Origin of the sequence: Bacillus sp. T2.9-1, from assembly GCF_950097965.1 — a bacterium.
In the GTDB taxonomy this organism is placed as follows: Bacteria; Bacillota; Bacilli; order Bacillales; family Cytobacillaceae; genus Niallia; species Niallia hominis.
The window spans coordinates 57,672-106,645 of the sequence record NZ_CATNHG010000002.1 but is presented as its reverse complement, the minus strand read 5'-3'; the positions used below and the strand labels follow the sequence as shown (position 1 = coordinate 106,645).

At 34.5% G+C, this 48,974-nt stretch carries 48 protein-coding genes and 1 riboswitch (1 of these 49 only partly in view); of the genes, 17 read left to right on the top strand and 31 right to left on the bottom strand.

The window, feature by feature from the left end; all coding sequences use genetic code 11:
* Nucleotides 1-135 precede the first annotated feature (135 nt).
* The gene (locus tag QQZ16_RS01490; protein ID WP_031536555.1) at nt 136-864 is read left to right on the top strand and encodes a ZIP family metal transporter; all 729 of its coding nucleotides are present in this window, start codon (nt 136-138) and stop codon (nt 862-864) included.
* A 61-nt stretch (nt 865-925) separates the two neighbouring features.
* Here the strand turns inward: QQZ16_RS01490 and QQZ16_RS01485 are convergent, their stop codons facing one another.
* Together QQZ16_RS01485 and QQZ16_RS01480 are read right to left on the bottom strand one after the other, a co-directional pair.
* Nucleotides 926-1,753: a formate/nitrite transporter family protein gene (locus QQZ16_RS01485; protein WP_031536556.1), complete on the bottom strand. Its 828-nt coding sequence runs from the start codon at nt 1,751-1,753 to the stop codon at nt 926-928.
* A gap of 172 nt (nt 1,754-1,925) precedes the next feature.
* Nucleotides 1,926-2,060, bottom strand: a complete 135-nt coding sequence (locus tag QQZ16_RS01480) for a hypothetical protein (protein ID WP_268817967.1) — start codon at nt 2,058-2,060, stop codon at nt 1,926-1,928.
* A 460-nt stretch (nt 2,061-2,520) separates the two neighbouring features.
* On the opposite strand from QQZ16_RS01480, the gene QQZ16_RS01475 reads away from it, so the two are divergent.
* Complete coding sequence (locus QQZ16_RS01475) at nt 2,521-4,140, top strand: ABC-F family ATP-binding cassette domain-containing protein (protein ID WP_235252706.1); 1,620 nt, start codon at nt 2,521-2,523, stop codon at nt 4,138-4,140.
* A gap of 211 nt (nt 4,141-4,351) precedes the next feature.
* Here the strand turns inward: QQZ16_RS01475 and QQZ16_RS01470 are convergent, their stop codons facing one another.
* Both QQZ16_RS01470 and QQZ16_RS01465 read right to left on the bottom strand, forming a co-directional pair.
* Nucleotides 4,352-5,503 carry a D-alanyl-D-alanine carboxypeptidase family protein gene (locus QQZ16_RS01470; RefSeq protein ID WP_235252705.1) on the bottom strand — a complete coding sequence of 384 codons (1,152 nt, stop codon included), beginning with the start codon at nt 5,501-5,503 and terminating at the stop codon, nt 4,352-4,354.
* A 148-nt stretch (nt 5,504-5,651) separates the two neighbouring features.
* Nucleotides 5,652-6,605 carry a lysylphosphatidylglycerol synthase domain-containing protein gene (locus QQZ16_RS01465; RefSeq protein ID WP_235252704.1) on the bottom strand — a complete coding sequence of 318 codons (954 nt, stop codon included), beginning with the start codon at nt 6,603-6,605 and terminating at the stop codon, nt 5,652-5,654.
* A gap of 485 nt (nt 6,606-7,090) precedes the next feature.
* On the opposite strand from QQZ16_RS01465, the gene pflB reads away from it, so the two are divergent.
* Together pflB and pflA are read left to right on the top strand one after the other, a co-directional pair.
* Complete coding sequence (gene pflB / locus QQZ16_RS01460; RefSeq protein ID WP_235252703.1) at nt 7,091-9,334, top strand: formate C-acetyltransferase; 2,244 nt, start codon at nt 7,091-7,093, stop codon at nt 9,332-9,334.
* A gap of 97 nt (nt 9,335-9,431) precedes the next feature.
* On the top strand, nt 9,432-10,163 hold the full coding sequence (gene pflA / locus QQZ16_RS01455) for a pyruvate formate-lyase-activating protein (RefSeq protein ID WP_235252702.1): 732 nt from the start codon (nt 9,432-9,434) through the stop codon (nt 10,161-10,163).
* 66 nt (nt 10,164-10,229) lie between these two features.
* Here the strand turns inward: pflA and QQZ16_RS01450 are convergent, their stop codons facing one another.
* The 4 genes from QQZ16_RS01450 to QQZ16_RS01435 all read right to left on the bottom strand — a co-directional run bounded on the left by QQZ16_RS01450 (nt 10,230) and on the right by QQZ16_RS01435 (nt 13,363).
* The gene (locus QQZ16_RS01450; RefSeq protein WP_284560994.1) at nt 10,230-10,373 is read right to left on the bottom strand and encodes a hypothetical protein; all 144 of its coding nucleotides are present in this window, start codon (nt 10,371-10,373) and stop codon (nt 10,230-10,232) included.
* A 125-nt stretch (nt 10,374-10,498) separates the two neighbouring features.
* Nucleotides 10,499-11,323, bottom strand: coding sequence for an ammonia-dependent NAD(+) synthetase (gene nadE, locus QQZ16_RS01445; RefSeq protein WP_031538740.1), 825 nt, complete (start codon nt 11,321-11,323; stop codon nt 10,499-10,501).
* A gap of 12 nt (nt 11,324-11,335) precedes the next feature.
* The gene (locus QQZ16_RS01440) at nt 11,336-12,796 is read right to left on the bottom strand and encodes a nicotinate phosphoribosyltransferase (protein WP_031538738.1); all 1,461 of its coding nucleotides are present in this window, start codon (nt 12,794-12,796) and stop codon (nt 11,336-11,338) included.
* Nucleotides 12,797-12,823: 27 nt separating this feature from the next.
* Complete coding sequence (locus tag QQZ16_RS01435) at nt 12,824-13,363, bottom strand: cysteine hydrolase family protein (RefSeq protein WP_031538736.1); 540 nt, start codon at nt 13,361-13,363, stop codon at nt 12,824-12,826.
* Nucleotides 13,364-13,793: 430 nt separating this feature from the next.
* Between QQZ16_RS01435 and QQZ16_RS01430 the strand changes: the two genes are divergently transcribed.
* Both QQZ16_RS01430 and yidC read left to right on the top strand, forming a co-directional pair.
* The gene (locus tag QQZ16_RS01430) at nt 13,794-14,090 is read left to right on the top strand and encodes a hypothetical protein (RefSeq protein ID WP_235249203.1); all 297 of its coding nucleotides are present in this window, start codon (nt 13,794-13,796) and stop codon (nt 14,088-14,090) included.
* Between the two features lie 29 nt (nt 14,091-14,119).
* On the top strand, nt 14,120-14,908 hold the full coding sequence (gene yidC / locus QQZ16_RS01425) for a membrane protein insertase YidC (RefSeq protein ID WP_235249217.1): 789 nt from the start codon (nt 14,120-14,122) through the stop codon (nt 14,906-14,908).
* A 77-nt stretch (nt 14,909-14,985) separates the two neighbouring features.
* Here yidC and QQZ16_RS01420 read toward each other — a convergent pair whose 3' ends face one another.
* The 10 genes from QQZ16_RS01420 to QQZ16_RS01375 form a co-directional block, all read right to left on the bottom strand.
* Nucleotides 14,986-15,348 carry a fluoride efflux transporter FluC gene (locus tag QQZ16_RS01420; protein ID WP_031538732.1) on the bottom strand — a complete coding sequence of 121 codons (363 nt, stop codon included), beginning with the start codon at nt 15,346-15,348 and terminating at the stop codon, nt 14,986-14,988.
* Complete coding sequence (locus tag QQZ16_RS01415; protein ID WP_031538730.1) at nt 15,341-15,721, bottom strand: fluoride efflux transporter FluC; 381 nt, start codon at nt 15,719-15,721, stop codon at nt 15,341-15,343. The genes QQZ16_RS01420 and QQZ16_RS01415 overlap by 8 nt, the downstream gene beginning before the upstream one ends.
* 167 nt (nt 15,722-15,888) lie before the next feature.
* A complete protein-coding gene (locus tag QQZ16_RS01410; RefSeq protein WP_031538728.1) occupies nt 15,889-16,092 on the bottom strand; it encodes a DUF6501 family protein in 204 nt (67 codons plus the stop codon).
* Between the two features lie 71 nt (nt 16,093-16,163).
* Nucleotides 16,164-16,364: a hypothetical protein gene (locus QQZ16_RS01405; RefSeq protein ID WP_031538726.1), complete on the bottom strand. Its 201-nt coding sequence runs from the start codon at nt 16,362-16,364 to the stop codon at nt 16,164-16,166.
* A gap of 79 nt (nt 16,365-16,443) precedes the next feature.
* A complete protein-coding gene (locus QQZ16_RS01400) occupies nt 16,444-16,857 on the bottom strand; it encodes a gamma-glutamylcyclotransferase family protein (protein WP_235249219.1) in 414 nt (137 codons plus the stop codon).
* A 106-nt stretch (nt 16,858-16,963) separates the two neighbouring features.
* Complete coding sequence (odhB, locus tag QQZ16_RS01395; RefSeq protein ID WP_235249233.1) at nt 16,964-18,226, bottom strand: 2-oxoglutarate dehydrogenase complex dihydrolipoyllysine-residue succinyltransferase; 1,263 nt, start codon at nt 18,224-18,226, stop codon at nt 16,964-16,966.
* A 19-nt stretch (nt 18,227-18,245) separates the two neighbouring features.
* Nucleotides 18,246-21,068: a 2-oxoglutarate dehydrogenase E1 component gene (gene sucA / locus QQZ16_RS01390; RefSeq protein ID WP_235249244.1), complete on the bottom strand. Its 2,823-nt coding sequence runs from the start codon at nt 21,066-21,068 to the stop codon at nt 18,246-18,248.
* Between the two features lie 300 nt (nt 21,069-21,368).
* Nucleotides 21,369-22,760, bottom strand: coding sequence for a HAMP domain-containing sensor histidine kinase (locus QQZ16_RS01385; RefSeq protein ID WP_235249257.1), 1,392 nt, complete (start codon nt 22,758-22,760; stop codon nt 21,369-21,371).
* Nucleotides 22,757-23,440: a response regulator transcription factor gene (locus QQZ16_RS01380; protein WP_031538717.1), complete on the bottom strand. Its 684-nt coding sequence runs from the start codon at nt 23,438-23,440 to the stop codon at nt 22,757-22,759. Before QQZ16_RS01380 ends, QQZ16_RS01385 begins: the two co-directional genes overlap by 4 nt.
* Nucleotides 23,441-23,593: 153 nt before the next feature.
* Nucleotides 23,594-23,716, bottom strand: coding sequence for a hypothetical protein (locus QQZ16_RS01375; RefSeq protein WP_268817820.1), 123 nt, complete (start codon nt 23,714-23,716; stop codon nt 23,594-23,596).
* A 381-nt stretch (nt 23,717-24,097) separates the two neighbouring features.
* On the opposite strand from QQZ16_RS01375, the gene QQZ16_RS01370 reads away from it, so the two are divergent.
* The 5 genes from QQZ16_RS01370 (at nt 24,098) to metH (ending at nt 32,248) form a co-directional block, all read left to right on the top strand.
* On the top strand, nt 24,098-24,280 hold the full coding sequence (locus tag QQZ16_RS01370; RefSeq protein ID WP_235249266.1) for an H-type small acid-soluble spore protein: 183 nt from the start codon (nt 24,098-24,100) through the stop codon (nt 24,278-24,280).
* Nucleotides 24,281-24,394: 114 nt separating this feature from the next.
* Nucleotides 24,395-24,510, top strand: a riboswitch (SAM riboswitch).
* Nucleotides 24,511-24,643: 133 nt separating this feature from the next.
* Nucleotides 24,644-25,765: a methionine biosynthesis PLP-dependent protein gene (locus QQZ16_RS01365; protein ID WP_031538715.1), complete on the top strand. Its 1,122-nt coding sequence runs from the start codon at nt 24,644-24,646 to the stop codon at nt 25,763-25,765.
* Nucleotides 25,762-26,931, top strand: coding sequence for a cystathionine beta-lyase (metC, locus tag QQZ16_RS01360; RefSeq protein WP_031538713.1), 1,170 nt, complete (start codon nt 25,762-25,764; stop codon nt 26,929-26,931). The genes QQZ16_RS01365 and metC overlap by 4 nt, the downstream gene beginning before the upstream one ends.
* Nucleotides 26,932-26,943: 12 nt before the next feature.
* Nucleotides 26,944-28,815 carry a bifunctional homocysteine S-methyltransferase/methylenetetrahydrofolate reductase gene (locus QQZ16_RS01355; protein ID WP_031538711.1) on the top strand — a complete coding sequence of 624 codons (1,872 nt, stop codon included), beginning with the start codon at nt 26,944-26,946 and terminating at the stop codon, nt 28,813-28,815.
* Entirely contained in the window at nt 28,793-32,248 is a 3,456-nt protein-coding gene (gene metH, locus QQZ16_RS01350) for a methionine synthase (RefSeq protein ID WP_031538709.1), read from the top strand. The genes QQZ16_RS01355 and metH overlap by 23 nt, the downstream gene beginning before the upstream one ends.
* A 206-nt stretch (nt 32,249-32,454) precedes the next feature.
* On the opposite strand, the gene QQZ16_RS01345 is transcribed toward metH, so the two are convergent.
* A complete protein-coding gene (locus tag QQZ16_RS01345) occupies nt 32,455-32,595 on the bottom strand; it encodes a hypothetical protein (RefSeq protein ID WP_155986766.1) in 141 nt (46 codons plus the stop codon).
* A 158-nt stretch (nt 32,596-32,753) separates the two neighbouring features.
* Between QQZ16_RS01345 and QQZ16_RS01340 the strand changes: the two genes are divergently transcribed.
* Nucleotides 32,754-33,539: a GNAT family N-acetyltransferase gene (locus tag QQZ16_RS01340; RefSeq protein WP_235249273.1), complete on the top strand. Its 786-nt coding sequence runs from the start codon at nt 32,754-32,756 to the stop codon at nt 33,537-33,539.
* 325 nt (nt 33,540-33,864) lie between these two features.
* Here QQZ16_RS01340 and QQZ16_RS01335 read toward each other — a convergent pair whose 3' ends face one another.
* The 6 genes from QQZ16_RS01335 to QQZ16_RS01310 form a co-directional block, all read right to left on the bottom strand.
* Complete coding sequence (locus tag QQZ16_RS01335) at nt 33,865-34,428, bottom strand: hypothetical protein (RefSeq protein ID WP_031538705.1); 564 nt, start codon at nt 34,426-34,428, stop codon at nt 33,865-33,867.
* Nucleotides 34,429-34,566: 138 nt separating this feature from the next.
* Nucleotides 34,567-35,274 (bottom strand): SGNH/GDSL hydrolase family protein, encoded by a 708-nt coding sequence (locus QQZ16_RS01330; RefSeq protein ID WP_235249281.1) that lies wholly within the window; start codon nt 35,272-35,274, stop codon nt 34,567-34,569.
* Nucleotides 35,275-35,430: 156 nt separating this feature from the next.
* Nucleotides 35,431-37,050 (bottom strand): MDR family MFS transporter, encoded by a 1,620-nt coding sequence (locus QQZ16_RS01325; protein ID WP_031538701.1) that lies wholly within the window; start codon nt 37,048-37,050, stop codon nt 35,431-35,433.
* Between the two features lie 28 nt (nt 37,051-37,078).
* On the bottom strand, nt 37,079-37,498 hold the full coding sequence (locus QQZ16_RS01320; RefSeq protein WP_031538699.1) for a MarR family winged helix-turn-helix transcriptional regulator: 420 nt from the start codon (nt 37,496-37,498) through the stop codon (nt 37,079-37,081).
* A 309-nt stretch (nt 37,499-37,807) separates the two neighbouring features.
* On the bottom strand, nt 37,808-38,479 hold the full coding sequence (locus QQZ16_RS01315; protein WP_235249290.1) for a GNAT family N-acetyltransferase: 672 nt from the start codon (nt 38,477-38,479) through the stop codon (nt 37,808-37,810).
* A gap of 2 nt (nt 38,480-38,481) precedes the next feature.
* Nucleotides 38,482-39,351, bottom strand: a complete 870-nt coding sequence (locus QQZ16_RS01310) for a carbon-nitrogen hydrolase family protein (protein ID WP_235249292.1) — start codon at nt 39,349-39,351, stop codon at nt 38,482-38,484.
* A 364-nt stretch (nt 39,352-39,715) separates the two neighbouring features.
* On the opposite strand from QQZ16_RS01310, the gene QQZ16_RS01305 reads away from it, so the two are divergent.
* Nucleotides 39,716-39,850, top strand: coding sequence for a hypothetical protein (locus QQZ16_RS01305; RefSeq protein ID WP_268817821.1), 135 nt, complete (start codon nt 39,716-39,718; stop codon nt 39,848-39,850).
* 128 nt (nt 39,851-39,978) lie between these two features.
* Here QQZ16_RS01305 and QQZ16_RS01300 read toward each other — a convergent pair whose 3' ends face one another.
* The 3 genes from QQZ16_RS01300 to QQZ16_RS01290 form a co-directional block, all read right to left on the bottom strand.
* Entirely contained in the window at nt 39,979-41,142 is a 1,164-nt protein-coding gene (locus QQZ16_RS01300) for an acyl-CoA dehydrogenase family protein (RefSeq protein ID WP_419181461.1), read from the bottom strand.
* A gap of 97 nt (nt 41,143-41,239) precedes the next feature.
* Nucleotides 41,240-42,247 (bottom strand): DUF3231 family protein, encoded by a 1,008-nt coding sequence (locus QQZ16_RS01295; RefSeq protein WP_235249296.1) that lies wholly within the window; start codon nt 42,245-42,247, stop codon nt 41,240-41,242.
* Nucleotides 42,248-42,313: 66 nt separating this feature from the next.
* Nucleotides 42,314-43,732 (bottom strand): phospholipase D-like domain-containing protein, encoded by a 1,419-nt coding sequence (locus QQZ16_RS01290; RefSeq protein WP_235249305.1) that lies wholly within the window; start codon nt 43,730-43,732, stop codon nt 42,314-42,316.
* A gap of 252 nt (nt 43,733-43,984) precedes the next feature.
* Between QQZ16_RS01290 and plsY the strand changes: the two genes are divergently transcribed.
* From plsY to QQZ16_RS01270, 4 genes are all read left to right on the top strand, one after another.
* Nucleotides 43,985-44,587, top strand: a complete 603-nt coding sequence (plsY, locus tag QQZ16_RS01285; RefSeq protein WP_031540131.1) for a glycerol-3-phosphate 1-O-acyltransferase PlsY — start codon at nt 43,985-43,987, stop codon at nt 44,585-44,587.
* Between the two features lie 104 nt (nt 44,588-44,691).
* The gene (locus QQZ16_RS01280; protein WP_031540132.1) at nt 44,692-45,525 is read left to right on the top strand and encodes a two-component system sensor histidine kinase NtrB; all 834 of its coding nucleotides are present in this window, start codon (nt 44,692-44,694) and stop codon (nt 45,523-45,525) included.
* A 130-nt stretch (nt 45,526-45,655) separates the two neighbouring features.
* Nucleotides 45,656-46,798 (top strand): CapA family protein, encoded by a 1,143-nt coding sequence (locus QQZ16_RS01275; RefSeq protein WP_284560993.1) that lies wholly within the window; start codon nt 45,656-45,658, stop codon nt 46,796-46,798.
* Nucleotides 46,799-46,914: 116 nt separating this feature from the next.
* The gene (locus QQZ16_RS01270) at nt 46,915-47,202 is read left to right on the top strand and encodes a HesB/YadR/YfhF family protein (protein ID WP_235249310.1); all 288 of its coding nucleotides are present in this window, start codon (nt 46,915-46,917) and stop codon (nt 47,200-47,202) included.
* A 185-nt stretch (nt 47,203-47,387) separates the two neighbouring features.
* Here the strand turns inward: QQZ16_RS01270 and QQZ16_RS01265 are convergent, their stop codons facing one another.
* The 3 genes in view from QQZ16_RS01265 to QQZ16_RS01255 are tightly spaced (at most 24 nt apart) and all read right to left on the bottom strand, a layout consistent with a single transcriptional unit that may run on beyond the window.
* The gene (locus QQZ16_RS01265) at nt 47,388-47,678 is read right to left on the bottom strand and encodes a hypothetical protein (RefSeq protein WP_031540135.1); all 291 of its coding nucleotides are present in this window, start codon (nt 47,676-47,678) and stop codon (nt 47,388-47,390) included.
* 24 nt (nt 47,679-47,702) lie between these two features.
* Entirely contained in the window at nt 47,703-48,143 is a 441-nt protein-coding gene (locus tag QQZ16_RS01260; RefSeq protein WP_035416767.1) for an acyl-CoA thioesterase, read from the bottom strand.
* Nucleotides 48,144-48,158: 15 nt separating this feature from the next.
* A protein-coding gene (locus tag QQZ16_RS01255; RefSeq protein WP_235249317.1) for an AAA family ATPase crosses the window boundary here: on the bottom strand, nt 48,159-48,974 show its 3' portion. It continues 1,527 nt past the right edge of the window; only the last 816 of its 2,343 coding nucleotides appear in the window; its start codon lies beyond the right edge, outside the window; it ends in the stop codon at nt 48,159-48,161.

The window sequence follows — 48,974 nt, the reverse complement described above, 5'->3', positions numbered from 1 at the left end:
AAAACTTTTTCAGATAGTGGGGGGCTAGCCCCCCACTATCTGAACTAACATCTATAGAATTATCAAAGAACAATATTTTAATTGGAAATTACCTCGAAAGAGGACTATAAACTTACTATACGAGGAGTTTTTAATATGTTAGAAGCAGCCATGTGGGGGGCAATTGCTAGCTCTTCATTGCTTGCAGGTTCTGTCATAGGATTATTTCTTTCCATTCCAAAAAGAATTATTGCCTATTTTATGGCTTTAGGAACAGGTATTTTAATAGGTGCCTCTTCTTTTGAACTTTTAATTGAAGCTGTAAATAAAAGTGGTATGTTTACTACTGCTATCGCTTTTTTAGCAGGAGCATGTTTATTTACCATTATTGAAATTTTCCTTTATCGAAAAGGCGGATCTAATCGAAAACGATCACATAAAAATCCAGAGGGACATTCAGGTTTAGCGATTTTTGTCGGTACTTTAATGGATGCTATTCCAGAATCCATGATTATCGGTCTTAGCTTGTTATATACACAAAAAGTGGATCTCCTATTTTTAATAGCAATTTTCATCAGTAACTTTCCAGAATCTTTATCTTCCACAGTAGGATTAAAAAAAGATCAATATTCACATAAAAAAATATTAATGCTTTGGAGTAGTGTGATTGTCATTTCTGCTATTAGTAGCTCAGTTGGGTATTTATTTTTAGAAAATGCTTCCCCTACTATGCTTTCAAGCATTCAGTCATTTGGGGCTGGTGGATTAATTGCGATGGTTTGCTCAACTATGTTGCCAGAAGCATTTGAGCAAGGAGGACCTACCGTAGGATTTGTTGCATGTGTAGGATTAATTTTTTCATTAAGCATGAGTCATATTGGATAGCGGCTGCCGAAAAACATGCTATGTTTTTCGGCAGTTTTACTAGAGGTAAATATAATTAGTATTACTTTGCAATAGATCTTGATGTAGTTACATGTAAAGCAGGATCTTTTGCTTTTCCTTTTTTCTTAGGAAAAATATATAAGTTTAGTGCACCTACAAAGAATGCCCCTCCAACAATATTACCAATCGTAACTGGGATGAGATTGTGCAATGCATTTGCAACGGTAATTGTTTCTGGATGAGGAACAATTAGAGAAATGGCGAAAAGAGCCATATTTGCAACACTATGCTCATAACCTGAAATCATAAAGGAAAATACAATTAATAATGTTGCAATTATTTTCCCGACATCTCCTTTAATATTCATTGGTATCCAAATAGCTAAACAAACTAACCAGTTACAAAGGATTCCTCTAATAAACAATTCTAGTGTTGTAGCACTCATTTTTGAATTGGCTACATCCATAAGCCAAGTTGTTTTGGGAGCTAAGCTAAATAATCCAGAATAATAGATTAATAAAGCAAAAAATAGCGCGCCAACTAAATTACCAAAATACGTAGTAACCCAATTATAAATGGTATCCTTCCAACTTGTTGCTCCAGACAAGGTGCTCATTGCAAAAGCCATGGTGTTGCCAGTAAATAATTCACCTCCACCATAGGAAATAAGTACAAGAGCCATACCAAAAAATAAACTAGTCATCATGTATGTTGCAGGTGAATGAACATCAAAAAAGGGTTGTGCTAAACGATAACATAGCATTAAAGCAAATCCGATATATATTCCTGCTAAAATTGCTTTTACAAAATAACGGAAAAAGGAATCATCAATTGTTTCTTTCTTTTTCATCGCATAGTTGATCGCTTTATCGATAGGGTGTATATCCATTGTAAAACCTTCCTTTCTGTATATAATAATTATACAAAAGGGAAAATGAATTACATTGTGAAAATATGAACATTTCTTAACAATTCATTTATTCCAAAAAGGCACACCCAATACTTTCAATATGATATGTACTTTTTGACCACATCCACTTACACAGCATAAGTTATCTTGATTAGTGTGTCGTGGTTGTTAATTTATTGTTCTGTTGAATGGCTACAGAAAACTGAGATCTTGGCTTTGTAAAGCTAATTTTGATACCGGATTTTTTCATTTTATTTACCAATTCAACTAGCTGTTTTTTAGCCATAGTAACTACTCCTTTACTTCTTATAATAGTTTTAGTGTACTAGAAATTTATGAAGAAATTATGAACAAATCATAAATAAATTTAGACATTATTCTTGTTATTTTAAAAATTTCTTAACCAAGATAATACGTTCTATATTATACATTCTATCCTTGGAAAGAAAACCCTTTATTTTTTGATTATTTTTTACCCTATCCACCTATTATGATAAACATGTTTCCTTTTTTCCATCAGACATATTACATATTTTTATATAAGAAATTCCTATACCGAACCTGGAAACTCTAAAACCAATTGCAATTAGACGCACTTCCTCTAAGAATATATTATTCCCTACTGTTATTTAAATAGATAGAATAGAACGAAAGAACAATTTGATATGTAAGCTTATGAAAATAATTCGCGCTTCTATTCTAAAAATGATATAATTTGAAGGATATTGTAGTTTGGAGGATTTTAAATGATAACAGTTACGAATGTAGGTCTTCGATATGGTGATCGTAAATTATTTGAAGATGTTAATATTAAATTTACACCAGGAAATTGCTATGGATTAATTGGAGCAAATGGTGCTGGAAAGTCCACTTTCCTAAAAATTCTTTCTGGTGAGCTAGAAGCACAATCTGGAAATGTTTCTTTAGGTCCTGGTGAAAGACTTGCTGTTTTAAAGCAGAACCACTTTGAATACGAAGAACATGAAGTGCTTAAAGTAGTAATTATGGGTCATGCAAGATTGTATGAAGTTATGCAGGAAAAAGATGCTATTTATATGAAAGAAAATTTCACAGATGAAGATGGTATGAAAGCAGCTGAGCTAGAAGGAGAATTCGCAGAACTTAATGGTTGGGAAGCCGAATCTGAGGCTGCCATTCTTTTAAAAGGTCTAGGAATTGGTGAAGAACTTCATTCTAAGACAATGGCTGAATTAAACGGTTCCGATAAAGTGAAGGTCTTACTTGCACAAGCTCTTTTCGGTGAACCAGATGTTCTTCTACTAGATGAGCCTACTAACCATCTTGATATAAATGCGATTAAGTGGTTAGAAGAATTTTTAATTAACTTTGAAAATACGGTAATTGTTGTGTCCCATGACAGACATTTCTTAAACAAAGTTTGTACCCATATTGCCGATTTAGATTTCAGCAGAATTCAAATTTATGTTGGTAACTATGATTTCTGGTATGAATCTAGTCAATTAGCAGCTAGAATGGCAAATGATGCAAACAAAAAGAAAGAAGAAAAGATCAAAGAGCTTCAAAACTTTATTGCTCGTTTTAGTGCAAATGCTTCTAAATCGAAACAGGCAACTTCTAGAAAGAAATTACTTGATAAAATTTCGTTAGATGACATTAAGCCATCTTCTAGAAAATATCCATATGTCGCCTTTACACCAGAGCGTGAAATCGGCAATGACTTATTAAGAGTTGAAAACTTATCAAAAACAATTGATGGAGTAAAAGTACTTGATAATGTAAGCTTTATTATGAATAAAGATGATAAAATTGCGCTCGTTGGTCCAAATGAAATTGCTAAAACCACTCTTTTCCGTATTTTAGCAGGCGAATTGGAGCCAGATAGCGGCACTTATAAATGGGGAGTTACCACTTCTCAAAGCTATTTCCCTGCTGAAAACTCAGAGTACTTTAGCAATGATGATGCTACACTTGTGGATTGGCTCCGTCAATATTCTCCAAATGACCAAACAGAAAGCTTCTTAAGAGGATTTTTAGGTCGTATGTTATTTTCAGGTGAAGAAGTGTTGAAAAAGCCTAGTGTTTTATCAGGTGGAGAAAAAGTTCGTTGTATGTTATCTAAAATGATGCTAAGTGGAGCAAATGTACTTCTTTTAGATGAGCCCACAAACCACTTAGATTTAGAATCTATCACAGCTTTAAATAATGGTTTAATTAATTTTAAAGGTTCGTTAATCTTCACTTCTCATGACCACCAATTTGTATCTACAATCGCTAATCGTATTTTGGAAATTACGCCTAGTGGACTTGTTGATAAGCAAATAAATTATGATGAGTATTTAGAAGATGCCGATTTACAAAAAAATATAGCTGCTATGTATAAGTAATAAAAAAAACCGGGATTCCCGGTTTTTTTCTTATCCTCTAGAAGAATGTGATATGCTCTTCTCTAATTTAGCTATTTACAAATGCCCTTGTTTCCCATACTGGTTATCTACTTTATTTAAATACTCAGGTGAAATAGACACTCGAAGCGCCGAATAGGATACGAGCGATTACATATTATATTTGCAATTTAGTTTATTCTGCCTATCGAGGTTACCGTCTAATTGCTCTTCTCTTCATATAAAAAAGAAAGAATAACGCTAACGGAATAATAGAGATGATTCCGGGAAATGAAGATTTCTTCTCTTCTCTTACAGCTTCTTCAGGAATATCTTCTTTAAATGTTTCCTCTGCTGGCAACACTTTTGCTAATTGTATCGATTGTAGAATATCGCCTTTGTCATTTTCAATCATTAATACACCACTTGAGGATACTTCTTCTTCCCCATTTGTCCGAGCAACTGTAATTTTCTCCTCTTTCGTTGTTTCATAGGTTGTCCCATTTACAAAAAACGATTTTCCAGCAGGAATCACTTTATGTGTATATTGATTAAAACCAAAATCAAATAAATCCTCCGTATCATTATATACATCCCGCTTATAATTCCCTTTTAATACAATAGCTACTAGTTGTAGCTCTCCATTATCTGCTGTTGTTGCCAATGTTTGTTTCGACTCATTAACAAATCCGGTTTTTCCACCAGTAACCTTATCATATGGTCTAGATCCATTTACCATTTGATGATGACTAACTAAGGTCGTGTCCCAAGATAATCCATCCCATTTTAATTCATTTGTTCCAAATATCTCTCTAAACGTTTCATTTCGCATTGCATATTGCGTAATTAATGCTAAATCGTTAGCCGTTGTATAATGATCTTTATGAAAAAGACCATTGGGATTTTTGAAGTTTGTGGAATGAACATTTACTTCTTCTTTTAAAAACTGATTTATATTCTTTTCAAAATTACTAATTGAACCATCAAGATATTCTGCAATAGCTACTGCTGCGTCATTTCCAGAATTAATTAACATTCCATCAAGCAAATGTCTTAATGTTACTTGTTCCCCTTTTTCTAAATAAACTCTTGTCCCCTCTGTTGAATATGCATTGTCACTAACTGTAATGACATCATCCATATTACCTTTTTCTATTGCATATATTGCTGTTGCTATTTTGGTTAAACTCGCAGGATACATTCTCTTATATCCATTCTTTTCAAATAATACTGCTCCCGTATCACTATCTAATAAGAATGCCGCCTCGCTTACTAGTTCTGGTTCCCCATTTTCTTTTGCTTGACTTATTGTAGGAAGACTCACTAGTAGTAATACGAAACAGATCGTGATGATTGTTTCTCTCATTTTCCCCCACCTATTATTTTTCTGTGTTTAAATACCATGACTATTGTACCAAATAAATTTAAATAATAAAGAACATCTATCATTTTGTCACAAAATTGAAATCCTTTTGTCTTTTAAACAATAAATATTGATCTATACGTAAAGGGTACTACTCACTTGTTAAGCCCCTTAGAATAGCTGTTGCATTTTTCTTGATCTTTTTACTGATTTCCATTAAGAGAAGGAATACTGCCATTAAAAATGGTAGGAGATAATAGCCGACACGATACAAAAATAGGACAATTAGCATCTGTTCTGACTCTACACCTAATGATTCAATCCCCCATAAAAATATTAATTCAAAAGAGCCCATTCCCCCTGGAATCATACTGATAATGCCTGTACAGGCAGCAACTAAAAATAACAAGAAGAAATCCCCGACAGAGACAGGAAGCGCAATTAGTTTTGCAATTAAAAATAAATAGGAAAACAAGAAAATCCATTCCATGAGCGACACACATATTAAACCAAGGATTTGTTCTCTTTCAAAAACAAAGTTATGTAATTTTACCTTCTGATAACTAACGACCAAAACAGGAAATATTAAGCCTACAACAATAATGCTAGCAAATATCCAAATATGTTCATCTATTAAATTTAATCTTTTACTATATAAGATAGCAATCCATGCCAAAATACTAATCCCTGTTAAATAAAATAAAGTTACAACAGCAATCCCTTTTAATAATTTCTTACGATCTGTTTCATATTGCTTGTAAAAAAAGTTTCGTAAAGCGATACCTATTAGTCCACCAAAACCAACTAAGTTAGAAATTGAATTGCTTATAAAAGAATATTTCCCTAATTCTACAAAGGGGATATCCTTCTTTAAATGCTTTGCAAGATAAAAATCGTAAAAAAACATTGGTAAGGTTGCCATGAACCCCCCTATCACAATATAAAACAAGCTCTGAATAGGGATTATCTGCAAGTATCCATATATAAGGTGTATATCTGTTGAAACAATCATATTCTTTATTTCTCGCACAACGATGATAAATAGGACAATTGGTAAGAGTATCTTAGCCATATTAATCCAGATTTTTTTCATACCGTTTGACATATTTACCACCTCTTACATGATGTTTGAATAATTCTATCCATTCTGACCTAGGATTAATCATATATTAAAAATATTAGTAAAGAAAAGGAAATTTTTAAAACTACTTTCTTTCTATCAATCGTTTATTTCTTATCAATAGTATGGTCAAAATGTAAATCACTATTCTATTAAAAGGAAAACTTCTCCTCTTCTCCAATTTTTACTGTATAAATTTTATACACCTTCACACTATTGTATAACAGTTTGATAAAATAACCAAAAAATTATATAACAGTTGTTTTCGATTTTTTTTACAACCCCTCCTTAACCATCTTTGCTTTTTCGTCTTAATCCCTTGATGTTATTGATGTTCACATTTATGCCACAGAATATTCGCAAGATGTACACATTTATTGTGATAGTTATCACATAAAATCTGTTATAGTTAAAACAGAAAGAAAAAAGCTTTCTGTTATATATTTTTATTAAATCATGAGGTGATTATAATGGAAAAAGTAGAAACAACTAATTATTGGGAAGGCTTTAAAAAAGGTTCTTGGCAAAAAGAAGTAAATGTTCGTGACTTCATCTTAAAAAACTTTAATCCGTATTTCGGAGATTCTACATTCTTATCTGGTCCAACATTAGAAACTACACAATTATGGGAACAAGTAATGGAATTAAGTAAATTAGAAAGAGAAAGAGGCGGTGTTTACGATTTAGATACTGATATCGTATCAACGATTACTTCTCACGGTCCTGGTTACTTAGATAAAGCAAAGGAAAAAGTTGTTGGTGTTCAGACAGATGAGCCTTTCAAACGTTCTTTCCAACCAAACGGTGGTATTAGAATGGCAGTTCAAGCTTGTGAATCTTATGGCTATAAAGCAGACGAAGAATTAGAAAAATTCTTTACCGAACACCGCAAAACTCACAATGCTGGAGTATTTGATGCCTATACTGATGAAATGAGATTAGCAAGAAAAGCTGCAATCATTACTGGTCTTCCAGATGCTTATGGCCGCGGAAGAATTATTGGTGACTATCGCCGTGTTGCACTATACGGAGTAGACTTCTTAATCAACGAAAAACAAAAAGATAAAAAAGCTACAAGCTCCGTTATGACAGAAGAAACTATCCGATTAAGAGAAGAACTTTCTGAACAAATTCGTGCATTAAACGAATTAAAAGAATTGGGAGCAAGCTACGGATTTGATTTATCAAAACCAGCAGCAAATGCTCAAGAAGCTTTCCAATGGGTATATCTTGGCTACCTTGCAGCAATTAAAGAACAAAACGGTGCAGCAATGAGCTTAGGACGTGTATCTACATTCTTAGATATTTATGTAGAAAGAGATTTGGAGAATGGCACCTTAACAGAAAAAGAAGCTCAAGAAATTGTCGATCACTTTATTATGAAGCTTCGTCTTGTAAAATTTGCTCGTACTCCTGACTATAACGAATTATTTAGTGGTGACCCAACATGGGTAACAGAATCTATTGGTGGTATGGCTAATGATGGAAGACCTTTAGTAACAAAGAACTCATTCCGCTTCCTTCATACATTAGACAATCTAGGACCTGCTCCAGAGCCAAACTTAACAGTTCTTTGGTCCACTCAGTTACCTGAAAACTTTAAAAAATTCTGTTCTCAAATGTCTATTCAAACGAGCGCTATCCAATATGAGAACGATGATATCATGAAACCTCAATGGGGAGATGATTACGGTATTGCGTGCTGTGTTTCCGCAATGGCAATCGGTAAGCAAATGCAGTTCTTCGGTGCACGTGCTAACCTTGCGAAATGTTTATTATATGCAATCAATGGTGGTAAAGACGAGAAATTTAAAATCCAAGTTGGTCCTAAATTTGCGCCAATAACTTCTGAATATCTAGACTACAAAGAAGTAAGTGAAAAATTCGATAATATGATGGAATGGTTAGCTGGACTATATATTAACACATTAAACGTTATCCATTATATGCATGACAAATACAGCTATGAAAGAATAGAAATGGCTCTTCACGACACAGAAATCCTTCGTACAATGGCTACAGGTATTGCAGGATTAAGCGTTGTAGCAGACTCATTAAGTGCAATTAAATATGCGAAAGTAAAAGTTATCAGAGACGAAAATGGTCTTGCTGTTGATTTTGAAACAGAAGGCGATTTCCCTAAATACGGAAACAATGATGATGCGGTTGATAGCATTGCGGTTGGTATTGTTGAAAGCTTTATGAAAAAATTACGTAAACATCAAACATATCGTAATTCTATGCATACTATGTCTATCTTAACAATCACTTCAAACGTTGTGTATGGTAAGAAAACTGGTAATACTCCAGATGGACGACGTGCAGGTGAACCATTTGCTCCAGGAGCTAACCCAATGCATGGACGTGATACAAAAGGAACTTTAGCTTCTCTATCTTCTGTAGCTAAATTACCTTACGATTACTCATTAGACGGAATTTCAAACACATTCTCTATTGTGCCGAAAGCATTAGGTAAAGAAGATGATATCCGTGTAAATAACTTAGTATCTATCCTTGATGGCTATGCAACAAAAGCGGGTCACCACTTAAATGTTAACGTATTTAACAGAGAAACATTATTAGATGCTATGGAACACCCAGAATTGTATCCACAATTAACTATCCGTGTATCTGGATATGCAGTAAACTTTATTAAATTAACACGTGAGCAACAACAAGACGTTATTAGTCGTACTTTCCACGAATCTATGTAATGTAAGTTTGGTCGAGGGATTATTCTTAATCCCTCTTCCCTACCTCTTACAGTATTACTTCGAAATTCCGTGGGTCTATTATAAGGAGGAATTAATCATGAACGGCAATATACATTCAATTGAAACATTTGGAACGGTAGATGGTCCTGGTATTCGCTATGTTGTGTTTACACAAGGCTGCTTACTTCGCTGCCAATTTTGTCATAACGCAGACACTTGGGAAATTGGTACTGGGAAACAAATGTCAGTTATGGACATTATGAATGATTTAAAAACATACCTTCCTTTTATCGAACCTTCTGGTGGAGGTATTACTGTAAGTGGCGGGGAGCCATTACTACAAATTCCATTTTTAATCGAGTTATTTAAAGAATGTAAAAAACTCGGTATTCACACAACCATTGACTCTTCTGGCGGTTGCTATTCTAAAGCTCCCTTATTTCAAGAACAGTTAGACGAATTAATGAAATATACCGATTTAGTTTTACTCGATTTAAAACATATCGACCGTAGAAAACATATTAAACTAACAGGAATGGGCAATGATCATATATTAGATTTCGCTAAATATTTATCAAACAAAAAAATACCTATCTGGGTAAGACATGTATTAGTACCAACGATTAATGATACGGAAGAAGACCTAACAAGATTAAGTGATTTTATTGCCACATTAGAAAACGTAGAAAAAATCGATATTCTTCCTTACCACAAATTAGGTGTCTATAAATGGGAAACACTAGGACTAGAATATCCGCTACAAGGAATTGAACCACCTACCCAAGAATCTGTTGAGTTCGCTACTACTATTCTGAATAGAAGCATGTAGATAAAGCTTATATAAAAGAGGTATGATTTCACTACATGAAACCATACCTCTTTATTATTCCTCTAATTAAACATCTCTGTTTCCATATGCAGGATAGGGCGGAAATGGTTGCTGCGGTCGGTTACCATGGCGTTTTTTTCCTATCTTAAATTCATATTCAAAGGATACAGGAATATTTAAAAAAACAAAATCAACATCAAATACTTTCATTATAGAATATGCTAAATTTAAGGACATGTTTATGCAAAGTTCTTATTTTGATAAAGAAATAATAGGATAATTAGCTTTTTATAAAAAAAGGAACCGAATAAATATTCGACTCCTCGTTTTTTCTATTATGCTTTCCACCATTCGTCAAACATAGAAACTGGAACTTGTCGTTTATGCTCTGTTACTAAATAGCGTGCTTCTATTTTTTCAGCAACGTCTGAACTAACTTCTTTTCCTTCTAAATAATCATCTAGTTGATCGTAAGTTATTCCAAGCTCTGTTTCATCAGCTTGTCCCGGTTTATTGTCTAATAAATCAGCTGTTGGAACTTTTAGATAAATTGCTTCTTCTGCATTTAATTCTTTTAATAGTTGCTTCCCTTGTCTTTTAGACAAGCCTGTTAAAGGTAGAATATCAGCACCACCATCACCATATTTTGTAAAGAAGCCTGTAACAGCTTCAGCTGCATGGTCCGTACCAATAACAAGTAGATTCTCCTGGCCGCCAATTGCATATTGAGCAATCATACGCATTCTAGCCTTTACATTTCCTTTATGATAATCGGATAATGATGTTTCACTCATTCCATCAAATACTTCTTTTACACCATCGACCGGCGTTTTTACATTAAATACATATTCTTTGTCCGCTTTGATAAATTCTAATGCACGTATCGCATCTACTTCATCTGCCTGAACTCCATATGGTAGTCTTACCGCAATAAAGGTTGCGTCATATCCTTCCTCACGTAATTGTTCCACTGCAAGTTGTGCTAATCTCCCAGCTAATGATGAATCTTGACCACCACTTATTCCTAAGACAAAGCCTTTCGCTTTCGCTTTTTTTGCATAATCCTTTAAAAACTGGACTCTTTTTTCAATTTCCTCTTTCGCATTAATTTCAGGTTGGACATTTAAATCCTTCATAATTTTTTGTTGTAAGCTACTCATGATTTTTCCTCCTTATTTTCGATTTTGAATAGTTACCTTTACTTTTTCTAAAAGATTCATTTTATTTTCCCAACATAATGGGCTTAAATCTACAGGGTATTCTTCTGGATTTAAAGAACGCTTATATTCATCCCATAGTATTTCTAAGCTTTGCTGTGAATACTTTTGAATCGCAAAGATATCAGGCGTATCATATACTAATTTTCCATTTATAAATATATCTTGGTGAATATCTACAGCTGTAAAATTCGTAACGAATTTACTGATATACGTATGGGTTGGATGGAACATCTTTAAACGCTCTTCCGTTTCTGGATGTTCCGATTCTAAACAAATATAATCCCCTTCTGACTTCCCATTTATATCGTTTATAATTCGATATACCCTTTTTAGCCCAGGTGTAGTCACTTTTTCTGGGTTGCCACTAATTTTTATCGTATCTTGCATCGTACCATCCTCGTCTTCTATCGAAACAAGTTTATAAACACCACCAAGAGCTGGTTGATCATATGCAGTAATTAATTTCGTGCCAATTCCCCAAATATCTATTTTTGCACCTTGTGCTTTTAAGTTAATGATTGTATATTCATCAAGATCATTACTTGCAACTATTTTTGCATCTGTAAAACCTGCTTCATCGAGCATTTTCCTTGCTTCTTTCGATAAGTAAGCAAGGTCTCCACTGTCTAAGCGAACACCGCGAAAATTAATGCTTTCTCCTAATTCTTTCGCCACTTTAATTGCAGTTGGCACACCAGAACGCAAAGTATCATAGGTGTCTACTAAAAACACACAGTCCTTATGTCTTCTTGCGTATTTGTGAAAAGCAATATACTCTTCATGATATGCCTGAATCATGGAATGGGCATGTGTTCCAGAAATAGGTATTCCAAATAGCTTCCCTGCTCTAACATTCGAAGTGGAACTAAAACCGCCAATAAAGGCAGCGCGTGTACCCCAGAGGGCTGCATCTAACTCATGGGCACGTCTGCTTCCAAACTCCATTGCTATTTCATCACCAATCACATTTTTAATTCTTGAAGCTTTAGTCGCAATCAATGTTTGGTAATTCACAATATTTAAAATAGCTGTTTCTACGATTTGTGCTTGCGCAAGAGGTGCTTCTATTCTCATTAATGGTTCATTTGCAAAAACAACTTCGCCTTCTTTAACTGAACGCAAGCTGCCAGTAAACTGTAAATCCTTTAAATAAGCAAGAAAATCCTCTTTAAACCCTTCTTGTCTTAAATAGTCAATATCATTTTCTGAAAAATGGAGACTCTCTAAATACTGAATAACTCTCTCCAGTCCTGCAAATACGGCATAGCCATTATGAAATGGTAATTTTCTAAAATAAACTTCAAAGACAGCATTCTTTTCTGCAATACCATCTTCCCAGTATGTTTCTGCCATATTAATTTGGTATAAATCGGTATGTAACATTAAACTGTCATCTTCATAATTAAAACTCATTATAATCCTCCTGCTACCCTTAAACGACTAAAGGATCCTTGCTCCTAGTACATTTTTAAAGTGCTCCAATGCCCACTGATGGCCAATTTCATTAAATGTTGCTACGGCATTTTCATATATATGGATATTATACCCATGATTATAAGCATCAACAGCAGTATGCAATACACAAATATCTGTACAAACGCCAACTAGATAGATATCTTTTATTGACCTTTCTTGCAATTTAATATGTAAGTCTGTGCCAGCAAAAGCACTGTATCTAGTCTTATCGATCCAATAAACATTGGTTAACTCTTTATTATTTTCATATGTTTTTTGAAGTGCTCCATACAACTCTCTTCCCTTGGTTCCAGCTATATTATGAGGTGGGAAAAGCTTAGATTCTGGATGATAATTATCATTTAATGTATGCAAATCAATGGCAAACACCGTATAATCTCCATTTTCGATAAAACGCTCTGTTATACTCACAATTTCTTTTTCTATCGCAATGCCAGGTATCCCACATGGTAAATTGCCCTCTACAAAGTCAAAAGTATAATCAATATTAATTAGAGCTTTCATTAAATCCCCCTTCATCTTCCACTTATGATAATAAAATAAGATGATTTCGCAAATTTTGTTTTATCTGAACAAATGGGAGTATATCTTATAATTGCTGATAGTTGATGCACTATTTAATAGTTACATCTATTACATCAAGTTCAGTAATAAACGAATTTATGAAACATCCGCGGTTTTATTTAAACTATCCTTTATTATACCATTCATTTTATTTTTTCCTATTGTAAATACTCAATTCTTCTGATTTTATCGAAAGGAAATCCTCCGCTTTTTATAAAATGGTAAATAATCACATTGTTTTTGTGTTACTAATAAATTGTCATAAATATTTCATAATCTCTTTAAAATTCTACTATAGTCCCAGTTGCAAATTGCTTTTCAACGGTGATTTCGATATAATTTTATTGTTCACTAATAATGAGGTGTATAAATGATTGATTTATTATTAGACTTTACATTTTTTCCTAGTTATCAAACGGTTTACTATACATTTTTAGTAGGTCTAGTACTGAAATACTTATGGGATTGGAATATAAAGACTACCATCCAACAGGAATTCTTTGCGACAGAACAGAAATTGTCGCTAGATGTTTCAATCACAACAATAAATATGAATGTTCAAAAATATAATACTCCTATTTTGCACTGGATTGTTAAAAATATCCGTAAAAGAATAGAGAGTTCTCACGATGATCCAGAAAAACCTAATTTCTCAATTGTTTTCTAATCATTAACTAACAATTTGGAGGAATTACATTGAAAAAAATATCTAGAAATACATTATTAATCATGCTTTTAAGTTTATCAACTATTTTATTAAGTGCTTGTTCTTCATCCACAACAGGAAATAATGATGGGTTTTTCCATAAAGTATTTGTAGAACCTTTCATAGCGATTATTCATGGGACTGCTGATGTCTTTGCTGGAAGCTATGGTCTTGCGATTATTCTTATCACATTAGTGATCCGCTTAGTCCTTATGCCATTAATGCTAAAGCAATATAAAAACCAACAGCATATGAAAGGAAAAATGGAACTTATTAAACCTGAAATGGATGCTATCCAGAAAAAAATCAAAAGCACAAAAGATCAAAAAGAGCAGCAAAAACTACAAATGGAAATGATGGATTTATACAAGAAGAATAATATTAATCCCTTAAATATCGGTTGTTTGCCTATGCTGATTCAAATGCCAATTTTAATGGGTTTCTATTATGCAATCCGCGGTTCTCATGAAATAGCTAGCCATTCTTTCTTATGGTTTAATTTAGGTCAATCTGACCTTATTTTAACTGCATTAGCAGGAATTGTTTATTATCTGCAGTTTAGAGTTTCTCAAAGTACTATGACACAAGAACAAAAAAAGCAAATGCGCATAATGGGATTACTATCTCCTGTCATGATCGTTATGGTTTCTTTAAATGCACCTGCAGCTTTACCGCTCTATTGGACTGTCGGCGGTATCTTTCTAACCTTTCAATCCTTGTTAGGGAGAAAGCTATATCCTCCACAACCCATTAACGCAAAAGTAGTTACAGAGAAATAATGATAAAGGACAAATTTTACTGAAAGCTATTCTAGTAAAATTTGTCCTTTTTCTTTCTTCCTATTTGAAAGACTTATTTATAAGATTAAAGCAAGTTTCCAACCTGCTAGACAAAATAAAATCCCTCCAAAAAAGGTTCCTAAAGAATAAAGGAAAAAAGCTCCATTTTTCTTTTCTCTCATTAATGTTACAGCTTCAACTGCTAATGTTGAAAAGGTTGTATATGCTCCCAAAAAACCAACTGCCATAATAAAATATATACTTGTATATACCTTCAATCCCACTAGTAATCCTAATAGGAACGATCCACTAATATTTACAATCATTGTTGGAATAGGGATACTTGACTGTATTCTTTTTTTCAATTCATTAATAAGTGCAAATCGACTGATGGCACCAAGAAATGCCCCCAACCCGATTAATAGAAGGTTATTAAGCATTTGATCGACTCCACTTTCTTTCTCCCAATTTTAATCCTATAACTGCAAACATAAATCCGAATACAGCACTACCAGCTACGTAAAATGTTGCAAGTAAATAATTCCCTACAGCTACTAACTGTACAGCATCCATGCTAAGTGTGGATAAAGTTGTAAAAGAACCAATCATTCCTGTTCCAATCGCTGTTGCATATACTGATTTAATCTTTTGTTTTTTGATAATTGCACTGGTGAACCATCCTAAAACAAAAGAACCAATAGTATTTATCACCATTGTCTGAAAGGGAAATTCATACGGAAAAGGAACTTGGCCAACTACATATCTTAATATACTTCCAATTACTCCACCAAGCCCAACATAAAAATAACTCATGATTTATTCATCCTCTTGACTATTATATAAATTATAAAAAGGGTTGTAATGAAAAACAAAAAAGATGTCTCTAAAATGCTATTCGTTATGTTTAAGGAGAGGGATTCTATTAGCGAATTGGTCCTCCTATTCATAACTGAATTGCTCATTTAAGACATCTAATCTTCTTATATTGTTTGAAAGTAATCCTTGTAAAATCCGCCGACTTTACCGGTATTATCAACTACAAAGTAAAATTCCTCTGTTTCGTTTTTCACTTCATATTCTTTTCCAACAGTTAACACTCTATTAACAATGTATTTGCTTGCATCGGTATGTATACATTTTACTCTTTTAATGGTTTGTTTATTTTCCCAATTTTGATGTATCATTTCTTTGCTCCTTTCATTCTAGTACTATCCTAGTATAAAGGGAAACCGATACATAGTGCAACATGTTCTCATTATGAAACTAAATTCTCTTTTTCCTTTACCATCCACTTAATCTTATTTCTTTCAAAAGTAAACCATTTTCCTGTATATGCTTGTAAAAAAGTCACATAGCAAACGCCATTTATCCAATCTAAGCGTTTGAAATCCATTGCATAATAGGATGTATGATCATACTTGATAACATATAAATTATTATGTTCTTGAATATACATATTATGACCTTCTTTCTATGATGTCGATAATAATCTATACCACAGAAGGAGTATCCATTAAACCAAAAGAGTTATTATGTTAGAAACATTTTTTTGACTGTTTGTTTCTATATGCTCGCCAACTTTCCTCTGTTATTTCTTGTTGCAGCATTTCTTCTTGATTACAGACATATACAAATGCTTGCCAAGTTTCATTGTCCCTATATACTGTCACTTCTTTCCGTACATAGAGATTATCCTTTCCTTCAGGCTCATAATCTTCAAATGCATCAAGTATAGATACTTCTTCTACTGGGACTTCGTATAATTCTCCAAATACTTTTTTATGATTATCTATGATTAAAAAAGGATATTCTAAGCTAGCATCATATAATCTCCCGTAAATCCAAACGTCTTCAGCAACACATGTATAATTTGTCATCATAAAATAATTCACTTCATTCTTTAACAAGGAGCCATATACAAAAACTAGTACGGTGTCATTGTCTTTCATAATCTACTCCTTTCTTTTTAAAAGTTTAGAGGAAAAATTATTCAAGTATAAAAAGAATACAGGTGGTTTCCATGTGAAAACCACCTGTATCTATTTAAATCATTACTTATGCTTCAAATAATAAAGATTCTGGATCCTCTAGTAATGCTTTAATTCTAGCTAGGAAGGTAACGGCTTCTTTCCCATCGATAATTCGATGATCGTAGGAAAGCGCAAGATACATCATTGGACGATTTTCCATTCTTTCTGCATCAATTGCGACAGGGCGTAATTGAATTTTATGCATTCCGAGTATTCCAACCTGTGGCCCATTAAGAATTGGAGTAGATAACAAGGAGCCGAACACACCACCGTTAGTAATGGTAAATGTACCACCTTGCAAATCGCTCAAGGAAAGTTTATTATTTCTAGCTTTACTAGCAAAACCTAAAATTTCCCCTTCAATTTCTGCGAAGTTTTTTCGGTCCGCATCTCTTAATACAGGTACAACAAGTCCTTCGTCTGTTGAAACGGCAATACCAATATCATAATATTTTTTCAATACGATTTGATCGCCTTGAATTTCTGCATTTAGTAGCGGCGCTTTCTTTAAAGCAGCTACGACAGCTTTTGTAAAGAAAGACATAAATCCGAGCTTCACATCATTCTCTTTTTGGAACGTATCTTTCCGACGATTTCTAAGTGCCATAATATTTGTCATATCTACTTCATTAAAAGTAGTCAGCATTGCTGTATTTTGTTTTACTTCTAATAGGCGATTAGCAATAGTTTGTCTTCTTCTTGTCATTCTAACTCTTTCTACTCGGTTATCCATTTCAGCGGCAGGAGTGGATGTAGCTGCTTTGGGAGCTTGTGATGGCTGAGCTGCTGGAACTTCAACTTGCTTTTGCTCAAATGCTGCTACATCTTGTGCTCTAACTCTTCCTAACGGATCATTTGTTTTTACTGCAGCTAAATCAATTCCTCGCTCACGTGCCAATTTGCGAGCTGCTGGAGAAGCAATCGGAAGTTGTTTCGTACCCGATAAATCTTCTTGTACCTTAGGCTGTTCTGCTTGTGGAGCTTCTGTTATTTCCTCTGCAACTTGCTTTTCTTCTACTACTTCTACTGCTTTTGGTTGTTCAGCTGCTGCCCCTTGTGCATTTACAATCGCAATTGTTTCCCCAACTTGGACAGTGTCTCCTTCACTTGCTTTTAATTCTTGAATAATGCCACTTTCTTCCGAAATAATTTCCACATTTACTTTATCTGTTTCTAGTTCAACAATATAATCTCCCTTTTCTACGTACTCCCCTGTTTTCTTCAACCATTGTGCTACTGTTCCCTCTGTAATGGATTCAGCTAATTCTGGTACCTTAATCTCTGCCATTTTATTTTTCCCCCTCAATTCATTCCATTGTCAATGCTTCATTTACAATTCTTGCTTGATCTTTACGATGAACATTTGGATCCCCTTCAGCAGGACTTGATCTTCTTCTTCTACCAACATATTGCAAGGAAACAGAATTTGGAATCAGCTTTCTAATTCTTGGTTCCATAAAGCTCCATGCCCCCATATTTTTTGGTTCCTCTTGCACCCATACAATTTCTTTTAAATGAGGAAAACGCTGAATAATTTCTGCTAGTCTTTCTTCCGGGAATGGGTAAATTTCTTCTACTCTTGCAAGATGAATGGCATTCGCGTTTTCAAGATTCTGATATGCTTTATATAAATCAATGGAAACTTTCCCTGTTGACAGAACTAATCGAGTAACAGCTTTTTGATTTTCCAATCCATCCTCTACTTCCAAAATAGATTGGAAAGCTCCATCACTGAATTCTAAACTATTTGAAGCAACATCTGGATTACGCAACAAGCTTTTTGGTGTCATAATAACTAGTGGGCGAACTTCTTCTTTTTTTAGAATAGCTGCCTGTCTTCTTAAAATATGAAAATATTGAGCTGATGATGATAAATTTGCCACTGTCCAGTTGTTTTCTGCTGCTAAAATTAGGAATCTTTCTAGTCTTGCACTGGAATGCTCTGGACCCTGCCCTTCATATCCATGTGGCAAAAGCATAACTAGACCGGATTTTTGTCCCCATTTCGCTCTGCCTGCTGCAATAAATTGGTCAAACATTACTTGAGCCGCATTTGCAAAGTCGCCAAATTGTGCTTCCCATAACACAAGCGTTTCTGGTGCATGAACATTGTAACCGTACTCAAATCCTAAGACGGAACCTTCTGACAATGGACTATTATGAACAGCGAACGATGCCTTTGCAGTTGATAAGGTATGTAATGGTGAATACTGCTCTCCTGTCTGATAGTCATGTAGGATAATATTACGATGAGCGAAAGTACCACGTTCCGAATCTTGACCAGATAAACGAATAGGTGTCCCATCCTCCAAAATCGTAGCAAATGCTAATGTTTCTGCTAAAGACCAATCAATTTTGCCATTTCCCTCTAACGCATCATTTCTTCGTTTTAATACTTTTCCTAATTTATCAAAAATTTGAAATGGAGGAGGATAAGAAAGCAATTCATTATTAATATGTTTCAGTTGTTCAATCGAAACAGCTGTGTTTATTTGTGGTAATTGTCGTTCCACTGAATTAGGTGGATTTGTAATGATTGGATCCTCATGCTGTTTCGGCACTCGTTCATGTGCTTCTTTTAATTTTCCAATCACTTCATCCTTGATAGCTTGAACTTCCGTTTCTTGCATAATATTTTCTGTGACTAGTTTTTCACCATACAGCTTTGTAATAGTAGGATGTTCATGGATTAACTTGTACATTAATGGATTTGTTGTCATTGGTTCATCCATTTCATTATGCCCGTATCTTCTATAGCCAATTAAATCGATTAAGAAATCCTTTTTAAATTTTGCTCTATATTCACATGCGAGCTTCGCAGCTTTAATACAAGCCTCTGGATCATCTGCATTGACATGAATAATCGGTATTTCGAACCCTTTTGCTAAATCACTTGCATAGCGAGTAGATCTAGAATCACTCGATTCGGTCGTAAAGCCAATGGTATTATTGGCAATGATATGAATGGTACCTCCAGTTCGATATCCCTTTAATCCTGTAAGATTTAATGTCTCAGAAACAATCCCTTGCCCTGGAAATGCTGCATCCCCATGAATTAAGATAGCTAAAGATTTGTTTGAATCTTCTTCTGGAAATCCTGGTTTCGTTCTATCATCCTGTGAAGCACGTGTGAAGCCCTCTACAACTGCACCAACAAACTCGAGATGACTCGGATTATTAGCAAGTGTTAAACGGACATTCGACACATTATTCGCTTTAATTTGGCGATCTAAGCCTAAATGATACTTAACATCTCCTGTCCATCCAAAACTGATTCCGATGGATCCTTCAGAAGGAACTAATTGCTTATTTGGAGCATGCTGAAATTCAGAAAAAATCATTTCATATGGCTTTTCTAAAACATGTGCCAAAACATTTAATCGACCTCTGTGTGCCATTCCTATATTAATATTTTGTGCTCCATTGATCACTGATTCCGAAATAATCTCATCAATCAACGGTACCATTACATCAAGACCTTCAATAGAAAATCTTTTTTGCCCGACATACGTTCTATGTAAAAAACTCTCAAATTCCTCTACTTCAATTACTCTTTTTAGTAATTTCTTTTTTAATTCCTTATGACAAGCAGGCTTTAGACTTCCAGACTCCACTTTTGCCTGCAGCCAATTCTTTTCTTTAATATCATTAACATGATAGTATTCAAACGCAATCGTCTTCATATAAATATCTTTTAAATACTGAACAGCCTCAAAACCATTAACTACATGCTTTGGTGCGTCTGGACAAATTAAAGAGGCTGGAATTTTCACTAAATCTTCTTTTGTAAGATTAAAGCGCGATAGTTCAAATAAATCATATTCTCTTTTATGGTCCTTTAAAGGGTAGATATTTGCGGCTAAATGTCCATAAGCCCTTATCTTATTTACTAATGTAACCGCTGCAATAATTTTCTCAACTTGAACCTCGGATTGTAAAGATAAATGATTTGTGCTAGTTTGTTCTTGATGATCAATCGGGGGACCCCATTGATCGAAGTGCTTTTTCATTTCTTCATCAACTGAATTCGGATCTTGAACATATTGCTCATAAAGCTCCATTACAAGCCCTAAATTGGGCCCGTAAAACTTTGGTTGGTATGAGACTGTACCACCAGATGGCTTCTCCATGAAAATTTCCCTCCACCACTTTTAATATCATTTTTATCTTCCCTTTGTTATTGCACAATACACCTTTTATTAAAAAAACTTTTTTTAAAACGTTTACATTACTATTCTATCATGGTTTAATTACAGCTTCAAAAGTTTTACACATTTTTATAGTAAAAAAATTAAAAATATTTTTTGCCGCTCCTATCTTGGCAAAAAAAACAATCTTACTAGTAATCTTATGCGGCTTTCATCATTACATGACAAAGGAAAAAAGGAAGTTCAAACCACGTATTTTACACGGTAGAACTTCCTTTTCTTCTATATATGAAATCGAACCATGACTTTTGTCCCTTGTCCAACTTTACTTTTAATCGTTATCGTTCCTTTATACAATTCTACAATTTTCTTAGCTATAGCCAATCCAAGACCTGTTCCGCCCTGCTCTCTGCTTCGGGCTTTATCTACACGATAAAACCGATCAAATACTTTATCAATGTCTTCTTTCGGAATACCAATTCCTTGATCACTAATCTCTAGAAGAAAATGGTGGTCTGTTTCATACGTATGAAGAAAAATATTTTTTTCTCGAAAAGAATATTTCACCGCATTATCCATTAAAATAGTAATGATTTGCTGTAAATGCTGTTCAGACACCTTATAAAGATGAAGGGAATCAAGCTTCATTTGAAAGGTAAAATCCTGATGGAGCATTGCAAAATCACGGATTGTGTGTTCTAAAACCAACTTTACTCTTTCCGGCGTTAAATCGGATTCTCCTCTATTTTGTTCTAATCTCGATAAGTCTAATAAGCTGATGATCAATTTTTTTAATCTAGTTACTTCCTCGGTAGATGCCTCAAGGGACTCTTCTAAAATGTCCTTATTATTTTTTCCCCATCTATTTAGCATAGAAAGATGTCCCTCTAGCACAGAAACAGGTGTTCTCAGCTCATGGGAAGCGTCTTCAATAAATTGTTTTTGTTGCTGAAAGGACTGTTCAATCACATCCATCATCTCATTAAAAATAATCGTTAAATCGGATATTTCATCTTTTTGACGATAAACAGGCATTCTTTCTTTAAAGCCAGTATTCTTAATTTTTTTCATGGTTTTTGTCATGGAGTTGACAGGTCTTAATAATAAATAGGAAATAAAGTACCCAATAAGTCCACTTATTAATAACGCAGCAATTGTAAACAACATCATGGCAAAACGTAAATGTTCACGAACCTTATCTAATGATTGCAGAGATCTTATGATTTCAACTCTTCCTTTAAATGATGGCAGCTTTAATTCCTTACTGTATACTATTGAGTTCTGCTCACCAATAGAAATATAATGAAATTGCTCATCATTGTATATCTGATTAGGTTCAATGATGGGGAAATCACCATTCATATCAGAAAGGATGGCATGTCCATCATCATCCAATACACGAATAAGCTGATTGTTATTATTTAATTTCTCCAATAAAGCAATATTATCTGTCAGTTCTTCTTCTGTAAGATCTCTTTCCTTTATATTCAGCTGTTGGACGACTTGCTCCATCGCTTGCTTCATATCTGTTTCTTCCTGATTTAATAACCAAGAAGAAACAGTATGGAACTCAAAAAAAGAAAAAATAGAATAAGTTAAAAAAATGCTAACAGATAATGCTAGTGTTAATTTCCACTTCCAAGGTAAAAGAGACACTTTTTTTATAAATTTCATCTCATCACATATCCTATTCCTCTGACCGTTTCTATATATACTTCTTGTCCAGATGGATCAAGCTTATTTCTTAAATATCTTACATATACATCAATCACATTTGTTTCTACTTCTGATTCATATCCCCATATCTTTTCTAATAATTTATCTCTAGATAAAACGATATTTATATTGGTCATAAACATATAAAGTAAATCATACTCTCTTTTCGTTAAGGATAGAAGTGCTTCGCCTTTTTTGGCAATATGCGACTCCACCTCAAGCGTAATGTCTTTGTATGTTAGCTTTGTCACTACTTTATTGGAAGAATTACTTTGTGGATCAATTCTGCGAAACAACGCACGGAGTCTTGCAAGTAGCTCTTCAATAGCAAATGGTTTAATTAAATAATCGTCTGCGCCACTATCTAATCCAGATACTCTATCTAGAACACTATCTCGTGCAGTTATCATTAATATAGGGGTGTTTTTTGTTTGGCGGAGTCTTCTGCATACCTCAATTCCATTTAATTCTGGCAGCATAAGATCTAATAAAATGATATCCCAATCTTCCTCTAATGCCTTTTGAAGACCGCTTCTACCATCTGAACAAACCTCTGTTTTGTAACCTTCATACGTTAATTCTAATTCAATAAATCTCGAAAGATTTTTTTCGTCTTCAATTATCAAAATTTTTTTCATCATACCACGCTCTCTATATGTACATAGGTATCGTTATAAGCGTAATGTTGAAATTTGGGAGAAAAAAATTTCAACAAAACAGCTTTAACTTACCTAAAGATATCGTTATTTTATCATGTTAGAAGCTTGATATACAAAAATTGTTTACGACATTTAATTTTCTTTTGAAAACATAGAATCCATAATTGCGTGCGCTATTTCAACAAATTGAAAGCCAAATAAAGACGCAGCAGTTATGGAACTAAATACGATCATTGCGATGCGAAGAAAATTCATGTTTCATCTCTCCTTTTAATGAAATTTTTGCTTAAGGCAATAAGGATATTTCCTATTTACCCATTGCAATGGGATAATTAAGCAACTATATTACTTCTGTTGATAATATAAACATATTTTTCAATGTACTTAAGTGAATAAAACAAATGGTATACCTCTTTTTGTAAAAAGGCATGAAAGAAACATTAAAATTTGATGAGAAGAAAAAATCAGGCATAAAATTTTAGAAATTTAGCCATTATAAAGAAAGTATTATTCGTTCTTTAGAATAATTGGGAAAAAATAGCATAAGAAAATAGGTTTTTTTTAAACTCGTATGTCTATTGTTTTAATTTATTATTTAAGATGAAAGTATTATTAGGAAGTTTAGGAGGTTTCACAATGAATATTGGACGTGCGATTGAAATTATGAATGCGGCGGATATTGTGGATGTTAGTTATCAGGGAGAAAAGATAATCATTCAAAACGTTGATGAGAAAACGAAAAAAGCAAGAATATATACGAAAGCCAATCCTGATAATGAATTAGATGTAGATGTATATCAGCTTATTGAAGAAATATAACTTTATTTTCCGCTTATTTAAAATAAGAAGAATAAAGATTCTTTTCAGAAATAAAAAATAATTGTTGCTAACTTTTAAAATATATAGTAAATTAAGAAACAATTACATAAGTAATTCTTATCAAGAGAGGTAGAGGGAATGGCCCGAAGAAACCTCAGCAACCTTCAGTACCCTACAAAATACTGAAAAGGTGCTAATTCCATCAAGCATAATGGCTTGAAAGATAAGAAGAAGGACCAATAAATAATCAAAGTCTTCTTCTTATAAACGAAGGAGACTTTTTTATGGATTTTTTCTTCTATTCTTTCTTGGTACGTACTTATTACATAAAAAATCCACATAAAAGAATAGGAGAGTTATAGAATGTATAATTTAGAAACGAAGTTAGCACAAATTGGAAATCGCAGTGAAACAACAACGGGTGCGGTAAATCCACCTGTCTATTTTTCCACCGCTTATCGTCATGCCGGTATTGGAGAGTCAACTGGCTACGATTATACTCGTACTGGAAATCCAACTAGAGAAATTTTAGAAAGAGCGATTGCTGATTTAGAAGAAGGAGATCAAGGATTCGCTTGTAGTTCAGGAATGGCTGCCATTCAAACAATCCTTTCTCTTTTCCAAAGTGGTGATGAGTGGATTATTTCCAAAGATTTATATGGAGGAACATACAGACTGCTAGAACAAGGCTATAAAAAATGGGGTCTGCGATGTACTTACGTCAATACCTCAGATACAAATGCCCTGCGTGCGGCAATATCCCCTAATACAAAAGCGATCTTCCTTGAAACTCCTACTAATCCTTTAATGGAGCAAACGGATATTTCTGAAGTTGCTTCCATTGCAAAAGAAAACGATATTTTACTTATTGTAGATAATACTTTTTATACTCCTATTATCCAACAGCCGATTCGCTTAGGAGCTGATATCGTCATCCATAGTGCGACAAAGTATTTGGGCGGTCATAACGATGTCCTTGCAGGTCTTATTGTAGCTAAAGGAGAAGCACTTTGTAAGGAGCTTTTTTTACATCATAATTCCGCTGGTGCTGTTTTAAGTCCCTTTGATTCTTGGTTATTAATGAGAGGAATGAAAACATTAGCGTTAAGAATGGAGAAACATGAAGAAAATGCAAAAACACTCTCTTCCTTCCTTCAAGAACACGAAGCTGTTGTAGATGTTCTCTATCCTGGTCGAGGTGGAATGATCTCATTTAGAATTCAAAACGAATCTTGGGTAAATCCATTTCTGCAAAATTTAACTCTCATCTCTTTTGCAGAAAGTTTAGGTGGTGTGGAAAGCTTTATTACCTATCCAGCTACACAAACCCATGCTGATATTCCATTAGAAGTAAGATTAGAAACAGGTGTTGATAACCAGCTATTGCGTTTTTCTGTAGGTATTGAAAATGTAAATGACTTAATAAAAGATTTGGATAAAGCATTTTCCATTGCAAAGGGAATTGCCAAGGAGGTAACAATATGAGCACACCATATACATTTGAAACGAAACTACTTCATAATAAGCATAAATTCGATCCAGAAACAGGAGCCGTTAGCGTGCCAATTCAGCACGCTTCTACCTTCCATCAAAAGGATATAGATGAATTTGGCAAATATGATTATAGCAGAAGTTTGAACCCAACAAGGGAAGCCCTAGAAGAAGTCGTAGCAGAATTAGAGGATGGTACACATGGATTTGCCTTTTCCTCTGGAATGGCTGCTATTTCAACTGCCTTCCTCTTATTATCACAAGGTGACCATGTTGTGATTTCGGAAGATGTTTATGGCGGTACTTATCGTATGGTTACAACTGTGTTAAATCGCTTTGGCATAGACCATACCTTTGTTGATATGACAAATTTAGAAGCTGTTGAAGCAGCGGTTTTACCAAATACAAAAGTTTTCTATGTAGAAACTCCTTCTAATCCGTTGTTAAAGGTTACAGATATTGAGGCAATTAGCCTTCTAGCAAAAAAGTACAATGCGTGGACATTCGTTGATAATACCTTTTTAACACCAGCCCTACAAAAGCCATTAACACTTGGAGCTGATGTCGTCTTACATAGTGCAACTAAATTCTTGTCTGGACATAGTGATGTTATTGCCGGCGTTGCAGTTGTAAAGGATCCATCCCTTGCCAAACAAATTGGCTATTTGCAAAATTCCTTTGGTGCTGTTCTTGGTGTACAGGATTGCTGGTTACTGCTTAGAGGAATCAAGACTTTACATGTCCGCATGAAGCATTCAAGTGATGGTGCTCGAATTATTGCAGAGCATTTACGAAATCATCCTTTAATCAAAAAAGTACATTATCCTGGATTTGAAGACCATCCACAATATGCCATCCAGCGAAAACAAGCGTCAAATCCAGGTGCTGTATTTTCCTTTGAGTTACATTCAGAAGAAGCAATGCGGACATTTGTTGAAAATGTGAAACTACCGGTTTTTGCTGTAAGTCTCGGTGCAGTCGAATCAATTCTTTCGTATCCTGCAAAAATGTCTCACGCGGCAATGGATCCTGCTGCTCGGGCAGAACGTGGAATTACAGATGCTCTTCTTCGCCTTTCCGTTGGACTAGAAAATCCTCAAGACTTAATCAATGACTTTGAGGCTGCATTGAAAAAAACAGCGGAGCTACATTATATTTAATGGAGGAATATTATGAGTTTTCTTGATCGACTAAAAAGCGAAATTTTAATAGCGGACGGTGCTATGGGTACTCTCCTCTATTCTTACGGAAAGGATACTTGCTTCGAAGCATTAAATATTTCTCATCGAGAACAAATTGAACAGGTTCATCAAGCATATATCCATGCAGGTGCAGATATTATTCAAACAAATTCATATGCTGCCAACTATTTAAAGTTACAAAGATATGGGCTTGAGGATAGCGTAAAGGAAATAAACAGTACTGCCGTTAAAATTGCCAAACAATCTTCAAAAGATAAGAATGTGAGTGTTTTAGGCACAATTGGCGGAAATAGAGGAATGAAGCCTCAAGCCATTAGCTTAGAAGAATTAAAGCGAAGTTTTCGAGAACAGCTTTATTGTTTACTTCTAGAAGGTGTCGATGGTATTCTCTTAGAAACATTTTATGATATGGAAGAATTAGAAACAGTATTACAAATTACAAAAAAAGAAACAGACCTTCCAGTCATAGCGCAGGTCTCCATACATGAAATCGGCGTGTTGCAAAATCAGTCGCCACTAAAGAATGCCTTTGAGAGATTAGAAGGTTTAGGAGCAGATGTCATTGGGCTAAATTGCAGATTGGGCCCACACCATATGATTGCATCACTCGAGCAGATTCCACTGCCAAAGGATGCCTATTTATCAGCATATCCAAATGCTAGTTTACCAACTTATATTGACGGAAAATTCGAATATAAGGACAATGCGGAATATTTCAGAAAATCAGCTGAAGAGTTCCGTAAACAAGGGGTTCGGCTATTGGGAGGATGTTGTGGAACAACACCTGAACATATAAAAAACTTCGCGGAAGTATTGAAAAATGCTTCCCCTATTACAGATAAACCTGTTACATCTAACAAAGCTATGGTAGATTCTATTGTCCTTCACTCCCCTCCCCCACGGGAATTCACACCCTTGGAGGAAATTGTAAAGGAAAGAGCTTCGGTCATTGTAGAATTAGATCCGCCAAGAAAATTAGATACAACACGTTTTTTTGAAGGAGCAAAAAAATTAAAAGAAGAAGGCATTGACGCCATTACGCTTGCAGACAATAGTTTAGCATCTGCTCGTATTTCCAATACAGCAATCGGTACATTAGTAAAGCAGAATATTGGCCTACGTCCCCTTATTCACATTGCTTGCCGGGATCGGAATATGATTGGATTGCAGTCTCATTTAATGGGATTACATACACTTGGCCTTCATGATGTCTTAGCAATTACAGGCGATCCTGCAAGAGTTGGCGATTTTCCAGGTGCTTCTTCCGTTTATGATATGACATCTTTTGATTTAATTTCGATGATCAAGCAGTTAAATGAAGGTCTCTCATTCTCTGGAAAAAACTTAGGACAAAAGACAGCTTTTTCTGTCTCTGCGGCATTTAATCCAAATGTTCGCCAAGTGGATAAGGCTGTTAAAAGACTCGAGAAGAAAATTGCCTGCGGAGCTGATTATATTATTACACAGCCAATTTATTCAGAAGAAAAAATAGTTGAGTTATATGAAGCTACTAAACATATTGATATACCAATTTATATCGGCTTAATGCCTTTGACGAGCAGCAATAATGCCGAATTTCTTCACAATGAAGTACCTGGTATAAAAATAGAGGATTCGATTCGTCAGGCAATGGCAAATTTAAAAGACAATCCAGAAAAAGCAACACAAGAAGGTTTAACTATTACAAAGTCGCTAATTGATACTGCATCCACCTTCTTTAACGGTATCTATTTAATAACGCCTTTTTTACGATATGAGCTTTCAGTCGAATTGGCTCGCTATACTAAGTTACGAACTGCTGCAACTAGGAGGAAATGTGATGCAACAAATATCATTAGCTGACAAACTCAAACAAAAAATCATGATTATGGACGGCGCAATGGGCACAATGCTCCAACAAGAGGATTTAACAGCTTCCGATTTTGGTGGCGAGGAATTAGAAGGTTGTAATGAAAATCTAACATTAACAAGACCAGAAATCATTTCCAAAATTCATGAAGCATATCTTGAGGCTGGCGCTGATATTATTGAAACAAATACATTTGGCGCAACTAAACTTGTCCTAGATGAATATCATCTAGGACATCTTGCTTACAAACTGAACATAACTGCAGCAAAACTCGCCAAAGATGCTGCTTTGAAATATTCAACTCCCGATTGGCCGAGGTTTGTCGCAGGTGCAATGGGACCTACAACCAAAACATTAAGTGTTACTGGTGGCACTACATTTGATGAGCTTATCGCATCATATGAAGAACAAGCAACTGGTCTTATTGATGGAGGCGTAGATATTCTCCTCCTAGAAACAAGTCAGGATATGTTAAATGTAAAAGCTGGCTTTCTCGGAATTAAGCAGGCCTTTTCAAAGACAGGAAAAGAACTACCGTTAATGATCTCAGGCACAATTGAACCAATGGGAACCACCCTAGCTGGCCAGTCTATCGAAGCTTTTTACATTTCTGTTGAACATATGAATCCAATTGCAATCGGATTAAATTGTGCGACAGGGCCGGAGTTTATGCAGGATCATATCCGCTCTCTTTCTGGTCTTTCAAAGTATGCCGTAAGCTGCTATCCTAATGCCGGCTTACCGGATGAAGAAGGACATTATCATGAAACAGCATCCTCTCTTGCGAATAAATTAAGCGGTTTTGCAAAAGAAGGCTGGCTAAACATCGTCGGTGGTTGCTGTGGGACAACGCCAGAGCATATTCGAGCAATATCGGAAAAAATGAAGGAGATTTCCCCTCGGAAAGTAGCGGAAACAAACTATCATATGGTTTCTGGAATTGAGCCATTCATTTATGATGACCCTACATTAAGACCGATAATGGTTGGAGAACGTACAAATGTCATCGGTTCCCGGAAATTTAAGCGGTTAATAAATGAAGCGAAATTTGAAGAAGCATCAGAAATTGCAAGAGCCCAAGTTAAGGGCGGAGCACATGTTATCGATATATGTTTAGCAGATCCTGATAGAGATGAACTGGAGGATATGGAGCTTTTTATGAAAGAGGTTGTAAAAAAAGTGAAGGTGCCTCTTGTCATCGACTCAACTGATGAAAAAGTAATTGAAAAAGCCCTCTCCTATTCACAAGGTAAGGCAATTATTAATAGTATTAACCTAGAAGATGGGGAAGAAAGATTTCAAGCCATTGCCCCTCTCATCCACAAATATGGTGCCTCTGTTGTTGTAGGAACAATCGATGAAGATGGAATGGGAGTAACAGTGGAAAAAAAGTTAGAAGTAGCAAAACGCTCTTATGAATTATTAACGAACAAATATAAGATAAATGGCCAGGATATTATTTTTGACCCCCTTGTTTTCCCTGTAGGTACTGGCGATGAACAATATATTGGTTCTGCTAAAGCTACTGTAGAAGGAATCAAACAAATTAAAGAAGCTTGTCCAGATGTTCAAACGATTCTTGGAATAAGCAATGTTTCCTTTGGTCTCCCTCCTGTTGGCCGAGAAATACTAAATAGCGTCTTTCTTTATCACTGTACGCAAGCTGGTCTAGATTACGCCATCGTCAATACGGAAAAGCTAGAAAGATTCGCGTCCATTAGTAAAGAAGAAATTGAGTTAGCTGAAAAGCTATTATTTGAAACAACAGATGAAACATTAGCAGTTTTTACCGATTTCTATCGGGATAAGAAAAAAGAAAAGGTTAATTCACTAGAACATTTAACATTAGATGAACGATTGGCTTATTATGTCGTGGAAGGAACAAAGGAAGGTTTACTAGATGATTTGGCAATTGCGCTAAACAACTATAGTGCACCATTAGATATTATTAATGGACCGCTAATGAACGGAATGAAAGAAGTCGGTCGCTTGTTTAATGATAATCAGTTAATTGTGGCAGAAGTTCTCCAAAGTGCAGAAGTAATGAAAGCATCTGTTTCTTTTTTAGAAGGCTATATGGACAAAAACGTTTCAACCTCAACGAAAGGTAAAGTTATCTTAGCCACCGTAAAAGGAGATGTTCACGATATTGGGAAAAATCTTGTCGATATTATTCTCTCAAATAACGGCTATGATGTCATTGATCTAGGTATAAAAGTTCCACCAGCAGAGTTAGTTTCTGCAATTAAAAAGGAAAAGCCAAACATTGTTGGTTTATCTGGTCTCCTTGTAAAATCAGCCCAGCAGATGGTTTTAACAGCAGCCGATATGAAACAAGCAGGAATAGATATCCCTATATTAGTCGGCGGGGCTGCTTTATCAAGAAAATTTACTGATACGAAAATTACAAGGGAATATGATGGATTAGTACTTTATGCAAAAGATGCCATGAATGGACTCTCACTTGCAAATCAACTTACAAATAATGAAGAAGTGCTTTTACTTAAAGAAGAACATAACAGAAAAAAACAAGCACTTTTAACAAAGCCAATCAAGGACCCTGTAAAACCTATTATCACAGGCATAAAAAGAAAAACAATAAATCAAAATGCGCCTATCTTCATACCACAGGATACCAAAAGGCATTTATTAACCAATTATACACTTGGGCATATTAAACCATATATTAATAAACAAATGCTGCTAGGACACCATCTAGGTTTAAAAGGAAAAGTAGAAATGCTACTCTCTGCTAAAGATGAAAGAGCGGTCCAACTAAACAATATGATTGAACAGCTTTTACAGGAAGCAGAACAAAATAACTGGATATATCCTAAAGCCATTTACCGCTTCTATCCTGCTCAATCGGATGGAAATAAAATATATATTTATGATCCAGAGAATGCATCTAAGCTATTGGAAACCTTTGACTTTCCAAGACAAGAAAGAGAACCATATCTTTGTCTCGCAGACTATCTAAAGCCAGTCGAAAGCGGAATGATGGACTATGTTGCCTTTTTTGCAGTTACAGCTGGCACAGGAATACGAGAAGCAGCAGAACAATTAAAGCGGGATGGAAGATTTCTTGAATCCCATGCCCTACAATCACTAGCCTTAGAAACAGCAGAAGGTCTGGCAGAATTAATTCATCGCCAAATTAGAGATAGATGGGGATTCCCTGATCCAGCAACCTTTACGATGAAGGAACGCTTTGCTGCGAAATATCAAGGGCAACGATTTTCATTTGGATACCCAGCATGCCCTGAACTAGAAGACCAAAAAAAATTATTTGGACTACTTTCTCCAGAGGATATTGGCATTACTTTATCGGAGGAATGTATGATGGAACCAGAAGCATCTGTTTCTGCAATGGTATTTGCCCATCCAGATGCAAGATATTTTAATGTATTATCTAGTTCACTGTAATTTAGTAGAATGCCCTTTTCTTTATTTGATATGATCGGTAATGAAAACCAGCTGATATTGTTGTTTCAGCTGGTTTTTATTTGTGTTTTGTCTAGACTTTTTTAAACTCCCTTTTTAGAATATATCTTTGGAGTTGTAATTTTTTTGATGTGGATGTTATATTCGTTGGTTTATTTGCATGTGGATTTTATCGCTTGTTTTTAATATTAGTTTATGTTGGTATTGTTGCGGTTTTGGTTTTCATCTTGCGGATGAACGCCATTTTCTTTGACTCCTACTGCTAATATGGTGTTCATCTCCCTAATGAACACCACTTTCCACGCTTCTACTGCTAATGTAGTTTTCATCCCCCCCTCTTGACGCCACTTTCCTTCCCTCATCCAAGCAATACTATCCAATCTCTTTACAAAATCATTAATAAAACAATTCTTAACTCTATTTAAATTCTAAATATTATGGTAAACTTACAAATAATTATTTTATAGACAGAAAGAAGGTTACATAAATGATTCGAGAACTTACAGAGAAAGATCATTCCATTGTCATGGAATTTTTGTTCCAGAATCCTTCAATCAATCTATTTATTATTGGCGATATTGAAGCGTTCGGCTACCATGCAACATTCCAAAAGCTTTGGGGAGAATTTAAAAATGGGGAAGTAACTGCAGTTCTGCTAAAATACTTTGAAAGCTATATATTTTATTGCCAAGATAAGGACAATTTTGATGTAAACGGCTTTGCTACAATTATGTATTCTAATAACAAGCCTGTTACCTTGTCTGGTAAAGCTGAGTTAGTGGAGAGATTTGAAAATCACCCTAACATTACATTAGGAAAGAAAAGAGTCACATATTTTGCGCAATGTGGAACAAAAAGAGAATTACAAGCAACCGAAACAATCAAAAACGCAACGATTGTTGATATTGACAGAATTGTAGCATTACAGCATTCCATCGATGAATTTAGCACGACAGATGAAACAAAAGAAATGTTAAAAAAAGCAATTGAATCTAAAACCGGACGCACATATTTTCTTGAAAATGATAGAGGAAATATTATTTCAACTGTTTCAACTACAGCCGAAAATTCCCAATCGGCAATGATAGTCGGTGTATGCACACACAAAGATTATCGGAATAATGGGTATGCTAGTAAGTTAATGACAGCACTTATTAATGATGTATTAGCTGAAAAACAATATGTCTGCTTGTTTTATGACAATCCAGAGGCAGGAAAGATTTATAAAAAAATCGGATTTGAAGATATTGGATTATGGACGATGTATCGTTAAATTATAAATAACAACAAATCCCTTTTGCTGATGTTAAAAAGCAAAAGGGATTTCTCAGTAATTTCCTATTAATTTTATAAGGCTGTTTTCGTAAAGTTTGTTGCGATTACCCGCAGCCGGAATACACTTCGCTTTCCGTGGGGCTAAGCTTAAGCCTCCGGGGTCTCAGACTGTCTCGCTAGTCCCACAGGATTCTTCATGTATTCCGGCTGCTAATTGTTTCCAACTAATTCTTTTTTTCCTATTGAAAAAACAATAATCCTTTAGAAAACAGCCTTTTATAAAAATAAGAACATCAATTTCCCCACTGATATGCTTATCTCCACTACTTAAGCAGCAATTCTAAATCTGTAAAAAGGGAAATGATTTTCTGTAAATGTCTCCATTCTTTTGATTGTATATTTACTAAATCAACAGTGTAAGAGGCATTTACAGTAACTAACCGAACTGTACATTTAACTGAATCAATTCCCAAGAGCTCTTCTTCCCAATTCCAAATTTTCAATCGATATAATTCCATCTTTAAAGCATCGTATTCGTATGGCTCGATTTTATTAAAAACTGGTGGAATGACAATTGGAAATTGACTCCATTCTTGAATTAAATAATTGTGAAGGTCAAAATCGATATGAATACTAAAAGAGTGTTCTTGATTAACCTTATATTCAACAATTAATTTTGTAATTTCTTTATCTGGATGAATCGATACAATATCATCACAAACCTCGAATAAGTCTTTCTTGCGAGAAAGGACAGACTTAATGGAGGACATTGAAATCGGTGTATCATCCTCTCCTAAATAGCGATTTAATTCATTATAAATGACGGAAAGGGTTGTTGGTCCATTAAGCTGCAAAACATCAATTATTTTTTCATACAAAGTATTCATCCGTTTTTCCTCCACTATTTAAATCGATGTATTGATAACTGTTTGTCTCTTTATCTTAAAGCAATATCCAATAATATTCCACAGCTAGTTTTGCTAAATAATGGATAGATAGGTTAAAACGAAAAAGTCCGAATGCTATTAGGATAACTGCTCTTTTTGTCCACCAGTTAAGCGCAGCATTTCTTCAAAAATAACATTACTCATTTTTTTATAACCCGCTGAATTTAAATGAATGCCATCATCACTAATAAAATCAGCAATATTCCCAGCTTTTATAAGAGCTGTTCTTACATCAATGCTAGGAAGATTTAATTGTTCAATTAAATTATTCAAATGAAAATTATATAAACTATGCCAATGTTCAATGCCTCCACAGCAACTTATCCAATGACTAATGGTTGTCCCATATCGATCAGCAATAAACTTATAATAACGTACTGGATCGAGCGGTGGTAATGTTAACAAAATTGGCGTGATATTAGATTGTTTCATTTTCGCTACCATATTGCCAATATTTTCAATGTATTGATTAATTGGCACAATTGGATCGTGGTTACTATCAGGATTTTCCGCCACTTCCTGCCATTTAAAATTGCAATCATTTCCGCCAACATTTAACAATACATAATTTGGTTCTTCTGAAAGAACATCTTTCTCCAATCGTTTCATTAATAAATCAGAATTATCATTAAACACACCTTTATTTAAAATAATGGTGTCTTCTGGATTCCTTACAGAAAATAATTTTTCAAGTATAGCGGGATAATTATCTTTAATGATTCTTACCCTACCTTTTACAAAGGAGACACCCCTTGTTAAGCTATCTCCAAAACAGATGATTTTCATTTAGCATCCCTACTTTTTTTCATTCAATTACTATAATTTATTATAACAGAAAAAAGGTTGTGCGAAAAAAATTTCGATTGTAACAAATTTTTCATAATTATTCTAAATAAAAAGGCTGTATCCAATTAATTTGGATGACAGCCAATATGATTCTTCTTAAGAGTTTTGTATATCGAGTACTTTATCTTCTTCTTTCTCCTCTTTAGGAGTAGCCTGATTTGTTGTACGTAGCGGGATTTCTTTTAAGAAAAACACTAATAAAAAGGCTACCACTAATACGATTGTACCTGTTAAAAATACAGTTGATAACGTATCACCTAAAGCGTCTCTAATACCCTCAATCATTTTTGTAAAAATCGGTTGAACATCTGCAGGTAGACTTGCTTCTGTTTGTTCAAGTAATGGCTTATTCATTAGAGCTTGCGGATTTGCAAAGCCAACAATTTGTTCAGTAATCTTAGGATCAACAGTTGCTAAATCTTTTACTACTGAAGAATTTTGCATCGTATTCTCCAAGTTTGTTTTTAAATTGTTGGACATAACTGTTCCCATTACTGCAATCCCGATTGTACCACCTAGGTTTCGGAATAGCTGTGTAGAAGCAGTTACTACACCTAATTCTTTATGAGACACAGCGTTTTGTGTTGCAATCGAGAATACCGGCATTCCTATACCAAGACCTAAGCCAAATACTATCATACTTAAAATAGCCATTGGTACACTATTCATAAAGATCATAATCGCCATACCAGCTATCATCGTTGGTACTCCAATTAATGCAAAGCGTTTATATTTCCCTGTTTTCGAAATTAATTGACCAATGATAGTACTTGAAATAACCATTACAATAGACATTGGCATTGTTACATAACCAGCATAAGTCGGTGAAATACCTAAAACTCCTTGAACGAAGAACGAAAGATAAATCATTGCACCCATCATCCCAAAGTTCATAATAAAGCCTATTATATTTGAAACAGTAACGATATTATTTTTGAATAAATGTAACGGTAATATTGGATTTTTCGCATTTTTTTCTACCAACACAAATACAATGGCGAAAATGATACTAGCAGCAATTAATCCAAGGATTTGAACAGATCCCCATGCATAATCTGTTCCTGCCCATGAAAAAGCTAACAATAATGGCACAATTGCAATCGTCATAAAGAACGAACCAATATAGTCGATGCTTTGTTTGCCGCTACCCTCTACTTTAGGGAATAATACCATAATCATTCCAAATGCGATAATACCAATCGGTAAGAAGATCCAGAATAGCCAATGCCAATCTAGGTGATCCACTAAATATCCACCTAATAGAGGTCCAAGCACACTGGAAAAACCAAATACTGCTGTTAATAAGCCCATCCATTTTCCACGCTCGCGTGGCGGGAATAAATCTCCAACTGCTGTGAAGGCTGATGATTGAATTATTCCGGCTCCAATCCCTTGAATACCACGGTATGCGATAAATTGAAATACATCATTAGAAGTACCCGTTAAAAAAGCACCAACCATAAATAATAAAATACCAATCAATAAGAATGGCTTACGGCCATACATATCAGATAGCTTTCCAACTAAAACGGTAGCAATAGTGGATGTAAGCATATAGATATTGATCGTCCATGTATAATAATCCATACCATCTAGTATAGATATAATTTTTGGCATTGCAGTACTTACGATTGTTTGGTTAATCGCTGCAAAAAACATCGCTGCCATTATGGCAATCATAATCGACAGTTTTTTCTTTTGTGTTAAATGTTCCATTGCATTCTCTCTTTTCTTTATGAAATTATTAGAAATTCTCGTTTAATAGCTTGAAAATTCGTTTTAAGTGTTGAATATCTTCCTCCGTTAACTTTCGGAAATGTTCCTTCATCTTATTCTGCTGCTCTTTTTTCATATTATTTACTATCTTTCTTCCCTTATCGGTAATAGTAATATTGACCACTCTTCGATCAGTCTTTGATCGATCTTTAGTAATATAATCATCGGCCAATAATTGATCGGTAATAGTGGTAACTGCAGCATTTGTAATGTGTACGCTTTTCGCAAGATCTGAGACATTTTGGGCGCCTTCTTTTTCTAAATGAAAAAGAAGTTTATATTGTGTAATATTTAAATCATTGCTATTTTTATTAAAATCACTTGTTAAATTTTTTATAAATGTGCCAAACATTGCTGCGACTTCAAAAAGCTCTTCGCCATTATGCACTTATCCCCCGTCCTTTCTGTAATTAATTCACAAATAAATAATTAAGAAGTTAATTATTAAGCAATAAATAATATATAACTTAATTATTTACATGTCAATTATTATTTTTATGTTTGTGGCAAATTCTTTTTAGACTATATGAGGAAGGGGACTTCCCTTAAGATGATTTGCTCGTTAACTAAGTTTTTTAGTACATAGACAGAGAAATTCACCGTTACGGAAAAACAAAAAAATGTCTTATTTAACCATCGATTAGAAGCGGGATGTTTATCCCTCTCCATCAATAAATTAAATAAGACATAACGAATTTTATTTAGTTTTAAAAGGGTTTTTCCATTCCATTAAAACTGCGTGATTAATTGAATCTTCGTCTTCCAAATATTGTGGCAATATGGTAACAGGTGTTCTTCCACACCGCAATAAAAACGTAATAACAGGATCTTTTACATGACCTGCGAGAACCTGCTCCAAATATTCCTCTGGGGAGAGCTCCTTTCTATACCTTTTATAGCCAGGCATCCTTCCCCCTCCAAGTAATCGGTCTAATCTTAATTCAATAGTTAAGTAATAAGCATGTTGCAAAAGTATCTTTCCAAAACCGAGTTTTCGGAATTTTGGGCGAATGCTGATATCCACCACATATAAGGCATCTCCATGTTCATCATTTGTAGTAATATATCCATTGTCCGTTATTTCTTCCCATGTATGATGAGGCTGATTTGGATTATAAGCGACTTGAAGACATGTTAAGGAACCTGCAAGCTCCCCATCCACTTCCACACAGATTGCTCCTTCAGGAAAATGAGAAAGATGACTAGACAATTGCTCAACATTCCACCATAGCTCCTCTGGAAATGGTGGTGGGAAGCATTCTGATTGAATAGCAATTAATTCGTGAAAATCTTTTTCCAGATAATTTCTGACCGTACATGGAATTGGCTGACCTGTGTCAAAAAGATAAAATTCACTATGAAGCGTCATAATTAGCCTTCCACGGTAGAATTCCAGTCAGGATAAAGATCTGTTCTTCTATCTCTCCAAGTTGTTACAGAACCTTTTTCTCTTACTTCATACAATAAAGACAAATCAAGGTCCGCTGTTACAACCATATCATTATTAAGCTCACCCTCTACAAGAATTCCTTTTGGTGGAAACGGGATATCATTAGGCGTAATGACTGCTGCCTGCCCAAAATTTGCACGCATAAAGTCAACATTTGTAAGCGTGCCAATTGTTCCAGTTACTACAACATATACTTGATTTTCAATTGCTCTTGCATGGCAAGTATAGCGTACACGATGAAAACCGTGGCGATCATCCGTACACGATGGGCAAAAAATCACATCTGCTCCTTTTGCCTTTGCCATACGAACGATTTCAGGGAATTCAATATCATAACAAGTTAAGATGGCAATTTTTCCTTTCTCTGTATCAAATATGCGAAAGGAATCCCCTTTTTCCATATTCCATTCATATTCTTCTGTAGGCGTGATATGAAGCTTTGCCTGCTCTTCTATTCTTCCATCTGGATAAAATAGATGTGCTACATTATACAATTTCTCTTCTCTGCGAATGACATGAGTTCCACCGATAATATGCATTCCAGTTTGAACAGCAAATGACCTGAATAAATCTTGATATTGATCTGTAAATCCAGGTAGTTCATTAATCGTTAATGCGTTCGTCTCATCTCCCATTGATAAAAGCTGTGTTGTAAAAAATTCAGGAAATAAAACAAATTCCGCACCAAATTCACTTGCTGTTCGAACATAATGCTCACATTGTTTTGCGAATGCTTCAAAAGACTTAATGTTTTCTAATTTATACTGTACGGCAGAAACTCTTATTTTCATTTTCCATCTCCCTTTATATAGCGTATTTTTTTATCCCCAACCCAATGTTTCAACTAACCATCACTGGGATTTAAAAAAAGATCTTCCTCTGATGACAACTGCACTATATCCCGATTAACGGGTAATATCACTTCTAATGAATTAGAAGTGTTTTTTATTAAAAAAGGAATGTTTCAAAATAAGATTATGAGTTATTTTTCTATATTTTTCAATGGTTTCACACCAATTTTTTTTATGAATTTTCTTTTTATATTTATGTTCTGAAAAGTGAAGTTGTTCATATTATTTTATAATCGATCATTGTTTACATTACAACAAAAAAAGGAATAGAAAAGTAGCTGAAGATTTAAGGAGGGAAATGAATTTGATTGTTTTTATTTATGCTTTCCTTGGTTTGATTTTGATAGAAGAACTAGTAGTTATCGGGCTAAAAAGATACATAAATGGATCGTTTAGAATGGAAACATATTTCCGTCATCTTTATCGAACTACAAAGTAAGAGCTGATTTAAAAAAAGTGAGTTAAACCCTGGTTTCTGAACGAAATCAACAATGAAAAAAATAGCCAAACTACCTTATCAAGTAATTTGACTACCATTATTTAAAGATTGCTCGTTGGCAATCTTTTTTACTTGCTTTCGTTCATTTCATTTAATGATTTTACTGCGAGCTGTTCGATTGTCATATCGTCCATTGGTGGATTATGTAAGCCTGCTCGTACGTCTCGGTAGTATCTTTGTAGTGGGCTTTTTGCGGACAAGCTACGTGCACCGACAATGCGCATGGCGATATCGACTACTTCGATTGCTATGTTTGTTACAACTAATTTCACTGCACTTAATTCTGGAAGAAGATGAGATTGCTGTTCTACAGATGATTCATCCCATTTTTTACTTACAGAATATAAAAAGTGTTTCGCTGTTTGCATTTTCAATTCCATTTCCCCAATTTTTGCTCGTACACTTGGGATATCGCTAATGGTTCCGTTTATACTATTTGGAGAATAATTTTTCGCAAAAGTCACTGCTTCCGTTTGTGCAGCTCCTGCGATTCCTAAATAGCATGCTGGAATATGCAATAGCCATGGATTAACTTTTTTCCGTCTTTCCAATTTTTCCACAAAATAATGTGCAGGAATTTCTACTGCTTCAAAATACACATCATTGCTTCCAGTACCCCTTAAAGCAATGCTATCCCATGTGTTTTCTATGCGTATTCCATTACAATCCTTTGGTATCAAAAAATTGCCTACTTCGTCTGTACCCTTGATAGATGCAGTAACAAGAAAAAAATCCAATACAGGAGACATCGTGGTAAAGGATTTATGTCCATTAATCACCCAATTTTCTCCATTCTTTTCGGCAGTAGTTTGTGGTTTTCCACCTCTTGTTGGACTTCCTGTTTGTGGCTCTGTTGCGGCACCATTTATTAATGCACCATTTAGCAATTGGTTATAGACTTCTTTAAGCGTCTCCTTTTGCCAGTTTGCCTCATACATATTTCTAACAACGCCCATATGCCATCCGATAGATAAGGCAGTAGATCCATCCCCTTGTGCAATTATCTCTTGGAATCTTACTAATTCATACAAAGAAATTTCTTGTCCGCCAAACTCTTTAGGTATTGTTAAGGTTGTGTAACCAGATTGCTGTAATTCCTTCATGTTTTCAAAGGGAAACGATCCATTTTCATCAACTTCCTTTGCTCTCTCAAAAAAATTTCTACTTAATTCAGAAAGCTTACTTACTCTTTTTGTGAAATCTTTTTCTTCATTAAAAAAATCAGTCACTATACCGACATCTCCCTTATCAGTTCATTTATAAAGCTATCATAGCATTATTTCCATTGACTGATAAGCAAAATGCAATGTCAACATTATAGAAACATACTTAGCTTCTATTTATGATATTTGTTCTATTTTCCATGCCCGGTGGTTCCTCTGTGTAGCCTTTTTTGGCCATCAACTCTGCCCCATGTACCCCATAATCATAAATTTGCGTAATTAGGGGGATAAAGGTTGCCGATAAGTCCTTCCGCAAACTAAATGTTGTTCCAATAGCATTACTGCCTAGTCCAAAACTACAAAACAAACTAATGATATACAACATTAATTTGTCTGAAAAGGGAGCAATGGTAGAAACGGTTGGGCTTCCTACCCAGGCTATCGGAACTTGAATATCATCATCCATTAATTTTTTCGAAAGCTTCGTAATAATTTTCTTGGAAAGCTCTTTTCCTTGTGTGAAGAATTTTTTTATCTCTGGGTCTCTAGTTACTTGGGCAAACCCAGTAATTAATTGTTGTCCAATACTGTTGCTTTCAATGGATTGATAGAGAAAAGAAACTTCTACTGTATTTAACACTCTTTTATCCCCAAAGATACTATTTCCTTTTAAGTATTGTGTACTTACAACCATGTCCACTTGTTCTGGCATAGACACTTGTGGTGGACGGCTCAATGCACCCTTTTCAATTAAAAGCTCGGTGCACTCTTCATAACAATGCTGCGTTGTTACAGATAATTCTTGGAATAATTGAATAATGTCTTTTCGATAAGATCTTGCTAAATGTAATGCATGTAGTCCCATGCCAATTTCTGAAAGCATTCTCATTATTTGAAGAGAAAAAGTTGGTTGAAACAGTGGGGGTGCTTGTTTATTTACATCTTTCTCAGAAAATCCATTTGGAATTTTTGCTCCATCTGCTTTTAAAATTGTTTCAATTTTTTGTATCACCTTCGATAGTTTAAGCATATGGCTTTCATAATAGTTTTTTTCTTTTTTATCTTCATTAACAGAATGGAAATATTCTACCATTCGCAAAAACATCGTTTTTTCTTGATAAGTCATCCATAAAGTTGCGAGTTCGGATGATGTCAATATCTCTTTTTTATTCATACTGTACCCTCCAATTCATTCATAGTATTATTATTTGAAATGAAATAGAAATTATGAATAATAAAATTAATAAGTTGTGAACCATAAAACCCTCTGTAATCGATAGACAATATAGCGAAAGAAAGGTAATTTACTTTGTGTATCTACATCCCTTGTATATTCTGCACCATCATTTGTCCATAATCTTTGAAAGTAGGATTTCGTTTCTATCGCTACTTTTGTTTCTTTTTTGGCGATAATTTTAATGTCTGTTTCCAAGTTAAAATCATAAAGATTTCTACGCGTAAAATTAGCGGAACCACTAATAATGGTATCTGCTGTTTCTCTTTCTATTAGCATAATTTTCGGATGATATTGTTCTTTTCCTGTGTTATACCATTTAATATGAATATTTTTAGATACTTTTGATTTTCTTAGCTCTGCTACAACTGGAATATTGGGCAAGCCACTTTTTTTATTGCCAAAGGAATTTTGATTTGGATCCAATAGTAAATAAATATGCACCCTTCTCGCTGCCGCTGCTTTGATTTCATCGATAACATTTCGATCTGCTAAATAGAGGATTCCTATCCAAATAGAATCTTTGCTATCTGTTTTACTGATTTCTTCTAATACATGTTTGCCTATTTTCCCTTCTGTCAGTAATTGAATTTCTATCTGTGTATTTGTTTCAGGTTGTTTTGGGATCCGTGGCAAATGGAGATGTTCATTCAATCTAGCTGCACTCTCTTCACTTTCAAGTAAATCATTAATTATGTTTCCGTCAACACGAAAAGCTATGTTTGAATGATAGCCACTTGCATTATGAATATTCCCACTCGATATGATTGCAGCATTTTCCGTAATTAATAGTTTTCGATGATTTGCTTTTACGTTTAATAGTTCTAAATAGGATAGCACGGTAATCTTTTGCCCACTTTTTGCTAAAAGATTAGGTAAATGACCATTCCCATTTGTTTTCCCCCACTGTCCAAACATTCGCCAAAAAGCAGAATAAAGTGGATTAGAATCTCGCAGCTTCTTTACATTTGTTTCGATAACTTTAATACCTATTTGTTTTAAATCATTTAATTCCTCTGATGGATAGGAACCATAGATTGTATTGATTTTATCCGTTAATAAAACAATACTAATGGAAGGATTATCCGTTTTTTTCTTTATTAGCGCTTTTGTAAATTCTTCTACTAAGGGTGGATAGACTTGGTCTTCATTTGTATCTTTATTAAATAAAAACATATCCACTACTATAAATTTCTTCGCTTGTTGAATGTCCTTTAGCATCGTATGAAACACTTCATGTTGAACAACTCTTTTATTCTGTTTATTTTTGTAGGTGATGTCTGTTAATAGCTCAATATCTTCTACTTGATGGATAGCTCCCTCTACTGACATCCCAATTGGAAGAGGTTTTTTCACATGATAATATATAGTACTACTATATATAATGATAAAAAGCAGGAATAAAATACCAACTATCCGTTTCATCATTTTCCTCCCCATTTGCTTCATTTCTAAAGCGGTTTTCGTTGTTAAAGACTTGCCATTCACTTTTCACGGGGCTAATTCTCAAAATCAGTGATTTATGGTTGCTTAATATCTATTTAGTTTTTGCAATAATAGGAAGGATAATCATCTGTGGATGTAGAATATTTTTTTGAAAAAATGATGAGTTTTCGCAAATACATGATACAATATAAAAGCAAAAAGCATTTACATAGGTGAAGGAGATTACGAAAATTGATTATTGGACTATTAATTATACTCGCTTATTTAATTGGATCTATTCCTTCTGGACTAATAATAGGCAAAACCTTTTACAATAAAGATATACGAGAACACGGTAGTGGGAATTTAGGCGGTACCAATTCATTTCGAGTTCTTGGCAAGAAGGCAGGCTTTGCGGTAACAATTTCCGATATATTGAAAGGGACAATCGCAACATTGTTGCCAATACTTGCTACTCTTATATGGAACATTGACATAGAGATAAACCCGCTAATTTTTGGGATATTTGCAGTAGTTGGTCATATGTATCCAGTATTTGCTGGTTTTAAAGGTGGAAAAGCAGTTGCTACGTCTGCTGGCATTCTTCTTGGTCATGAACCACTTTTATTCCTTATTATTTTAGCGGTATTTTTTCTTACACTATATATATCAAAATATGTTTCTTTATCTTCCATGGTTGCTGGTCTCGCGGGACTTATCTATTCCCTTATCCTTTGGGACGATAAATTATTAATTTTTATTCTTGCCGTACTAACGATTTTTGTTGTTTATAGACATCGTGCCAATATAAAGAGGATCATTAATAAAACGGAGCCAAAAGTAACCTGGCTATAAAAAGGACCGATTTCGGTCTTTTTTTTATTTTACAAGTTTAATTTGACATTAAATGATTTATTTCGTCATACCTTTTACTATAATCGTTAAAGGGGCGAATAAGGATGACCAATCATACTGTAAATTACAAGAGTACTATTGAAGGTGCAGAAGACTTTGAAAATAAATTAGAAATGGTGGAAACGAAACTCCAGGAACAAAAAGCAAATATGGAGCATTTAATCGAATGTCTACAATCTTTAACTCTTTCTACAACCTATAGTGAAAATATAGCCAAAATGGTTTGTAGCATAACACATGAAGTACGTAACCCGCTTACGTCTATTAGCGGATTTTTGCAACTAATAAAACAAACAAATAATCTTCATTCCATTCATCAATACACGGATTTAGCACTAAGTGAATTAACACGAGCCAATGACTTAATTACCGATTTTTTAAATTTATCTAAATCTGAATCAAAGGAAAGTCACCCACTATCTATAAATAAATTAATCAAGGAAATGTCTTCTGTTTTTAAGAGCGAAGCAAATTTAAAAGGAATAATCTTACATATTGACTTAATATCAGACGAACCATTATGTATAATCCATGAACAGCATCTTACCCAAGTAATCGTAAATGTTGTAAAAAATGCCTTTGAAGCAACGGAAGCAAATCATTCATCCAATCAAAAAGAGGTGGTTATTCAAACAAAAGTTTCTAGGGACCATCTCTTGGTTATAGTAAAAGATAATGGATGTGGCATGACAGAGGAACAGCTGAATCATTTATATACTCCGCTTAAAACGACGAAAAAAAATGGAACCGGCATGGGCCTTTATGTCTGCAAAAAGCTGATTGAGAAATATAATGGTACTATGAAGGTCCAAAGTGCTATAGAAAAAGGGACAACCATTACCATACAGCTGCCATTCTACTTTTTAAAGGAACAATAACTTCCTTTGTGATAGAGAACAGTGGCAGAAAAAAATCAATCAATTCCTTGTTCTTTACTTACAAATGTATCAATATTTGTTATGCTATTATTTGTAAAGTGATTTTAAAATTGTTTTAAAGAGGCTGATGATGAATAAAAGAAAAATAATCTACATGTTCTTCCTGATTGTTGCATTATGCATACTAGTGAGTGTGGGGATGTCAAAGTTTTCCCCTTCTACCAGCAAAGAATCTCATTCTATTTCAGGTAGAAACATTCATGAATTAGCAAAAGAAGAAAATAAAAAAATTACAATAGCAGCTATTGGCGATATACTTATCCATGATCGAGTCTATAATGATGCTCGAGAAGGAGATTATTATAATTTTGATAAAATGTTAGCTAATCTATCCAGTGAATTAAAAAAACCTGATTTATTGCTTGCAAACCAAGAAACAATTGTCGCTGGAGAAACGATTGGGTTATCTGGCTATCCTACTTTTAATAGTCCCCACGAAATTGCCGATACCATAAAAAAAGCAGGTGTTGATATTGTTACTACTGCAAATAATCATGCTTTAGATCGCGGAGTAAAAGCGCAAAAGCTTTCCATTGATTATTTAAATCAAATAGATCTTCCCCATGTTGGAACCTATTTAAATAAAGATGATCAAGATAAGATAGTTGTTTTAGAAAAAAATGATGTCAAGATTGCTTATTTAGCTTATACCTACGGTTTAAATGGGATTCCCGTTCCAAAAGGAAACGAGTATATCGTTAATGTAATAGATAAAGAAAAAATGAGTAACGAAATTCAACGGGCCAAAAAAGTTGCAGATGTTATAGTAATGGCAGTTCATTGGGGTAACGAATACGAGCGTTATCCATCTAATGAGCAAAAAGAATTGGCACAGTTTTTTATCGATGAAGGTGTTCATATTATTTTCGGAAGTCATCCGCATGTTCTTCAGCCAATCGAATGGCTAGAAGGAAAAAATGGGCAAAAAGGTTTAGTTGTTTATTCGTTAGGGAACTTTTTATCTGGACAGGATGAAGAATATCGAGATATCGGTGGAATGGTAACTATTACGGTGAATAAACTGCAGAGAGGAAATTCGACTACTATTACATTGGATCAGCCTACCTTCTATCCTACCTTTGTTGCAAGTAAGAATGAAAGCAATTATATCATGCATCCATTGGTTACTTCAGAAGAAGCCGTTGATAAATATGGTGCTTCTATTTATAAAAAAATAATGGATCATATGCTAATAGAAGGACAAGCAGAGTAAAACCAAATGCAATTATTCGATAATTATAATAGAATCCTTTATAATTGAAATATACCAATAGTAATAGATTGCTTCCTTAGCATTTAAGGAGCAAAATTCATAAGAGGTGTGAAAACATGAAAATTGTGATTAGTGATAAAGCTGCCGAATGGTACAAGGATGAAATGCTGTTAAAAGATGGAGACTTTATTCGTTTCTTTGCTCGTTACGGCGGATGCAGTACAGTGCAGCAAGGTTTTTCTTTAGGAATTTCCAATGAACAGCCTGTAAATATTGGCGTAGAAACGGTAAAGGATGGAATTCATTATTATATAGAAGAAAAAGATTTATGGTATTTTGATGATAAAGATCTATTTGCAGATTTCAATGAAGTAGCAAACGAACCAGAATATCGTCACGCATAGTAAGTTTTGAGCTAATGATAAAATACCTAAAAAACAGCGAAAAGGTAAGTTTCTCTCACCTTTCGCTGTTTTAATTTTGGTTATTTCAAAAAATAAGCTCGATATAATAAGCGATTCTGTATTGTTTATAGTTTGAACATTTTCCATTCCATACATTTACGCTTTAGAAAGTAGCATTCAAAAATCTATTTTAAACGCTCGGAAATACCCTCTTCTTTCAAAATTTTCTTTTGTGTATCACCCAATAAGTCAAAATGAGAATAGCCATCTTTCCGATAATGGATCCATTCTTCCTTTAACCCATACTTTTCGCCCCAGCTTTTTAACTTTTTTATATCGGAACATCCTACTTTTGTAACTGTCTTACAATCTGGGAAGCGATCATCTAACCAGTAATGAGTTAAAAATGCAATTTCCCCATTATCTATTCTTCTTTTCCACTCTGTCAGCTCTTGTCTTTTTAATCCAAAGGCCATGAAAGTAATCTCCTTTATATGGCTTTACTTGTCTGTTGGTTGCTTTTTAATTTCTTCATATTTATGAAACCATTCGGGAAAAATCTTCTTAAAAGGTTTCGGTCTAAATGTTTCCTTCGATACGATAATATGTGTCGTAGTTCCTTCCACACAGATTTCTTCATTCTGGTTGATAATCTGATATCCGTAAACTGTTTTTATCCCATCATTTGTTTCCACCCAAGTTTTAACCTTTGCTTGGTCTCCATAACGTAACGGCTTTTTATACATTGCATAGACATCATAGACTGGTGCAAAATACCCTTTATTTTCCATTTCTAAATAATCATAGCCAATGTCCTCAATTAGCCCTGTTCTACCTCTTTCAAAAAATTTAAGATAATTCGCATGATATACAACACCCATAGCATCTGTGTCTGCATAATATAATTCAATGTCTCTTATTGAAATAAAAAAATTATCCATTTGTTTCATACCGTCCTATTCTTCGATTTTCCGTTTATATCCTTGTAAAACATTTTCTATATCTTCAGCAATCAGTGTAGAAACATCTGCTTCCATTCCTTGCTCTAATTGCTCGGACAGTCGTAATGCTTGTAATTGCACTGCTTCATCGATAATATTAGTGGCAAATCTTCCATTTCCTTCAGTCGAAACTTTAGGCAGTTGATTCTTTAATATGGAGATAGCTTCTTCTGATAACGAATAATCATATTTCGCTGCATACATTTTCATTATGTCAATCAATTCCTCAGCTACATAATCAGCAAAATGGATAAACTTTTTAAACCTAGAAGTTAAGCCAGGATTGCTTTGTAGTAATGCAGTTATTTCATTTGGGTAGCCAGCCAGGATTACAACTAGATTCTCATTATGCTTTGTCATTTCCATCACTAATGTATCTATGACCTCTTTACCAAAATCTTGTCCACCATTTCCTAATAAGGAGTAAGCCTCATCAATAAATAACACGCCACCAAGTGCTTCTCTAATTTTTTTTCTTGTTTTTATAGCAGATTGACCTACATATCCCGCTACAAAGTCTGCCCTGCTTGTTACAACCAAATGTCCTCTCTTTAAGATTCCACAATCTTTAAGGAACTGAGCATATAATTTCGCAACAGTAGTCTTTCCTGTACCTGGATTCCCTGTAAATACAGCATGTAGTTGTATGGGCAAATTCTTTTGCGCCTTCTTTTGTCTTAATTGCTGAACCTTTACAAATGCTATAATTTTCTTTATTTCTTCTTTCACTTTCGATAATCCGATTAGTTCATTTAATTCTGTCGCTGGATT

Coding starts and splice junctions, on each gene's coding strand:
- QQZ16_RS01465 (WP_235252704.1), bottom strand. CDS start 6,605: ATGTCAAACGGTATGAAAAAAATCTGGATTAATATGGCTAAGATACTC.
- metC (WP_031538713.1), top strand. CDS start 25,762: ATGAGCACACCATATACATTTGAAACGAAACTACTTCATAATAAGCAT.
- QQZ16_RS01330 (WP_235249281.1), bottom strand. CDS start 35,274: ATGAAAATCATCTGTTTTGGAGATAGCTTAACAAGGGGTGTCTCCTTT.
- QQZ16_RS01385 (WP_235249257.1), bottom strand. CDS start 22,760: ATGAAATTTATAAAAAAAGTGTCTCTTTTACCTTGGAAGTGGAAATTA.
- QQZ16_RS01370 (WP_235249266.1), top strand. CDS start 24,098: ATGAATATTGGACGTGCGATTGAAATTATGAATGCGGCGGATATTGTG.
- QQZ16_RS01325 (WP_031538701.1), bottom strand. CDS start 37,050: ATGGAACATTTAACACAAAAGAAAAAACTGTCGATTATGATTGCCATA.
- QQZ16_RS01400 (WP_235249219.1), bottom strand. CDS start 16,857: ATGAAAGACAATGACACCGTACTAGTTTTTGTATATGGCTCCTTGTTA.
- QQZ16_RS01290 (WP_235249305.1), bottom strand. CDS start 43,732: ATGAAACGGATAGTTGGTATTTTATTCCTGCTTTTTATCATTATATAT.
- QQZ16_RS01315 (WP_235249290.1), bottom strand. CDS start 38,479: ATGACGCTTCATAGTGAATTTTATCTTTTTGACACAGGTCAGCCAATT.
- QQZ16_RS01405 (WP_031538726.1), bottom strand. CDS start 16,364: ATGTATATTCAAGAACATAATAATTTATATGTTATCAAGTATGATCAT.
- QQZ16_RS01375 (WP_268817820.1), bottom strand. CDS start 23,716: ATGAATTTTCTTCGCATCGCAATGATCGTATTTAGTTCCATAACTGCT.
- QQZ16_RS01260 (WP_035416767.1), bottom strand. CDS start 48,143: ATGGATAATTTTTTTATTTCAATAAGAGACATTGAATTATATTATGCA.
- QQZ16_RS01355 (WP_031538711.1), top strand. CDS start 26,944: ATGAGTTTTCTTGATCGACTAAAAAGCGAAATTTTAATAGCGGACGGT.
- QQZ16_RS01270 (WP_235249310.1), top strand. CDS start 46,915: ATGAAAATTGTGATTAGTGATAAAGCTGCCGAATGGTACAAGGATGAA.
- QQZ16_RS01480 (WP_268817967.1), bottom strand. CDS start 2,060: ATGGCTAAAAAACAGCTAGTTGAATTGGTAAATAAAATGAAAAAATCC.
- QQZ16_RS01365 (WP_031538715.1), top strand. CDS start 24,644: ATGTATAATTTAGAAACGAAGTTAGCACAAATTGGAAATCGCAGTGAA.
- pflB (WP_235252703.1), top strand. CDS start 7,091: ATGGAAAAAGTAGAAACAACTAATTATTGGGAAGGCTTTAAAAAAGGT.
- QQZ16_RS01280 (WP_031540132.1), top strand. CDS start 44,692: ATGACCAATCATACTGTAAATTACAAGAGTACTATTGAAGGTGCAGAA.
- sucA (WP_235249244.1), bottom strand. CDS start 21,068: ATGGAGAAGCCATCTGGTGGTACAGTCTCATACCAACCAAAGTTTTAC.
- QQZ16_RS01380 (WP_031538717.1), bottom strand. CDS start 23,440: ATGAAAAAAATTTTGATAATTGAAGACGAAAAAAATCTTTCGAGATTT.
- QQZ16_RS01275 (WP_284560993.1), top strand. CDS start 45,656: ATGAATAAAAGAAAAATAATCTACATGTTCTTCCTGATTGTTGCATTA.
- metH (WP_031538709.1), top strand. CDS start 28,793: ATGCAACAAATATCATTAGCTGACAAACTCAAACAAAAAATCATGATT.
- QQZ16_RS01450 (WP_284560994.1), bottom strand. CDS start 10,373: ATGAAAGTATTTGATGTTGATTTTGTTTTTTTAAATATTCCTGTATCC.
- QQZ16_RS01420 (WP_031538732.1), bottom strand. CDS start 15,348: ATGCTTAATAACCTTCTATTAATCGGGTTGGGGGCATTTCTTGGTGCC.
- QQZ16_RS01410 (WP_031538728.1), bottom strand. CDS start 16,092: ATGATACATCAAAATTGGGAAAATAAACAAACCATTAAAAGAGTAAAA.
- QQZ16_RS01335 (WP_031538705.1), bottom strand. CDS start 34,428: ATGAATACTTTGTATGAAAAAATAATTGATGTTTTGCAGCTTAATGGA.
- odhB (WP_235249233.1), bottom strand. CDS start 18,226: ATGGCAGAGATTAAGGTACCAGAATTAGCTGAATCCATTACAGAGGGA.
- QQZ16_RS01475 (WP_235252706.1), top strand. CDS start 2,521: ATGATAACAGTTACGAATGTAGGTCTTCGATATGGTGATCGTAAATTA.
- QQZ16_RS01485 (WP_031536556.1), bottom strand. CDS start 1,753: ATGGATATACACCCTATCGATAAAGCGATCAACTATGCGATGAAAAAG.
- QQZ16_RS01415 (WP_031538730.1), bottom strand. CDS start 15,721: ATGAGTTATTTTTATGTTGGGCTTGGTGGAGTAATTGGAAGTATATTA.
- QQZ16_RS01435 (WP_031538736.1), bottom strand. CDS start 13,363: ATGAAAGCTCTAATTAATATTGATTATACTTTTGACTTTGTAGAGGGC.
- QQZ16_RS01345 (WP_155986766.1), bottom strand. CDS start 32,595: ATGAAAACTACATTAGCAGTAGAAGCGTGGAAAGTGGTGTTCATTAGG.
- nadE (WP_031538740.1), bottom strand. CDS start 11,323: ATGAGTAGCTTACAACAAAAAATTATGAAGGATTTAAATGTCCAACCT.
- QQZ16_RS01265 (WP_031540135.1), bottom strand. CDS start 47,678: ATGGCCTTTGGATTAAAAAGACAAGAGCTGACAGAGTGGAAAAGAAGA.
- QQZ16_RS01490 (WP_031536555.1), top strand. CDS start 136: ATGTTAGAAGCAGCCATGTGGGGGGCAATTGCTAGCTCTTCATTGCTT.
- QQZ16_RS01310 (WP_235249292.1), bottom strand. CDS start 39,351: ATGAAAATAAGAGTTTCTGCCGTACAGTATAAATTAGAAAACATTAAG.
- QQZ16_RS01340 (WP_235249273.1), top strand. CDS start 32,754: ATGATTCGAGAACTTACAGAGAAAGATCATTCCATTGTCATGGAATTT.
- QQZ16_RS01430 (WP_235249203.1), top strand. CDS start 13,794: ATGATTGATTTATTATTAGACTTTACATTTTTTCCTAGTTATCAAACG.
- QQZ16_RS01470 (WP_235252705.1), bottom strand. CDS start 5,503: ATGAGAGAAACAATCATCACGATCTGTTTCGTATTACTACTAGTGAGT.
- QQZ16_RS01440 (WP_031538738.1), bottom strand. CDS start 12,796: ATGAGTTTTAATTATGAAGATGACAGTTTAATGTTACATACCGATTTA.
- pflA (WP_235252702.1), top strand. CDS start 9,432: ATGAACGGCAATATACATTCAATTGAAACATTTGGAACGGTAGATGGT.
- QQZ16_RS01295 (WP_235249296.1), bottom strand. CDS start 42,247: ATGAATAAAAAAGAGATATTGACATCATCCGAACTCGCAACTTTATGG.